Source organism: Aeromonas sp. s1(2024) (assembly GCF_040908005.1).
Lineage (GTDB): Bacteria > Pseudomonadota > Gammaproteobacteria > Enterobacterales > Aeromonadaceae > Aeromonas > Aeromonas caviae.
In genome coordinates this window covers 4,778-60,724 of sequence record NZ_JBFOCW010000083.1, presented here as the reverse complement: position 1 = coordinate 60,724, position 55,947 = coordinate 4,778, and the positions used below count along the sequence as shown (strand labels likewise).

Sequence of the window (55,947 nt, the reverse complement as noted above, 5' to 3'; positions counted from 1 at the left end):
AGGCTCTCGTCGGCCAGGCGCAGCTGATGGCGACCGAGTTGCTCGTGAATGTGGTTGCCCACTACCTCCAGCGTCTTGCTGGGACAGAGGGTGGGCAACAGGCTCTGGAGCGGATGCTGGTGCAGCAGCTCCTGGCAGAGCAGTTGGGTGAGGCAGGCGCGGATCGCCATCTCGCTTCCCGCAATGCGCATCCCCACTCTGGGTTTGCTGTCGATGGTGAGCCCGAAGTGGGCGAGCCGCTCCCGCACCTCCGTCATGTCCCCTTGCAAAGCCGCCCGGCTCAGATACCAGGTGTCCGCCAGCTCGTCGAGTTTGATCCCCTGTTCCGCCGTCAGCAGCAAGACCTGGAGGTGCAGCACCCGCTCGCGGCTGGTGCGAGGCAGGGGGCTCTCCTGCCCCTGGGCGGCCAGCAGCGCATCGAACAGTCCCTGATTGTAGATCTTGAGCTGGTAGCCGCTGCCCCGCTGATGGATCAGGTGGGCGCCCCGGGTGGCGATGAGCTCGTTCAGGGTCGCCACGTCGGTACGCACCGTGCGGGTGGAAACATTGAGACGGCGGGCCAGCTCCTCCTGTGGCAGAGGCTCGGCGTGAAGCAGGGCGAGCAGTTGCTGGAGTCTGGGGTGGGGCAGCTTGGTCATGAGGGGTGGGGACTCCTGTCGCGGATGGTGGGGCGATGTTAACAAGGGGGTCATTAACAAGCCAGGCACCGCCCAGTGATCGGACCGGTGCCTGTGGGGTTGCTATGCCAGCAGTGCCTTCACCATGGCGAGGAGGGTACGCACATCCTCCGGCCGGGTCTGGCCACTGACACTGTCGATGATGGAGCTGTAGACGTGGGGGATCACCTTCTCGACTCCTGCCTCCAGCGCGATCCGCACTATCTCCTCGAAGTTCTCAAGATCGATGCCGCCGGTGGGCTCCAGCCAGAAGCCGTGGCGGGCACAGGCCTCGGCCACAGCCTGATACTCGGCGCGGTAGGCGAGTCCCCCCATGGGGAAGAACTTGACCGAGCTGCCCCCCATGTCCTTGAGCAGGGCAATGGCGGTATCGATGGGGACGATGCCATCGGGCTGCTGACTACTGAGGGGGCCAGTGGAGATCTTCACCATGCCGGGGGTGCCGGTGGGGGAGACAAGGCCATTGACCAGGGTATCAGCTTGACCGAGCAGCGCCCGGCTGGCCCCGACCCCGGTGAACACCTGATTGACGTGCTGGGGCTGCAACTGGCGGGCCAGCTCGGCCACCATGGCGGACTGGCGCGGATCACCGGCTCCCAGCCCGATGGAGAGGGCGTTGTCGATGAGCTTGGCGTAGGCCTGCATGTCGGCGACGGCAGAGGGAATGTCCGGGTAGTTCTTGGAGAGCACACCGACCAGCACATGACCCTCGGCGGCCTCATAAATGTCGACGGCATTCTCTTTGGAACCTGCCAGCACGTTGAGGCAGACCCGATCGCGGTAGTAATTGGGGGTAAGAGACATCAGTTGTTCTCCTGAACGAGGTGGGCAATGGCGGAGTGGATCTGGTCGAGCTGGGGCACGGTGACGCTGCGCACGTCTATCTCGATGTGCCCCTCGTTGGCCTTGTAGCTGCGGCAGTAGATGGCGGGGGTACCCTGTTGCAGACGGGAGACCACTTCCGCCGTGGTCATGCCGATCTGCTGGTGGTCGAAGGTGATGTCGGTGCGGGCGATGTCGCGCCCCGCGCTGTCCCACACCACCTTGGCGGTGACGCCGGGCAGCTGGTTGAGGCGCTCGATGAGGGGGGTCATCTTGGCGACCATGGCGGCGCCGCTCTCCTTCTCTTTGGCCAGATAGCGTTCGATGGCGTGAGTGAGGCCGAGGATCCCCTCCTTGCCCACCTTCATGGCACGGCCGATGCCGTTGGCCTGCTGCTTGACCCACTCCACATACTGACGCCTGCCGAGCACCAGGCCGCTGGTGGGCCCTTCGATGGCCTTGGCGCCGCTGTAGATGACCAGATCCGCACCCTGGTTGTAGTAGAGACGCAGATCCTCTTCGGCCGCTGCATCGACGATGAGCGGGATCCCGTGGGCCTTGGCCACCTCGGCTGCCTCGGCCACCGACAGAATGCTCTTCTGCACGCAGTGGTGGGACTTGATGTAGAGGATGGCGGCGGTATTGGCATGGATGGCGGCGGCCAGCTGGGCGGGTGAGCACTCGTTGGCGTAGCCTGCCTCCACCACCCTGCCGCCCCCCAGGTTGACCATGGTGCCGACGGGGGCACCAAAGTTCACGTTGTGGCCCTTGGGCAGCACGATGTCGCTCGGCACGTCGTGGGCATGAGCATGCAACTGCTCGAGGCGATAGGGGTCGCCGCGCACGATCACGGCGGCCACCGACTGGGCGATGCCGGCGCTGGCGCAGGAGACCACCACCGCATCTTCAACGCCCAGCAGTTCGGCCAGGTAGGCGCCGGTCTTGTTGACCAGATCCTTCACCTCAAAGTAGTGGCCGAGGCCGAAGTTGACCGCATCGACCACCTCCTGCTCGGGGGTGGATACGCCGAGGATGGTCATGCGCCCGGAGGCGTTGATCACCGGTTTGAGCCGGTATTTCTCATACACAGAAGGCATGGTGTGATTTCCCGTAGTGAGTCAGAACCAGTTCGCCGCCCACCAAGGCAGCGAGAGGGAGCAGTTGCCGGTCACCGCTGCGGGCGCCGGCCTCGGTATCGGTAAAGAGAGTGGGGCCGCAGCTCACCTCGAACAGGGTGATGTCTGCATCGGCGCCCACCTCGAGTCGCCCCTTGCCGAGCAGGCGCAGGGCATCGGCGGCCTGGTGAGTGACGCAGGCGAGCACCTGCTCCAGGGTCATGCCGATGGCGAAGAACTTCGACATCACGTGGGCCAGACTGTAGACGGGCCCCTTGATGCGGTTCTTGCAGTAGATGTCTGAACTGATGGTGTGGGGCAGGATCCCCTGAGCAATGGCCAGCTCCGCCACTTCGAAGCTGAAGCTGGCGCCGCCGTGGCCGATGTCGAGCAAGAGCCCCCGCCGCATCGCCTCACGCACCGCCTGGCGCAGTTCGCCGGCCGGGGTCAGGATGCGGTTGGGCTTGCCGTTGAAGCAGTGGGTCAGCAGATCGCCCTCCCCCAGCAGGGCGACGATCTCGTCCAGATCCGGCGGCGTGTTGCCCACGTGCACCATCAGCGGCAAGTTGCCATTGGCCTGCTGGATCTGCTTGGCCATGCGCAGGGGTTGCAGACCGCTTTCACCCACCACGCTGCCGCTCATGCGCGCCTTGATGCCGACGATGAAGCCGGGATGGCGCCGGATGGCCGCTTGGGCGAGGACGGGATCGATGTCTGCCGGATCCGCCAGCTCGTTCTGACGCAGCAGACCGATGCGGGAGATGTTGAGCAGGGCATGCACCCGGGTCTTGCAGGTGGCGGCGAGACGCTGGAAGTCGTCCACATCGTCGGCTCCGGTGCTGCCGGCGTCGATGACGGTGGTGACGCCGGATTCCACGCCCACCTTGTCCGGCTCATCGTGATAGATGGGAGAGGCGGGGTAGCAGTGGGTGTGGCCGTCGATCCAGCCGGCGCTCACATGGACCTGCCCGCCCAGAGTGAGGGTTTGCTTCGCCTCCGTGCTCCCTGGCAGCGAACCCAGCGCCGCTATCTTGCCATGCTTGATGGCGACGTCGACAAGCTGCCCGTTTCCCAGGCGTCCCGCCCTGATGATCATGTCGTACATGCTGATATCCCTCTTGGAACCTGCTTGTGCTCTTACTGCGAGGCTGCTTCCAAGGCTCATGTGTTGCTCTTCACCTTGCTGACGACCTCTCGCGACAGAGCGCAAACAGGTTCTTGAATGCCGCCGAAGAGACGGCCTTGGATTAAGCCAGGGCGATGGGGAAGAAGGTCCCGAACAGCATGGCCCCCAGAATGGCGCCGCCCGTGATGGGCTTCTCCCAGATGTAGAACAGCAGGGCACCCAGCAGGGAGCCTATCCCGATGGGAATGGAGGCGCCCATGGCGGAGAGGATGATGAGGGGACCGAGGAAGCGGCCGGAGCTGTTGCCAGCCCCCATCATGACGTCCGCCCCGTAGGTGGAGTTGCTCTGGTTGATGGTGAACTTGCGCGCCAGGATGATCACGTAGCCGATGGCCATCCCAATCCCCATGCCGGTGATCAGGGAAGCGGTGAAATTTTCCACCGGATAGACAATGCCGGCCCCCAGCAGCAGGGCGGGCACCCCTAGGCCGACTCCGGTCTGGATGGCGCCGCCGATGTCGAGGATCCCCACCAGGGAGCCCTCGATGATGCGGGCGAACAGGAAGCTGGCACCGAAGGCGGCGACTGCACCATAGGCCCCCGTGTCCATGCCGGCCTTGAGCATGGCAACGAAGGCCACCTCGTTGAAGGCGCCGACCCCGTAGAGGTAGAACATGTGGGTACCGGCGAAGACGCCGGAAGAGAGCAGACCGACAAAGATGGGGAAGGACCAGTCGGCATACCAGAAGTTGTTTCTCAGTTTCTCATCCATGGTGTGCTTCCTTATTTGCCGCTCATGAGGTTGTGGACGTTTTCCAGCCACAGGGGAACGCCCAGGTGGAAGGATTCAATGAGTTTCATGTCAAAGCCGCGGAAGAAGCCGCTCAGCACGAACAGCAGGACGATGGCACTCATCATCACCTTGGTGACGTGGTTCCAGCCGCTCTCCTCCACCCCCTTGCCGATCAGGATGCCAAGCACCAGGCCCGGTACCGCGTTGCCCATGATGAGCTGGGCCAGACCGCCGAAGATGGTGGCCCAGAAGCCGGACTTCTTGCCTGCCTCGATGGCGGCCAGCCAGAAGATCACCGGCATGACGGTGTTGACCAGCAGGTTGGCGGCGGGCACCAGCACCTTGACCGCGGTCACCTGCAGGGCGGCAGGTACGGCGGCGGCCGTGCTGTTGAGGAAGGCGACCACGATGGCACCAATGATGCCGCAGGCGATGGCCATCTTTTTGGGATCATGGAGGGTGGTGGCGAGATCCCGGTTCTTGATCATCAGGGTCGCTGCACCCCAGTTCGGCAGGATGCGGTGATCCACGTCCTGGGTGAAGGCGCCGGCCGCGACCGTGGAGGCCCAGGCGTTGAAGAAGAAGCCCAGACCGAACGAGAAGTGGGAGGCGGGGTCCCCTTCGCAGGAGTTGAGCTCGCCCAGGGTACGGAACGCGCCCATCCCCTGTACGGTCGGGGCGTGGAACATCCGCGCCGCGCCAGCCCCCACCCCGACGCCTACCAGGCCGCCGATGATGAGTGACTTCATCAAAATGATTAGAAACATCCAACTTGTCCTTTTGGTTGTGGGGTCAGGCCCGGGTGAAATCCACCTTGTCGACATCCAGGCTGATGACCTTGACGGTGATCGCCAGCCGGACCCGGAACTCGTGGCGCTGGCGTGGCAGGAAGAAGAACAGGAACTTCTCCACCCGTACCGACTCCTCGGCCTCGAGCACCTCGACCTCGAGGGGTTCGATGCGCAGCATCACCTTGGGGCTCTCCTTGAGCAGGCTGGGTTGCACCTGGCTGAGGGCTGCAGCGAACGCCTGCTGGCGAGTCGCCCCCTTGCCGTTGACCGTGATCCGGGTGGTGAAGTGTTCTTTCATCAGGTGCGCCCGTGTTTCTTGGCGAAGGCTTCGATCAGCTTCTGGCCCAGCTCTTCCTTGTCCATGAAGCCGAAGCCCAGTACCACGCACCCCTCGTTGATGGCGGTGACACCCTCCTCGATGGATCGCATGCCGTAGCGGCACTTGTAGCCGTACTTGGTCTGGGCCGTGATGGCGCCCGCGCCACCGCTGCCGCAGAAGGAGATGCCAAGGTCGGCCTGCTCCTTGTTCATCACATCACCGAGCTTCATGTCGGCGGCCATGCCGGGGATGACGGTCACGGTGGCGCCGGCGGCTTCTGCGCCTGCCCCCACTTTCTGACCCTTGCCGAGACGATCTCCAATCACGAGTTTGATGGCAGTCATTTAGCTTTCTCCTTTTACTGAGCTGAGTTCGTTTTCTTTGGCCACTTCAAAATGGACGGACAAGAGGTGCGCCTCCTCGTAGGCGAGGCGGTCGAGCCAGGCGACGACCTGCTCTGCCAGGCGCAGGGAAAGGGGGGAGATCTCCTCGAACAGGTTGAGGTCGACCTCCGGCAGGGATTCCCCGCTGTAGGAGCGCCACACCATGGCCTTGACGTGGGAGGCCAGCATCTGCTGCTGCACGTCGTTGGGGCGTATGCCCTGATCCGCCAGCAGGTTGTGAATGCGGGCCAGGGTCAGGTCGGTCTTGCGCAGCAGTGCCGGGCTGTCCGGGGTCAGGGGGGCGTCATGGGTGTCGGTATTCAAGGTCTGCTCTCCAGGCTGGCAGAAAGGATGGGATCACCATAAAGCGGAGGAGAGTGCGGGAGGAGGCAGGTTTTTTCCGATTCGAAGTGGAAATTTGGAGGGAAAGGCATCAAAAGAAGCCCTTTTGGCGATCAAGGAGAGGAAAGGAGCGGACTGGCTGCAAGGGAGTGTGATCGGTGGCGGGTTTTGACGGCGTCTTCGCCCGATTGCCCATTGGCGCAATGTGTGAGCTGTCTCACGCACAGGTGGGAGCCGGAGGAAAGCGGGCACAAAAAAGGGCCTTGTCGGGCCCCGCGAGGATCCGCCCTTCAGGTGGCGGGTGCCGCACTGCTGGTCGGCAGGGTCTGATTCTGGTAGCGCAGGTCCTCTTCGATGATGACATCGACGTCCAGCGGCTTGCCGTTGCGGATCACCGAGATGGTGAGCTTGGTGCCGGGGCGGCTCTCGACGATCTTGTCCATGACGGGACGCACGCCGGTGATGGCCTCTCCGTTGATCTTGAGCAGCACATCCCCACGTTTGAGACCGGCCTTGGTGGCTGGGCCATTGGGATCCAGGCTCTCCACCACCAACCCCTGCAAGTCCCCCAGGTTCAGCATGCGCGCGACGATGGGATTGATCTCGACGCTGGAGATGCCGAGGTAGCCGCGGATGACCCGACCGTTGGCGATCAGCTCGTCCATGATGCGCTTGGCCAGCTTGTAGGGGATGGCAAAACTGATGCCATAGCTCTCCTGATTGCCGTTGAGGTGGTAGGCGGCGGTATTGATACCCACCAGATCGCCACGGCCATTGACCAGGGCGCCTCCGGAGTTGCCCTCGTTGATGGCGGCATCGGTTTGCAGCAGATCCTGCCGGCCGTTGCTGTCCGGCCCCATGCTGGAGAGGCCGATACGCCCGGTGGCGCTGATGATGCCCTGGGTGATGGTCTGGCCGACGTTGTAGGGGTTGCCGATGGCGAGCACCACGTCTCCCACGTCCGGCAGACGATCCGGGTCCTGAGGGATCACCGGCAGGTTGTCCGATTCGATGTAGAGCACCGCCAGATCGGTCAGTTTGTCGGTGCCGACCAGCTCTGCACTGAATACCCGACCATCTTGCAGGGCGACGATGATCTGGTCCGCATCGGCGATGACGTGATAGTTGGTGAGCACGTGACCGCGCTGGTTCATGATGACGCCGGACCCCAGCCCCTGGGGTCTGAGTTCGGCTTTTTCACCGCGATTGCCGGCGAAGCTGCGGGTGTAGATGTTGACGACGGCAGGGCCGGCACGATGGGCCGCGTAGGAGAAGCTCAGCTCGCGGGCATTGGTGATGAGGCCCGGCAGGGGGGCGCCGCCGCGAAAATTGGGGAACACCAGCAACAAAAGCGCAGCCATGGCGAGGCCAAAGCCGACGGACTTGCCCAAGTAGCTGATCAGAGGTGGGATTTTCATGTCTTTCTCGTCCGTACAGGCTGCGGGCAGAGAATAACATTATCGATGGATAAAAATCACCCGCGGCGGTTGCCGCGGGTGTGAGGGGCTTAACGGATCACCAAATAGAGTGAGGAGTCGCCGCGCTGGATGTTCAGCGCCAGGACTTCCGGCTTGTTTTTCAACACCTTGGTCAGTTCACCCATGGAGTTGATGCGCTGGCGGTTGACCCCGATGATGATGTCGCCCTTTTGCAGGCCGGAGGCGGCTGCCGGTGAGCGGGGATCGATGTCGGAGACGGCCACGCCGGTCACGGGGTCCGTGGTGGTGCTCAGCTTGGCCCCTTCCAGTGCCGGATGCAGGGCGCTGGCCAGGATCTCGCTGTCATCTGCTTTCTTCAGGGTGACCTTGACGGTCTGCTCCTTGCCGTCACGAATGAGGCCGAGCGAGACCTGCTTGTCGGCCCCCATGGTGGCGATTTTGGCACGCAGCTCGCCGAAGGAGCGGATGGGCTTGCCATCGATGCTGATGATGATGTCGCCTGCCTTGATGCCTGCCTTGGCGGCAGCGGAGTCAGGCATGACCTGGTTGACGAAGGCACCGTCCTTCTTGTTGTAGCCGAAGGTCTTGGCGATTTCGCTGGTGAGCTCGGTGCCGGTAATCCCCAGCTGGCCACGGCGCACTTCGCCGTATTTCACGATCTGCTCGGAGAGATCGCGCACCATGTTGGACGGGATGGCAAAGCCGATGCCGATGTTGCCGCCGTTGGGGCCCAGGATGGCGGTGTTGATGCCGATCAGCTCCCCGCGCAGGTTGAGCAGGGCGCCGCCCGAGTTGCCGGAGTTGATGGCCGCATCGGTCTGGATGAAGTTCTCCAGATTTTCGATGTTGAGGCCGCTGCGACCCAGGGCGCTGACAATGCCGGAGGTGACGGTCTGGCCCAGGCCGAACGGGTTGCCGATGGCCAGCGCGTAGTCACCGACTCTCAGCTCGTCGGAGTCGGCGAACTTGATCTGCACCAGATCCTCGGCCTTGATTTGCAGCAGGGCGATATCCGACTGTTTGTCTTCCCCTATTTTCTTGGCTGCATACTCACGGCCATCCTTCAGGTTGACCTTGATTTCGTCCGCCTCGTGGACCACGTGGGCGTTGGTGATCACGTAGCCTTTCTTGGCATCGATGATGACGCCGGAACCAAGCGCCTGGAAGGGCTGCTCGCTCACCTGCTCGTCAGGCATGTTGGGGCCGAAGAAGAAGCGGAATTGTTCCGGCAGGCGCTGGCGGGTGATCTTCTTGCCAGAGACGGAGATGTTGACCACGGCAGGGGTCACCTGCTCGAGGACGGGGGCCAGGCTCGGCATCTCCTGGTTGTTCGCCATCAGGGGCAGTGCGGCCTGCGCCGGTGCTGAGGACATGGCGATACCGACACTGAGGGCTAAGACACTGAATACAGAAAGAGATTTACGCATATGAGAAACAGCTCCCAGAAAAAGTTGCAGTGCAATCGTCAAGGTCTGACCACGATAAAGCGTAATTAGTTCAACCGACGATCAGCCCGGCTGCTTGAGCAGGCCGGACGCACCGGCGTAATCGCGGGGAGGAAGGCCCGGCTCCTCGCTGTTGGCGGCATCGCCTGTTTCTTCCACTTCGGGTTCGCGGAACAGTGGTTCCTGTACCTTGGCCAGGAACTTGCTCTGTTCCGCCATATGGCGATAAAGGGTCTGGTACTGTTCGGCCAGTTGCTCCATCAGGGCTGCGCTGTCGGCGAAGTGGGTGGTGATCTGCCCCTGGTAGCTTTCCAGCTCCTTGTGGGCTTTTTTCAGCTCCTGTTCCAGGCGTCCGGCATCCCGGCTACGGACAGAGAAGCGGCCGATCAGCACGCCGATGATCAGGGCGGCGATCGCCAGCAGGATCCCGTTAAACAGAGTCATAGAAGCTCCTTGTTACAGCTAACACGATGAATTTGAAGCGGTCGGATGGACCGCAACGCCTCGTTGGCACTATACCGTGCCCCCCGAGAGCGTGATACCATTTTGTCCCTCATTCAGGGACTTGGAGGCGGTTTACAGGATGACCCCGCAGCAAAAATATCAGCAGGATTTGCAGCGCCCCGGCTTTGTGGCCGATCCGGCCCAGGCCATGGCAGTCGCCCGCCTGGAGCGACTCTATCAGGATCTGTGCGCAAGCCCGACTCCGACCAGATCCCGTGGCCTGCTGGGTTGGCTGCAAAAGCCGAAAACCCGTGACCCCGTCCAGGGGTTATATATGTGGGGCGGTGTGGGCAGAGGCAAGACCTGGCTGATGGATACTTTTTTTGAGAGCCTGCCGGGGGAGCGCAAACTGCGCATCCACTTCCACCGTTTCATGCAACGTGTGCACGACGAGCTCAGAGGGCTGACCGGTCAGTCCGATCCGCTCAAGCTGATCGCCCGCAAGCTGACCGACGAGACCGACGTCATCTGTTTCGACGAGTTTTTCGTCTCGGATATCACGGATGCCATGCTGCTCGGCACTCTGTTCCAGGAACTCTTTGGCCATGGCGTGGTGCTGGTGGCCACATCCAACATCCCCCCTCAGGATCTCTACCGCAACGGGTTGCAGCGTGCTCGCTTCCTGCCTGCCATCGCGCTTATCGAGCGCCACTGCGAGGTGATCAATGTCGATGGCGGTGTCGATTACCGGCTGCGAACCCTGGAACAGGCAGAGATCTATCACTTCCCGCTGGATGATCAGGCCAGGAGCAACCTGGATCGTTATTTCAGCCAGTTGACCGGGATTGGGCAGGTGACTGCCGCCGCACTGGAAATCAACCATCGCCAACTGAGTGCACTGGGCGTGGGGGAAGGGGTGCTTTATATGGAGTTTGAACAGCTGTGCTGTACTCCACGCTCCCAGGGCGACTACATCGAACTGGCCCGTGAGTTCCACACCGTCCTGCTGGCCAATGTGCAACCCATGGGCAGCGGCACGGATGACGCGGCCCGCCGCTTCATCGCCATGGTGGACGAGTTTTATGAGCGGCACGTCAAGCTCATCATATCGGCGGCGGTCCCCATGACCGGGCTCTATGGCGAAGGCCTGCTGAATTTCGAATTCAAGCGTTGCCTTTCAAGGCTTCAGGAGATGCAATCGCACGAATACCTTGCCAGAGTGCACCTTCCTTAGTCACAATACCGCGCCTGCCAGTCGGATGGGCATCTGCGGCAGGTAGGGCCGGGCGACATTTGCTAGCTTCATGGCAGTGAAATTAGCAGGTGATATTTAAGGCAACTTCACTTATAATCGCCCGGCCCACGTTACAGCTGTCGATAAGACAGCAACACTTTAAGCTTTACTTGTATTCGAAGGGGTACAGGTAGGCCATCGTTTGTTGTTTGTGGGAGAGCCCCCATAAGCAATTGGGTCTGTAACAGGTAATTGGGTTTAACTTAATGAAAACTTTCGTTGCCAAGCCAGAAACCGTAAAACGTGACTGGTACATTGTGGACGCAGAAGGTAAAACTCTGGGTCGTATCGCAACCGAGATCGCTGCTCGTCTGCGTGGTAAGCACAAAGCAGAGTACACTCCGCACGTTGACACCGGTGACTACATCATCGTTGTAAACGCTGAGAAGGTACACGTAACCGGTAAGAAATTTACCGACAAAATGTACCACGCTCACTCCGGTTTCCCGGGTGGTATCAAGTCCATCAGCTTCGACAAGCTGATTCAGCGTAAGCCGGAAATGGTAATCGAAGCTGCCGTCAAGGGCATGCTGCCGAAGGGTCCGCTGGGCCGTGCCATGTTCCGTAAGCTGAAAGTTTACGCAGGCGCAGAGCACGCTCATGCTGCTCAGCAACCTCAAGTACTGGATATCTAACGGGAACTGGCAACATGGCAGAAAATCAATACTACGGTACCGGCCGTCGCAAAAGCTCCACTGCTCGCGTATTCATCAAAGCGGGTAGCGGTAAAATCGTAATCAACCAGCGCTCCCTGGAGCAATACTTCGGCCGTCCGACTGCCCGCATGGTAGTTCGTCAGCCGCTGGAACTGGTCGAGATGACCGAGAAACTGGATCTGTACATCACCGTTAACGGTGGTGGCATCTCCGGTCAAGCTGGTGCGATCCGCCACGGTATCACTCGTGCTCTGATGCAGTACGACGAGACCCTGCGTTCCGAACTGCGTAAAGCTGGCTTTGTTACTCGTGATGCCCGTAAGGTTGAGCGTAAGAAAGTCGGTCTGCACAAAGCGCGTAAGCGTCCGCAGTACTCCAAGCGTTAATTCGCTTTTGGTACGCACTCTCAGGAGTGTCAAAAAAGCCTGGCAATTTGCCAGGCTTTTTTTATTGGTAATGTTACATGTGACAATGCTAAGCATACGTCACAAAAGACAAAAAATTGTGTATTTATTGTTTTTGCCCATCGACTCCCTTTCTTGTCAAATTGTTATCTTTTCTTTAAAATTTCCATGGTCTTTCTGTGTCAATTGCCACTCCGCTTCCATTGCAGTTGTCAGAGGGAGAGGAGAAGTAAACAGGGACACTATAAGAATGAGCGGAGTCCACATGGGAGAGTTTTTGGATGAGCAATGCGCCAGTTGATACCGGTCGCCGCAGATTTCTTACCTGGTCAACGGTTGCCGTTGGCGGTGTAGGAGCTGCTTTTACCGCAGTGCCGTTTATTAAGTCATGGAATCCGAGTGCCAAAGCCAAGGCGGCAGGCGCCCCGGTTGAAGTGGATATCAGCAAGCTGGAGCCGGGTCAGCTGATCCGCGTCGAGTGGCGTGGTAAACCGGTCTGGGTGGTGAAGCGTACCAAGCAGACGCTGGATGCTCTGGCTGCACACGATGACAAGCTGCGGGATCCTGCGTCAGACGAGCCACAGCAACCGGACTATGCCCACAATGGCTACAGATCCATCAAACCGGAAATCTTCGTGGCCGTTGGCATCTGCACTCATCTGGGATGCTCCCCGTCCTATCTGCCCGACAGCTTCGGCGAGCAGGTTCAAGGGGTAACTTCCGGCTTCTTCTGCCCCTGCCATGGCTCCAAATTCGACATGGCTGGTCGAGTGTTCCAGGGCGTCCCCGCACCGCTGAACCTGGTCATTCCGCCATACCAATTTCTTAGCGACACCACCATTCTGGTCGGTGCCGATGGCAAGGAGGCCTGACCATGTTTGCCAAACTCATGGGCTGGATCGATGATCGTTTCCCGCTCACGGCCATGTACAACGACCATATGGCCAAGTATCCGGCGCCCAAGAACCTGAACTTCTGGTACTTCTTCGGCTCTCTTGCCATGTTGGTGCTGGTCAACCAGATCATCACCGGCATCTGGCTGACCATGAACTACAACCCTTCGGCGGAAGGTGCCTTCGCTTCCGTGGAATACATCATGCGGGATGTGGATTACGGCTGGCTGCTTCGCTACATGCACTCCACCGGGGCATCCGCCTTCTTCATCGTGGTCTACCTGCACATGTTCCGCGGCATGATCTACGGCTCTTACCAGAAGCCACGGGAACTGCTGTGGATCTTCGGCATGCTGATCTTCCTGGTGCTGATGGCCGAGGCCTTCATGGGTTACCTGCTGCCCTGGGGGCAGATGTCGTTCTGGGGGGCCCAGGTCATCATCTCGCTGTTCGGTGCCATCCCCGTTATCGGTGACGATCTGACCCTGTGGATCCGGGGGGACTATGTCATCTCGGGTGCGACCCTGAACCGCTTCTTTGCGCTGCACGTCATCGCTCTGCCGCTGGTGCTGGTGATGCTGGTGGCCATGCATATCCTGGCGCTGCACGAGGTGGGCTCCAACAACCCCGATGGCATCGACATCAAGAAGCACAAGGACGAGAACGGCTGGCCACTGGATGCGGTCGCATTCCACCCCTACTTCACCGTGAAGGACATGATCGGGGTAGCCGGTTTCCTGTTCTTCTTCTGTGCCATCATCTTCTTCAAGCCGGACATGTGGGGCTATTTCCTCGAGAAACCGAACTTTGAGGTGGCCAACGGCCTGAAGACACCGGCGCATATCGCTCCGGTCTGGTACTTCACCCCCTTCTACGCCATCCTGCGTGCGGTGCCGGACAAGCTGCTGGGGGTCATCATGATGGGCCTCTCCATCGTGGTGCTGTTCCTGTTGCCCTGGCTGGATCGCTGCAAGGTGCGCTCGGTGCGTTACCGCAGCACCCTGCACAAGCTGAACATCGCCCAGTTCGTGGTCTGCTTCATTATCCTGGGGGTGCTGGGCGTGCTGCCATCAACCCCGACCCTGACGCTGATTGCACAACTCTGTACTCTGGGTTATTTCGGATTCTTCGTCCTGTTGTTCTTCTACAGCAAGAATGAGAACACCAAGCCGCTGCCGGAGAGGGTGACATTCAAATGAAAAGAATAATTTTTGCAGTGCTGGCCCTGCTGCCTGGTCTGGTGTTGGCCTCTGTCGGTGGCTTCCCTCTCGACAAGGCGGAGTACGATCTGAGTGACAAGGCATCCCTGCAACGGGGGGCCGCCACCTTCATGAACTACTGTGCCGGCTGTCACTCCACCCAGTACCAGCGTTATAACCGGGTGGCGGCCGACATCGGCATTCCGGACGATCTGATGAAGGAGAACCTGGTCTTCACCGGTGCCAAGATCGGCGATCTGATGAAGAGTGCCATGTCCGAGAAGGATGCTGCGCGCTGGTTCGGCGCGCCGCCCCCCGACCTGACCCTGGTTGCCCGGGTGCGTGGTGCAGACTGGATCTACACCTATCTGCGATCCTTCTACGTGGACGAGACCCGTCCATTCGGGGTGAACAACGCCGTCTTCCCATCCGTGGGTATGCCCCATGTGCTGGAGCCGTTGCAGGGGACGCCCCGCGCCGAGTTCGAGACGCACACCCTGGATGGCGTGGAGATGCAGCAAGTCGTCAGCATCAAATCTGACGGCAACGGTGAAATGAACAACGAAGAATATGATCAGACGGTACTGGATCTGGTAAACTTCTTGGTCTACTCGGCTGAGCCGGTGCAGCAGGAGCGCGAACGCATGGGCTTCTGGGTACTCGGATTCATCGCTATCTTCTTCATCTTCACTGTGCTGTTGAAGAAGGAATTCTGGCGCGACGTTCACTAAGCGACCAGATCGGAGTAATATGACGCACGGCAATGAAGACAGACATGCTTCATTGCCGTTTCTGCTTTTTAATGACGGGAGGGTTCAATGGCTGTAGCTGCCAATAAGCGTTCGGTAATGACGCTGTTTTCCGGTGCCAACGATATGTTCAGCCATCAGGTGCGTATTGTCCTGGCGGAGAAGGGTGTTAGCGTGGATATCTGCCAGGTTGATCCTGCCAACCTGCCGGATGAGCTGGCCGAGCTGAACCCGTACAACACTGTACCGACTCTGGTGGATCGCGAGCTGGCGTTGTACACCTCGCGCATCATCATGGAGTATCTGGACGAGCGTTTCCCGCATCCGCCCCTGATGCCGGTTTATCCGGTCGCGCGCGGCAACAGCCGTCTGATGATGCACCGCATCGAGCTGGACTGGTACTCTCTGGCCGACAAGATCATGGCGGGCACCGATACCGAAGCCGCCCGTGCCGAGCTGCGTGACAACCTGCTGGCCATCGCCCCCATCTTCGGCGAGATGCCCTATTTCATGAGCGAAGAGTTCGGTCTGGTCGACTGCTACATGGCGCCGTTGCTGTGGCGTCTGCCGAGCCTGGGCATCGATTTCACCGGCCGTGGCGCCAAAGAGCTGAAGGCTTACATGGTTCGCCTGTTCGAGCGTGAATCCTTCCAGGCTTCCCTGACCGAGGCCGAGCGCGAGATCCGTGCCGGCGTATGAGCATGGAACCGACAATGACACCCAGTCGCCCGTATCTGCTGCGGGCGTTTTTTGACTGGTTGCTGGATAACGATCTGACTCCCCATCTGGTGGTCAATGCCAACATTCCCCATGTGATGGTACCGATGCAGTTCGTGCAGGATGGCCAGATTGTTCTGAACATAGCCCCCCGGGCCGTGGGCCAGTTCCACATGGACAATGACGCTGTCAGCTTCAGCGCCCGTTTCGGTGGCGTATCGCAGCAGGTCTATATCCCCATGGCGGCCGTACTGGCCATCCATGCCAGGGAGAACGGAGTGGGGACCCTGTTCCCGCCGGAGCCCGGGTATGACCTCTGGCTGGAACAGGCACAGACACCCACATCGGTTGACCCCGAGCCGGAACCACCGCGCCCGAGCGGTCGCCCGACCCTGAAAGTCATCAAATAAAAAACGCAGCCTGAAGGCTGCGTTTTTTCATCCTGCCAGATGGTCAATTCTGGGCAAACTCGAAGGCTTTGATCACCTGTTTAACGCCGCTGACGTGGCGGGCGATTTCCACGGCCTGATCCCCTTCCTGGCGGGTGACCAGCCCAATGAGGAATACCTCGCCATTCTCGGTGACAACCTTCACCTTGGCGCTGTCGAAGTTCTTGGTGCCCAGCATGTCGGCCCGCACCTTGGAGGTGATCCAGGTGTCATTGCTGCGCACGCCGATACTGACTGGTTTGCCAAGGCGCAGTTCGTTGTAGACATGGCGAACCCCTTCAATCCGGCTCACGATTCTACCCGCTTCCTGTTTGTAAGCGTCAGAGGGTGTCTGACCCACCAGCAGCACACGGCCGTTGTTGCTGTAGACACTGATCTTGCTGGCGGCACTCAGGGGCTTGTTGTCGGCCAACAGGTTGGCGGCTTTCAGCTCTATGGTCTGATCGTCCCACTGGGCACCCAGGGTGCGGCGATCGCCGCTCGCTTTGGCGGTGCCAGCCGCGCCACCGACCACCACGGCAGCACAGCCTTGCAGCAGCAGGACGCCGGTCAGCAGGGCAAGAGCGAGAATAGGCTTCTTCATGGTTTCAGTCTTCCTGTTGCGGGAAAAGTGTCTGGTCGATGAGATCACAGAGACAGTGCAGGGTCAACAGGTTCACTTCCAGAATACGAGGACGGCGAGCGGAAGGAACGCGGATCTCCACGTCATTGGGACCCAGCAGACCGGCGATCTCTCCCCCGTCTCCGCCACCGAGAACAATGATGGTCATGTCGCGGGAGAGGGCGGCCTCCGCAGCCTTGATGAGGCTGCGGCTGTTGCCTGTCGTGGTGATGACCACCAGGATGTCGCCTGGTTGTCCCAGAGCACGTATCTGTTTGGCATAGACCTCTTCGAAACCGTGATCCGTGGCGATGGCGCTGATGGTCGCCATGTCGGGCGTCAGGGCGAGACCGGGCAGGGAGGGGCGAGGCGTTTCATAGCAGTTCACCAGTTCGGAAATGAACAGCTGTGCCAATGCCGAGGAGGGACCATTGCCACATGCCATCACCTTGTGGCCATTGAGCAGGCAGATGGTCAGCATCTGGGCTGCCGTATGGATGGCATCCGGCAGTGCTTCGGCGGCGGCTATCTTGGTCTGGATGCTTTCGGTGTAATTCTCTTTGATGGGATCAGTCATGGGGTCCTCTTAAAACGCGTTCTGGATCCAGTCCGGCTGGTCGCCCTCGAACGCGATCACATCGAATCGACAGGCCTGGTTGGCCTCATTGATGGCATGTTGCTTGAAATAGTGGCGCGCGGCCAGCACGATCTTGTGCTGTTTGCGCCGGGTGACCGAGCTGGCTGCACCGCCATGGGTGGCGTTGGCGCGATATCTCACTTCAACGAACACCAGGGTCTCCCCCTGGCGCATGATGAGATCGATCTCGCCGCCACGGCAACGGTAGTTGCGGGTCACGGGTTGCAGGCCGCGGGCCTGCAACCAGCGTTCCGCTATTTGCTCAAAGTGTTGTCCCTTGCTCGTCGCTGCCGACGGCAACAGGTTCAACCACTGCTGGTGAAGTTGTGTCAGTAGCCTCTTCATGAGTCGCATCCTCCAGCTGGGGGGCGGCGCTGTCACTGACCAGCTTGCCATTCTGGTAGGTGGCCCAGTCCAGCATGCGCACTATGTTGCCCTGGGGATCCACACTCAGCTGGCCGCTCATGCCGGGTTGCTGCATGGCATTGACCTTGCGCATTTGCGGCAGGTTGCCTGCCAGGCTGACGGCATCGTAACCGAGGGCGAACAGGCGCAGCAGGTCGCCCTGGGTCTGGGGCCAGAGCAGGGCAATCTGTTCACGCTGCGTCTCGAAGCCACCCAGCAGCAGTGGCATGTCGGAGATATGCATGCCGTTGAGCTCGGATGCCACCTCGGTCGTCCCGCCGTCGTATCCCCGCGAGCTGCTGTAGATGGGCAGGCTGCCCATGGGATTGACCGAGATGTCCACATAGGGCTTGATCATCCGGGTCTCCAGGCTGTTGGCCACCACATAGACGGCGTCGATGCTGCGCGGCGCGGCATCGGACAGCTGGACAATCTCCCCGGCTCGTGCGGTGGAACGGCCGCTCAGAGCGTTCTTGACCATGCCCTGCACTTCGTTGCGCGCCCCGAAGGTGGCAACCACGGGCTTCTCCTGGCTGACGCCGGCCCAGGCCTGTTCAAACGCCTTGATACTGCTGTAGCCAATCCGGCCTTGTGCCGCGATCAGCAGCGGCTTGCGGTAGCCCTGACCATAGAGGTACTGGGCCGCCTGGCTCGCATCGGCAGCGGCGGAGAGCGAGAAATAGAAGGTGTTGTCGTTGACGATCGGCTTGTCCAGCTCGTTGAGCGCCAGCACCGGCACGGTCGGATTCGACTTGAGCAGCTCCTCCACCTGATCCTTGAGCAGGGGGCCGATGATCATGTTGGCCCCTTCCTGAATCGCCTGCTTGTAGAGATCCCCCATCGCCTTGCCCTGGGTATCGTAGAAGTTCAGGGTGAACTGGCTCTGATTTTCCTTGTAGGACATCAGCATGCCGTTGCGGATGGCGGCGCCCTGGGCTTCCAGGTTGCCGGAGAGCGGCAGGAAGACGGCGATCTGCTGCAGCGAACCGTTGTCCGTGATAGCGAGATCCCCAAGGCCGGCCGGCATGTCGCTCTGGGCAGGGTGGTTAGGGAAGCTCTGCTTCCAGCCGGCAAGCTGGCGGGCCAGCTGGCTCGGCTGTGCCCCGAACTCGTTCACCAGCGCCGCCAGTCGCAGCCAGCCGGTGGTGACATCGGGAGCTGGCTCCTCTTCGAGCGCCTGCAGGGTGGAGGGGGTCATGCTTTTCAGCAGTGACCAGATCTGCTGGTGATTGGTGGCCAGCTCATTCTTGGCCAGATAAGGTTCCAGCAGGATCAGCGACTTGGCCGCACCAAACTTGTTGTTGATGTCGAGCTGCAGCACCACGCGCTGGCGGTACCAGTCCTTCTGGGTATCGGCATCCAGCACCACATCCGGCTTGCCTTCCAGCAGGATCAGCGCCTGGTTGGCGTTGCCCTGGGCGAGCAGCAGGTGTGCCTGCAGCAGTTGCAACTGCGCCTGCTGCACCGGGCTCTTCGCCTGCTTCTGCAACTGCTGATACAGAGCGGCAGCCGGTTTGGCCTGGCCGAGCGCCAGATAGCTGCGCGCCGCCATCATCTGCCACACGAAGGCCTCTGCCGGTTTGGCGGGATCCACCTGCTCCAGATACCACTGGGCATTCTTGGTCAGATCCGAGAAGGCTGACGGCATGCCGGGTTGTCCGGAAGATTGATTGGGCTCCGACGCACAGGCGGCGAGCAGGACTGCCGCGAGTAGGATGCCGAAGAGTCGTGATACACTTAGCTGCTTTATAACCCGGTTCAAGTTCATTCCCCGACCAGTGTTGAAATTCTCCATAGTGTAAACGGGCCAATATGGCGACACAATTGTCGGGACACTCGGAGCTCCCATGAGTGACATCCCAACCCTGTATATAGTCCCCACTCCGATCGGCAATCTGGCCGACATCACCCAGCGAGCACTGGATGTGCTGCGCAGCGTCGATCTGGTGGCCGCCGAGGATACCCGGCATACCGGGATCCTGCTCAGCCACTACCAGATCTCGGTACCGACCTTTGCCCTGCACGATCACAACGAGCAGCAAAAGGCGGATGTGCTGATCGCCCGCATCAAGGAGGGCAAGAGCGTGGCCCTGGTCTCCGATGCGGGGACGCCGCTCATCAGCGACCCCGGTTATCACCTGGTCACCCGTTGTCGCGAAGCCGGGGTCAAGGTGGTGCCGCTGCCCGGTCCCTGCGCTGCCATCACGGCGCTGTCCGCCGCCGGGCTGCCCACCGACCGCTTCGCCTTCGAGGGTTTCCTGCCGGCCAAGGCCAAGGGGCGGGATGATCGCCTGCAAGCTGTCATCGAAGACACCCGCTCTCTGGTGTTCTACGAATCGCCGCGCCGGGTGCAGGATACCGTGGAAGCGATTGCTCGCATCCTTGGCGAGCGCCAGGTGGTGGTGTGCCGCGAGCTGACCAAGACCTTCGAGTCCATCCACGGTCTGCCCGCCTCCGAGATGCTGGCCTGGCTCGGAGAGGACGATAACCGTTGCCGCGGGGAGATCGTGCTGGTGGTCGCCGGTGCCAGCAAGGTGGATGACGAGTTGCCTGCGGAGGCGATCCGCACCCTGGGCCTGCTGGTCAGCGAGCTGCCCCTCAAGAAGGCTGCAGCCCTCACCGCCGAGATCCACGGGGTGAAGAAGAACGCCCTCTACAAATACGGCCTCGAGCACTATTAATTGCCGTAAACCGGAATTGACGGTTTACCCCGTCCGTCTCGCGAGGCTATAATCCGCGCCTCGGAGTTGGCTGGGCAATCGCTGCTTCGTCGTTGTGTCCCTCGGGACAGACGGGCGGAGGGGAGGAAAGTCCGGGCTTCACAGGGCAGGGTGCCAGGTAACGCCTGGGGGGCGCGAGCCTACGACCAGTGCAACAGAGAGCAGACCGCCGATGGCCCGCAAGGGATCAGGTAAGGGTGAAAGGGTGCGGTAAGAGCGCACCGCGCGACTGGCAACAGTTCGTGGCACGGTAAACTCCACCCGAAGCAAGACCAAATAGGCCCCTATTGGCGCGGCCCGCGTTGGGGGCGGGTAGGTTGCTTGAGCCAGCGAGCGATTGCTGGCCTAGAGGAATGATTGCTACCCGGGGCAACCCGGTACAGAACCCGGCTTACAGGCCGACTCCGACCTCTTTCCTGAAGAGCCTTGCGATTTATCGCAAGGCTCTTTTTATTAACCATAAAGTACTGCCTCGGTTGACTCGTGATATTTACTGTTGGGCTAGCTATGTTTAACAAATGTATTTTATATCAATCTGTTATGTGGAATTTTTCCATGTTCTGAATATCGTGATGGCGCTGGAGAAGCGCGGCCTGCATGGCTGATGTTTATTCGTGCAATTTGTCAGTTTTTTAATTGCTGAAAATTAATCGAGTTGCGGGTAACACAAATAACTTGTGGAAAATCAATTCATTTAATCGGTAGTCCCATCACGCTGCGTCAATATGTTCCCCATGCCCGAGATCCTTGCTTGAAAAGCCCCTTGCTCGTCCTTAAACTTCATGGTGGAGAAAAGTGGATCAAAGTGGTTTTATTGGGCATCTAGCCCCCATAACTCACCTTCGGGGACTGCAATTTGTTGCGTGGCGCTCACGCCATCAGCCTGGACAGCAAGGGGCGGTTGGCGATTCCGACCAAATTTCGTGATTGGCTGCGCGACGAGTGCGACGGCCAGCTGGTCTGCACCATCGACATCGCCCATCCCTGTCTGCTGCTTTATCCCCTGAATGAATGGGAAGAGGTGGAGCGCAAGCTGAAGACCCTTTCCAGCACCAACCCGGCAGAACGCCGCCTGCAGCGTCTGCTGCTCGGCCACGCGGCCGAATGCGAACTGGATGGCAATGGCCGTCTGCTGCTCAGCCAGCCGCTGCGCAGCCATGCTGGGCTGGACAAGAAAGTCATGCTGGTGGGCCAGCTCAACAAATTCGAGCTGTGGGATGAAGCCCGCTGGCAACAACAGATCAACGACGACATCCTGGGCCTGCCCGAGGACGACTGGGCAAGTTCACCACGACTACAGGATTTTTCTTTATAAATGACCCAAGCCGCTGAACACATCACAGTGCTGTTGCACGAAGCCGTCGAAGGGCTGGCCATCAAGCCGGACGGTATCTACGTCGACGGTACCTTTGGCCGGGGTGGTCACTCTCGTCTCATTCTCCAGCATCTGGGCCCGAACGGCCGTCTGATCGCCATCGACCGGGATCCCCAGGCCATTGCCGAGGCGGCCAAGATCCAGGATCCCCGTTTCGAGATCGTGCACGGTCCCTTCTCCGGCATCACCCGTTATCTGACCGAGCGCGGCCTGCTGGGCAAGGTCGATGGCTTCCTGCTGGATCTCGGTGTCTCCTCCCCCCAGCTTGACGATGCCGAACGTGGCTTCAGCTTCATGAAGGACGGCCCGCTCGACATGAGGATGGATCCCACCTCCGGTCAGAGCGCCGCCGAGTGGCTGGCCCGTGCCGATGTGGACGACATCGCCTGGGTGCTGAAAACCTTCGGTGAGGAGCGCTTCGCCAAGAAGATTGCTCGCGCCATCGTGCATGATCGGGTGACAGAGCCCTATGTGCGCACCCGCCAGCTGGCGGAGATGATTGCCCGGGTCAACCCGAGCAAGGAGAAGGGCAAGCACGCGGCGACCCGCAGCTTCCAGGCCATCCGCATCTATATCAACAGCGAGCTGGACGAAATTGAAACCGCCCTCAACGGCGCGCTGGACGTGCTGGCTCCTCACGGTCGTCTCTCCGTCATCAGCTTCCACTCTCTGGAAGATCGGCTGGTGAAGCATTTTATTCGCAAGCATGAGAAAGGTCCGGAAGTACCCCACGGCATCCCCCTGACCGAAGCCCAGCTTGCCGGTGGTCGCAAGCTGAAGTCGATCGGCAAGGCGCTCAAGCCTTCCGACCACGAGGTCAATGAAAACACCCGGTCCCGCAGCTCGGTGCTGCGGGTCGCAGAGCGTCTTGCGGAGTAAACGATGAGCGATGTGCGCGTTCACCTCGCCAGGGAGATCGTTGCGGATCTCTGGCGCCACAAGTTGCAGGTCCTGTTGACCGTCGCCGTGCTGGTCACCGCCTTTGCGGTGATCCTGGTGACCAACATGACCCGGGGTCTGACGGCCAAGCAGAACGATCTGATGGCGGAGGAGGACAGGCTCAACATCGAGTGGCGCCACCTCTTGCTGGAACAGGGCACACTGGCTGAGCACTCCCGGGTGGCGAGTCTGGCCATGGACAAGTTGCAGATGGCTCGTCCCCTGGTGACCACTGAAAAGGTAATTACACAACCATGACACGCAAGGCCGCCACCAAGGCTCCGGCAAAGGACAAAGCCAAGGCGAAAGCACCCTCACTCTACCCGTGGCGCTTTCGTACCCTGGTTTTCTTCATCGGCATCGCGTTTGCGGGGCTGATCCTGCGGCTGGCCTGGATCCAGGTGATCGATCCTGACAGACTGCGCCAGGAGGGGGACATGCGCTCCCTGCGCACCACCTCCACCCAGGCGGTGCGCGGCATGATCACGGACCGCAATGGCGAACAGTTGGCGGTATCCGTACCGGTCGAAGCGGTCTGGGCTGATCCCAAGACGGTGCATGAGTCCGGTGCCATCCACAACGAGCGTGCCTGGCTGGCACTCTCCGCCGTGCTCAAGCTCGACATCAACACCCTCAAGCATCGCATCGCCAACCCGAGCAAGCGCTTCGTCTATCTGCAGCGGCAGGTGACGCCTGCGGTGGCCGAGTACATCAAGGGGTTGAAGCTGGGGGGCATCTATCTGCGCCCCGAGGCGCGCCGTTTCTACCCGACCGGCGAGATAAGCTCCCACCTGGTGGGGGTGACCAACATCGATGGCAGCGGCATCGAGGGGATTGAGCGCAGCTACAACGAGTGGCTGACCGCAACCCCTGGCGAGATGCGAGTGCGCAAGGACAGGCAGGGCCGCGTCATCGAGCGCCTAGGCCTGGTGAAAGAGGGCAAGCACGCCAACGATCTGCAACTGAGCATCGATCAGCGGGTGCAGGCGCTGGCCTATCGCGCCCTCAAACGGGCTACCGACGAGAACAAGGCCACCTCCGGCTCCATGGTGATGTTGGATGTGAAGACCGGCGAGGTGCTCGCCATGGTCAACACCCCCTCCTACAACCCGAACAACCGCGGTCAGTACCAGAGTTTCCGGGTGCGAAACCGGGTGGTGACCGATACCTATGAGCCGGGCTCCACGGTCAAGCCATTGATTTTGCTTAGTGCCTTGCAAGCCGGTGTCACCAGCTGGAAGGACTTCATCCCGGGCGGCCCCCTCTTCATCGGGGCCAAGCAGATCCGTGACGTGAGTATCCACAAGGCGACCAACCTGTACGACATCCTGCGCTACTCCTCCAACATCGGCATGTCGCGCATCGCGCTGCGGATGCCGGCCCAGGAGATGATCAACACCCTGAGCATGGTGGGCTTCGGCATGGACACCGGCAGCGGCCTGATGGGGGAGAGCAGCGGCATGCTGCCCCAGCGTCGCCGCTGGTCCGACATCGAGCGAGCCACCCTGTCGTTCGGTTATGGTCTGCGAGTGACCCCGCTGCAGCTGGCCTCCGCCTACGCCACCCTGGCCAACAAGGGCAAGCGGGTTCCGCTCTCCATCATCAAGGTGACCAAGCCGCCCAAGGGTGAGCAGGTCATCGATCACAACAACGCCGCAGCCATGTTGCAGGCGCTGGAGTACGTGGTCAGCAATGCCATTCCCAAGGCCCAGATCCCCGGTTATCGGGTCGGTGGCAAGAGTGGTACCGCCAAGGTGGCCGTGGCTGGGGGCTATGGCAAGGACTACATGGCCTGGTTTGCCGGTTTCGCGCCAGCCAGCAATCCCCGTTTCGTCATGGTGGTGGTGATCAACGAGCCCAAGGGGGATGCCTACTACGGCGGTGCCGTGGCGACCCCGCCCTTTGCGGAGGCCATGGGAGGCGTGTTGCAGCTCTTCAACATCCGTCCCGATGCGATCCCGCCCGAGGTACCCGCCAAGCTTGCCCGCACGGAGGCCAACAATGGCGCACCGCGTACTTGACGGGCATCCGGTTTTTTCCATCGGCCCCGCTGCTGTCGGGGCGTTTTCCATGGCGTGTACGAGCGCCCGCATTCCCGCATTTTCGGAGGCTTCCCATGCCGCCCCGCACACTTGATCAACTGATGAGCCGCTTCGGCATCGATGCCCCGGCGCTTTCCCTCAACGATCTCCAGCTCGACAGCCGGCGGGTCGGTCCCGGCTCGCTCTTCGTGGCGATTCGTGGCCATCAGGTGGATGGCAGGCGCTTCATCGAACAGGCGGTGGCTCAGGGAGCGACCGCCGTGCTGTTTGAGGAGGACGGAGAATTCGTCCCTCCGGCGACCCAGATCCCCTGCATCGGCATGAGGGATCTTCCCGCTCGTCTCTCCGAGCTGGCCGGTCATTTCTACGGTCACCCTGCGCAAAAGCTGCAACTGGTGGGCATCACGGGCACCAACGGCAAGAGCACCACGGCCCTGCTGGTGGCCAACTGGCGCACCCTGCTGGGGGGCAAGGCCGGGGTCATGGGCACCATAGGCAACGGTCTGTTTGGCGAGCTCATCGAAGCAGAGAACACCACCGGCAGCGCGGTCCAGGTGCAGGCCAATCTGGCCGCCTTGCAGCAGCAGGGGGCCGATCTGGTGGCGATGGAGGTCTCCAGCCACGGTCTGGTGCAGCATCGCGTGGCGGCCCTGCCGTTTGCCGCGGCAGTCTTCACCAACCTGAGCCGGGATCATCTGGACTATCACGGCACCATGGAGGCCTATGCCGCCGCCAAGGAGGAGTTGCTGAAGCTGGTGGATGAGCCTTGCGCCGTCATCAACGCCGATGACCATCTGGGACGGCAATGGCTGGCGACCTATCCCGGTGCGGTGGCCTTCGGGGTTCATGGTCCGATTGAAAACCATGCCGGACGACAACTGACGGCGCAGGATCCCCATTTCCACCAACAAGGTTTTGATACGCGCATTAACTCCAGCTGGGGGAATGGTGTATTATCCGCCCCCTTGCTCGGCCGCTTCAACGTCAGCAACGTGCTGGGCGCCATGGGCGCCATGCTGGTGCTCGGCTACGACTTCGATGACCTGCTGGCGACGGCTCCCAGACTGCAACCGGTGACCGGTCGCATGGAGTGCTTCGGCGGTGGCGATGCGCCGCTCGCCGTGGTCGATTACGCCCACACCCCGGATGCGCTGGAGAAGGCATTGCAGGCCCTGCGGGTGCACTGTCACGGCCGGCTCTGGTGCCTGGTGGGATGCGGCGGCGACAGGGATCGCGGCAAGCGTCCCATGATGGCTGCCATGGCGGAGCAGCATGCGGACTGCGTGATCCTGACCGACGACAATCCCCGTACCGAGGAGCCGGCCCGGATCATGGCCGACATGGTGGCGGGGCTTCGCGATCCCGGCGCCGTGCAGATTGAGCACGACAGGACCAAGGCAATCCAGCTGGCACTGAGTCAAGCGAGCAAAGAGGACATCATCCTGGTGGCTGGCAAAGGCCACGAGGATTATCAGATCATTGGAACCGACAAGCGGCACTACAGCGATCGGGAAACCGTCGCAGCCGCCTTGCACACATTAATGGAGTCATTCAAATGATGACCCTCAGGCTTGCCGACCTGGCGCAGGTGCTCGATGCCCGTCTGATCGGGGGCGACCATGAGATCACGGCGGTCAGCACCGACACCCGTACCCTGGGCGCGGGGGCGCTGTTCGTGGCCCTGCGCGGCGAGCGTTTCGACGCCCACGATTTCTGCGACCAAGCGGTTGCCGCCGGCGCCAGTGCCCTGCTGGTGGAGCGCGAATTGCCGCTGGCCATTCCACAACTGGTGGTGGGCGACACCCTCAAGGGGCTTGGGCGTCTGGGCAGGCTGGTGCGCGAGCGCATCAATCCGAAAGTGCTCGCCATCACAGGCAGCTGTGGCAAAACCACGGTGAAGGAGATGGCGACGGCCATCCTGCGCTGTGAAGGGGAGGTGCTGGCCACCGCCGGCAACTTCAACAACGAGGTGGGGGTGCCGCTGACCCTGCTGCGCCTCGAGCCGCAACACCAGTTCGCGGTGATGGAGCTGGGAGCCAACCACCCGGGCGAGATCGCCTGGACCACGTCGCTCGCCAGACCCGACGCCGCCATCATCAACAACGTCGCTGCCGCGCACCTGGAAGGCTTTGGCTCCCTGGAAGGGGTGTTCCATGCCAAGAGCGAAATCTTCGAAGGGCTAGGCGAGGGCGGCACCGCCATCGTCAATGCCGACAACGAGTTCTGGCCGAAGTGGCGTGAAAAGGGCATCCAGTGCGCCTTCTCCCTTGAGGATCAGCGTCAGCCGTTCCACGCCCGCGACATCGTGCTCAACGAGCAGGGTTGTGCCGGGTTCGTGATGGTGACGCCCCAGGGAGAGGTGAACCTGACCCTGGCCATTCCGGGTCGCCACAACGTGGCCAACGCCCTGGCTGCTGCCGCCGGTACCCTGGCCCTGGGCGCATCGCTTGCGTCCGTCAAGGCGGGACTGGAGCAGATGGCGCCGGTCAAGGGCCGTTTCTGCGTGCAACGCTGGGGTGGCCTCACTCTGGTGGATGACACCTACAACGCCAGCGTGGAGTCCGTGCTGGCGGGTATCGATGCCCTGACCGCCATGAACGGCTACAAGGTGCTGGTATTCGGTGACATGAAAGAGTTGGGTGAGGAGTCCGCCGCGCAGCATGCCCGGGTCGGACACCACGCCCGTGAGCAGGGCCTCGATGCCGTGCTGACCGTAGGGGAACAGAGTCGCCACACCGCAGATGCCGCGGCTGGCCGACATTTCGATAACAAGGCGTCGTTGTTTGAAGTGCTTGCGCAAATGATAAAGACACATCAGGAAATTTCGGTTCTGGTCAAGGGCGCCCGTGGCTCCCGCATGGAAGATATCGTCGAGATGGTCAAGGGCCATCAGGAGTCAGCCACATGCTAGTCTGGCTGGCGGAACTGCTCACCCCGCACTTCACCTTCTTCAACGTCTTCTCCTACCTGACGTTTCGCGCCATCCTGTCGATCATCACCGGTCTGGTGGTGGCGCTCTGGATGGGGCCGCGCCTCATCCGTCGCCTGCAGATCATGAAGTTCGGCCAGGTGATCCGCAACGACGGTCCCGAGTCCCACCTCAGCAAGAAGGGCACCCCGACCATGGGCGGCCTGATGATCATTGCCGCCATCTTCACTTCTGTGCTGCTCTGGTGCCGCCTCGACAACCCCTATGTCTGGCTGGTGCTGTTCGTGCTGGGGGCCTATGGCGCCATCGGTTTTGCCGATGACTATCTCAAGGTGGTGCGCAAGAACACCGACGGCCTCATCGCCCGCTGGAAGTACTTCTGGCAGTCCGCGGTCGCGCTGGGGGTAGCGGTCTTCCTCTACGCCACGGCCACCCACGATGGCCAGACCCAGCTGGTGGTGCCCTTCCTCAAGGATGTGATGCCCCAGCTCGGCCTGATGTTCATCCTGCTGACCTACTTCGTCATCGTTGGTACCTCCAACGCGGTCAACCTGACCGATGGCCTGGATGGCCTCGCCATCATGCCCACCGTGATGGTGGCGGGGGGCTTCGCCCTGATCGCCTGGGCGACCGGCAACGTCAACTTCGCGAACTACCTGCACATTCCCTACGTGCCCTACACCTCCGAACTGGTGATCGTCTGTACCGCCATCGTGGGCGCGGGCCTGGGCTTCCTCTGGTTCAACACCTACCCGGCCCAGGTCTTCATGGGGGACGTGGGTTCCCTGGCCCTGGGCGGCGCGCTCGGTACCATCGCGGTGCTGGTGCGCCAGGAGTTCCTGCTGGTGATCATGGGGGGCGTCTTCGTGATGGAGACCGTCTCGGTGATCCTGCAGGTCGGATCCTACAAACTGCGCGGCGTGCGGATCTTCCGCATGGCCCCCATCCATCACCACTATGAGAAGAAGGGCTGGCCGGAGCCGCGCGTCATCGTGCGCTTCTGGATCATCACCCTCATGCTGGTGCTGCTTGGCCTCGCCACCCTGAAGGTGAGGTAAGCCATGGTCATCATCATCGGACTCGGCAAAACCGGACTCTCCTGCGTCGATTACTTCCTCGACCGCGGCGTCACGCCGCTGGTGATGGACACCCGTGCCAACCCGCCGGGCAAGGACGAGCTTCCCCCCGAGGTGGAGCTCATCCACGGGCTGGACGCGGAGCGGCTCAAGCAGGCGCACATGATAGTGGCGAGCCCGGGCATCGCCCTGGCGACTCCGGAGTTGAAGGCCGCCGCCGAGTTCGGGGTGCGCATCGTCGGTGACATCGAACTGTTCGTGCGTGAAACCCAGACGCCCGTCATCGCCATTACCGGTTCCAACGGCAAGAGCACGGTCACCACGCTAGTGGGTGAGATGATCGCCGAGGCGGGGCTCAAGGTCGGTGTGGGGGGCAATATCGGCACCCCGGCGCTGTCGCTCCTCAAGCAGCCCATGGATCTCTGCGTGCTGGAGCTCTCCAGCTTCCAGCTGGAGACCACCTACAGCCTGCGGGCCGCCGCCTCCGTGGTCTTGAACCTCAGTGAAGATCATATGGATCGCTATACCGGCATGGCGGATTACCGCGCCGCCAAGATGGAGATCCATCAGCACTCCCAGCACATCCTGATCAATCGCGACGATCCCCAGACCCTGCCCGATGTGGGTCAGGTGTGGCAGAGTTTCGGCCTCGACTGCAACGGCTACGGTCGCTGCGAGCTGGAGGGCCGTCACTGGCTGACTTTGCACGGTGAGCCGCTCCTGGCGGTGGACGAGATGAAGATAGTGGGTGCCCACAACCAGGCCAATGCCCTAGCGGCCATGGCCCTGTGCGATGCGGTGGGCATTCCCCGCGAGGCACAACTTGCCGTGCTGCGCCGCTTTGAAGGCCTGCCTCACCGTGCCCGCTTCGTGCGGGAGGTAAATGGGGTGCGCTGGATCAACGACTCCAAGGCCACCAACGTGGGGGCGACCCTGGCCGCCGTGGCCGGGGTGCGTGAAGCGGTCAAGGGCCGCCTGCTGCTGCTGGCCGGTGGCCAGGGCAAGGGGCAGGACTTCGGCCCGGTGCAGGCGCTGCTCGGCAGCCAGATCGATCACATGTATTGTTTTGGTCAGGATGCCGAGGTGCTGCTGGCCCTGGGCGAACAGACCGAGCGGGTTGCCGATCTTGACGCTGCTGTCGCCAAGGCGGCGACCGACGCCAGGCCTGGTGACTGGGTGCTGCTGGCGCCGGCCTGCGCGAGCCTGGATCAGTTCAAATCCTTTGAAGCGCGCGGCGATCGCTTCACCGAACTGGTGATGGGCTTATGAACGCCCTGCGCATGGTTGCGGGATTCTTGCAGCGCTGGTTGCTACCGGCACGCCCCGCCGGTCTTTACGATCGGCAACTGGTGGTACTGGCCCTCGCCCTGATGGGCGTCGGGCTGGTAATAGTGGCGTCCGCTTCCATTCCTGAGGGGATCGCCATCAACAACGATCCCTTCATGTTCGTGAAGCGCCACGGCATGTTCCTCGTGATGGCGCTGGGTATCTCCTGGTTCGTGTTGCAGGTGCCCATGGCACGCTGGCAGCACTACAACGGCCCCATGTTGCTGCTGGCCATCGTGCTGCTGGTGATGGTGTTGCTGGTGGGGCGCAGCGTCAACGGCTCGGTACGCTGGCTGCCGCTGGGCCCCTTCAACCTGCAGCCGGCCGAGTTCGGCAAGCTGGCGCTGTTCGTCTATCTGGCAGGCTATCTGGTGCGCCGCCAGAGCGAGGTGCGCGAACGCTTCATCGGTTTCATGAAACCCATGGCGGTGCTGTTCGTGGTGGCCATCCTGCTGCTGGCCCAGCCGGATCTCGGGTCAGTGGTAGTGATGTTCGTCACCTCCCTCGGGATGCTGTTCCTGGCCGGTGCCCGGCTGGTGCAGTTCATCGGTCTCATCCTGGTGGGTGTGAGCGCCGTTGTGACCCTGATCATCGCGGAGCCCTACCGGATGCGGCGGGTGACCTCCTTCCTCGACCCCTGGGCCGATCCCTTTGGCAGCGGCTATCAGCTGACCCAGTCCCTGATGGCCTTTGGTCGGGGGAGCTGGTTTGGCGAGGGGCTCGGCAACTCCATCCAGAAGATGGAGTACCTGCCGGAAGCCCACACCGACTTCGTGTTCGCCATTCTGGGCGAAGAGCTGGGCTACGTGGGGGTGCTTGGCGCACTCTTCCTGATTTTTGCGCTGGCGGTGAAGGCGCTCAAGCTGGGTCACCAGGCGCTGGTGGCCGAGCGGCTCTATGAAGGTTATCTGGCCATCGGCATCGGCATCTGGTTCAGCTTCCAGACTTTCGTCAACGTCGGTGCCGCCAGCGGCATGATGCCTACCAAGGGGCTGACCCTGCCGCTGGTCAGTTATGGCGGCTCCAGTCTCATCATCATGATGGTGGCGGTGAGCATGTTGATTCGTATCGATTTCGAGTTGCGCCAGGCGAGTGCCCAGGCGCGCGTGCGGGAGGTTGTGTGAGCAAGACGTTACTGGTGATGGCGGGTGGTACCGGGGGCCATGTGTTCCCCGGCCTGGCCGTCGCCGATCGCCTCAAGGCCCAGGGCTGGACCATCCACTGGCTCGGCACTGCCGACCGGATGGAGGCGGAGCTGGTGCCTGCCCATGGTTATCCCATCTCCTTCATCGACATCCAGGGGGTGCGTGGCAACGGCATCAAGCGTCTGCTCGCGGCGCCCTACCGTGTCATCAAATCCGTGCTGCAAGCCCGCCAGGTGCTCAAGACCATCCAGCCCGATGTGGTGCTGGGCATGGGGGGCTTCGCCTCCGGCCCGGGTGGCGTGGCCGCCTGGCTGTCCGGCATTCCACTGCTGCTGCACGAGCAGAATGCCGCCGCCGGCCTGACCAACAAGCTGCTGGCCCGTATCGCCAGGCGGGTACTGATGGCCTTCCCCGGTGCCTTCGCCCCCAATGCCCGCACCGCCGTGGTGGGCAACCCGGTGCGCCCCGAGGTGGTGGCGCTGCCGGATCCCCAACTGCGCAGCAGCAGCGATCCTCTGCGCCTGCTTGTGGTCGGTGGCAGCCTGGGGGCCCGGGTCCTCAACGAGCAGGTGCCTCCTGCGGTTGCAGCTGCCGGTGTGCCCATCGAGGTGCGTCACCAGTGCGGCAAGGGCAACGGGGAGGCCGTGGCTGCCTCCTATGCCGGGCTGGGGGTCGAGGCCGAGGTGAGTGAATTTATCAAGGACATGGCGGATGCCTATGCCTGGGCTGACCTGGTGGTGTGCCGCGCCGGCGCATTGACCGTCTCCGAAGTGGCCGCCGCAGGTGTGGCCGCCATCTTCGTGCCCCTGCCCCATGCGGTGGACGATCACCAGACCCGCAACGCCCTGACCCTGGTCGACGGCGGTGCGGCCGAGTTCCTGCCCCAGTCCGAGCTGACGCCGGCCGCTCTGGCGTCACGCCTCTCCTGGCTCGCCGGGCGCAGGGAAACTCTGTTGAACATGGCCCAGGCCGCGCGCCGGGTCGCCATCATCGATGCTGCCGAACGGGTTGCCGATGAGTGCAAACGGCTCGCCACCGGCTGAGCCAAACGAGATGGAAGGCCAAGATGTGCCGCCAAGGCCCCGCTTCTGTCTTCGAACTGATGAATGTCGCCGAATGAAAATGGCCTGTGGCCGCGAATTGAGAAAGAACTATGACCAAGGTTGAACTGGCAAAACTGCGTACCGTTATCCCCGAAATGCGCCGCGTGCGTCGCATCCACTTCATCGGCATCGGTGGCGCCGGTATGGGCGGTATTGCGGAAGTGCTTGCCAATGAAGGGTATCAGGTGACCGGCTCGGATCTGGCCCGCAACGGGGTGACCGAACGCTTGGCCTCTTTGGGCGCACACATTTTTGTCGGTCACAGTGCCGAGCATGTGGACGGTGCCAGCGTAGTGGTGGTTTCCACCGCCATCAAGCAGGACAACCCCGAGCTGCTGGCTGCCCGCGAACTGCGTATTCCCGTGGTGCGCCGCGCCGAAATGCTGGCGGAACTGATGCGCTTCCGTCACGGCATCGCCATTGCTGGGACCCACGGCAAGACCACCACCACCAGTCTGGTGGCGAGCATCTATGCCGAGGCGGATCGCGACCCCACCTTCGTCATCGGCGGTCTGCTCAACAGCGCCGGCACCAATGCCCGCCTGGGCAGCAGCCGTTATCTGATTGCCGAGGCGGACGAGAGCGACGCCTCCTTCCTGCATCTGCAACCCATGGTCTCCATCGTGACCAATATCGAAGCGGATCACATGGACACCTATGGTGGCGATTTCTCCAGGTTGAAGGCCACCTTCATCGATTTCCTGCACAACCTGCCGTTCTACGGCCTGGCCGTGGTGTGCGTGGATGACCCCGTGATCCGCGCCATGCTGCCGGAGATCGCCCGTCCCACCCTCACCTACGGTCTGAGCGATGATGCCGATGTGCAGGTGCTGGACTTCGTGCAGACCAGCAATCGCAGCAGTTTCCGGGTGCGCCGTGCAGGGGCGGGTGAGCTGGAGGTGACCCTGAATCTGCCGGGCATCCACAACGCCCTCAACGCCGCCGCCGCCATTGCGGTGGCAACCGAAGACGGCATCGGCGACGAGGCCATCATCCAGGCACTTTCCAAGTTTGAAGGGGTGGGGCGCCGCTTCCAGCAATATGGCGAGTTTGAAACCGGCCGTGGCAAGGCCATGCTGGTGGACGATTACGGTCATCACCCGAGCGAAGTGAAGGTGACCATCAACGCCGCTCGCGCCGGCTGGCCCGAGAAGCGACTGGTGATGGTGTTCCAGCCGCACCGCTACAGCCGGACCCGGGATCTCTACGAAGATTTCGCGGATGTGCTTTCCAAGGTGGACGTGCTGGTGATGCTGGAGGTCTATGCCGCCGGTGAGGAGCCCATTCCCGGTGCCGATGGTCGTGCCCTGTGCCGTTCCATCCGCTCCCGCGGCACCCTGGAGCCCATCTTTGTCGCAACGCCGGACGATGTGCCCGCGGTGCTGGCCGACCTGATTGGCGAGGGGGATCTGGTATTGACCCAGGGGGCGGGTAACGTCGGTGCGCTGGCCCGTCGTCTCGGCGAGATGAAATTGAGCGTGGATAGCATGAAATCCGGTGCCTGAGGGCCCAATGAGTATTTTGACCGCCAAGCCGAGGCCTATATAATGGCGAACCGGTCTGCAAGTGGCCGGCATGGCGCGTTTTACGGGGATCGATCGGGTGGAGGCAAGGGCACAAGGGCGCACCAAGGGGGGCTTCATCGCCGGGGTGGCATTTTTCATCCTGGTCATGTGGGGGCTCTACCAGACTGCGCTGGATGTTAAAGACTGGCTGACGGATGCCAGTCGGTTGCCCATGAGCGAGCTGTTGCTGCAGGGGCAACACGAATATTTGAAGGCCGATGAGTTGCGTGCTGCCGTGCTGGATGGTGCCGAACTTCGCAACTTCTTCGAGCTGGATGTGAACGAATTGCAGGCGCGTCTGAACGCGCTGCCCTGGGTGGCCCAGGTCTCGGTACGAAAGAAGTGGCCGAACAAGATCAAGGTCTATCTCACGGAACAGGATGTGGCGGCTCGCTGGAACGGCAACCGCTTCGTCAACACCAAGGGTGAGGTGTTCAGTGCCCCGGACAGGATGAAGAAGCCCCTGATGCAGTTGTCCGGGCCCGATGATCAGGCCGCCAAGGTGCTGGAAGCCAGCCATCAGTACGAAACGCTGCTGGCGGCCAAGGGATACAAGTTGCTGGGGGTGAATCTGACCCCCCGCCATGCCTGGGAACTGACCCTGGATGGCAACATTCAGCTGTTTGTGGGGCGCTCGGATATCGCGCTTCGTCTGCAGCGGTTTATCGATGCCTTTCCGGTCATCGAGCCCCGTGAGCGGGTTGCTTACGTGGATCTTCGATACGACACCGGGATGGCAGTTGGCTGGAAGAAAAGCGAAGAGAAAGTGAATGACCAACACCGCAGATAGAAATTTGATTGTCGGACTGGATATCGGCACGACCAAGGTGGCGGTACTGGTTGGCGAAGTATTGCCTGATGGCGAACTCAATGTCATCGGCATGGGCAGCCACGCTTCTCGCGGTATGGAGAAGGGCGGGGTCAATGACCTCGACTCCGTGGTCAAGTCCCTGCGCCGCGCGGTGGAAGAGGCCGAGATGATGGCAGATTGCCAGATCAGTTCCGTCTATCTGGGGCTGTCCGGCAAGCACATCGATTGCCGCAACGAGACCGGCATGGTGCCCATCTCCGACGAAGAGGTGACCCAGGAGGATGTGGACAACGTCATCCACACCGCCAAGTCGGTGCGGTTGTCTGACGAGCTCCGGGTGCTGCACGTGCTGCCCCAGGAGTTCGCCATCGACTATCAGGAAGGGATCAAGAACCCGGTCGGCCTCTCCGGCGTGCGGATGGCAGCCAAGGTGCATCTCATCACCTGCCACAACGACATGGCGCGCAACATCGAGAAGTGTGTGGAGAAGGTGGGTCTGCGGGTGGATCAGCTGATCTTCTCCGCCCTGGCCTCCAGCTACGCCGTGCTGACCGAAGACGAGAAGGAGCTGGGTGTCTGCGTGGTGGACATCGGTGGCGGCACCATGGACATGTCGCTCTTTACCGGCGGCGCCTTGCGCCACACCAAGGTGATTCCCTATGCGGGCAGCACGGTGACCAGCGACATCGCCTATGCCTTCGGCACGCCGCCGCTGGATGCGGAGGCGATCAAGGTGCGCTACGGCTGCGCCCTCGGCCGCCTGGTCAGCAAGGAAGACAATATCGAAGTGCCCAGTGTCGGCGGTCGCCCGGCGCGCAGCCTGCAACGGCAGACACTGGCGGAAGTGATTGAACCCCGTTACACCGAGTTGCTCTCCATGGTGAATGACGAGCTGGTGCGGGTGCAGAGCGAATTGAAGGCACAGGGGGTCAAGCATCAGCTGGCCGCCGGTGTGGTCTTGACCGGTGGCGCGGCCCAGATCGAAGGCATTGTGGAGTGCGCAGAGCAGATCTTCCAGAGCCAGGTCCGGGTGGGCGAGCCCATGAATATCCGGGGATTGAGTGACTACGTACAGGCACCGGTGTACTCGACTGCGGTCGGGTTGTTGCAGTACGGCCGCACCAACCAATCCACCGGCAGTAACAAGGAATATGCCGCCAAGGCAAGCGTAGGTGGGCTGGTCAAACGGGTCAGCAACTGGTTGCGTGGCGAGTTCTAAAGATTTTGCTGAGTCAGGCAAATAAAGCGGAGAGACAACATGTTTGAATTTATGGATAGCCACACTGACGAAGCCGTCATCAAGGTGATAGGTGTGGGTGGCGGCGGCGGCAACGCAGTCGAGCACATGGTTCGTCAAAACATCGAAGGTGTCGAGTTCATCACCGTGAACACCGACGCCCAGGCACTGCGTAACTCCAGCGCCAATACCACCCTGCAGATCGGCGGTGGCATCACCAAGGGTCTGGGTGCCGGGGCCAACCCGGAAGTGGGTCGTGACGCCGCCATGGAAGACAGGGAAGCGCTGCGCGAGCTGCTGACCGGTTCCGACATGGTGTTCATCGCTGCCGGCATGGGTGGTGGTACCGGCACCGGCGCTGCCCCGATCGTGGCCGAAGTGGCCCGCGAGATGGGTATCCTGACCGTTGCCGTCGTGACCAAGCCGTTCTCCTTCGAAGGGAAGAAGCGAATGGGCTTCGCCGCTCACGGCATCGAAGAGCTCTCCAAGAACGTCGACTCCCTGATAACCATCCCCAACGACAAGTTGCTGAAGGTGCTGGGTCGCGGCATCTCCCTGCTGGACGCCTTCAAGGCGGCCAACGACGTGCTGCTGGGTGCAGTACAGGGCATCGCCGAGCTGATCACCCGCCCGGGTTTGATCAACGTCGACTTCGCGGACGTGCGTACCGTGATGCGCGAGATGGGTACCGCCATGATGGGTACCGGTTCCGCCTCAGGTGACGATCGTGCCGAAGAAGCGGCCGAGAAGGCCATCTCCAGCCCGCTGCTGGAAGACGTGGATCTGGCCGGTGCCCGCGGCATCCTGGTCAACATCACTGCTGGCATGGACATGACCATCGAAGAGTTCGAGACCGTGGGTAACGCGGTCAAGGCCTTCGCGTCCGAGAACGCTACCGTGGTGGTGGGTACCGTAATCGACCCGGAAATGCACGACGAACTGCGCGTTACCGTAGTGGCGACCGGTATCGGTGCCGAGCGCAAGCCCGACATCACTCTGGTCAAGAACAACATGGTTCAAGAGCGTCCGGCCCGTCAGCCCCTGATCAGCGAAGCCCTGCAGTCTCGCGTGATGGAAGAGGCCCCGGCCAAGGTGGTGAACGCCGAGCCGCAAGCTCGTCGCGAACCGGATTATCTCGATATTCCTGCGTTCCTGCGCAAGCAGGCAGACTAAGCCTCTGATGGCTCTGGTTTGTTTGTTGCTTAAGGATTGTGCTAAGATGGCCCGGCAACGACCATCTGGTCAGGAATTTGAGCTGTTAAAGCGGATACGCCCATGATTAGACAAAGAACCTTGAAAACGAGTGTCCAGGCCACCGGTGTGGGCCTGCATTCGGGCCGGAAAGTCACTATGACGTTCCGTCCGGCGCCTGTTAACACAGGGATCGTTTACTTGCGTACCGATCTGAATCCTGTGGTCGCGCTGCCAGCCAACGCCGATCAGGTGCGTGATACCGTGCTTTGTACCGCTCTGGTGAACGAAGCCGGTGTTCGCGTGTCGACCATCGAACATCTGTCTGCCGCTCTGGCCGGGATGGGCATCGACAACCTCTATGTCGAGGTTGATGCCCCCGAGATCCCGGTAATGGACGGCAGTGCGCATCCGTTCATCTATCTGCTGCAGGAAGTGGGTATTCGTGAACAGAACGCACCCAAGCAGTTCGTGCGGATCAAGCAGAGCATCCGGGTTGAAGACGGCGACAAGTGGGCGGAATTCCACCCCTATCGCAACGGCTTCAAGATGGATCTCGAGATCGATTTCCAGCATCCGGTGTTTGAAGGCCGCAACCAGCGTTGCGTGCTGGACTTCTCCGGCAGCTCCTTCGTGAAAGAGATCAGCCGTGCCCGTACCTTCGGCTTCATGCGTGATATCGAGTACCTGCGTTCCCAGAACCTGGCACTGGGCGGCAGCCTGGAAAACGCCGTGGTGCTGGATGACTACCGGGTGCTGAACGAAGATGGTCTGCGCTACGAAGACGAGTTCGTGAAGCACAAGATGCTGGATGCCATCGGCGATCTGTACATGTGCAATCGCAGTATCATCGGTGAATTCCGTGCCTACAAGACGGGCCATGCCCTGAACAACAAGCTGCTGCGTGCCCTGCTGGCCCAGCAGGAGGCCTGGGAACTGGTGACCTTCGAGGGTGAGGGCGACAAAGCGCCTATCGCTTACTACGACAACGGTCTGGTTCTGGCCTGATAGCTGTGCAACAGGACGTCGGTCATCTCTCCGCACCGACGTCTTGTCATTTGTTTATTCCATCCTTTAATACCGATTATCTCCCGGTTTTATTGCCCGTGCAGGCCCTTGGCCTCACCTGACCGAGAAGACAGATTTCTATGAGCATTACCCTGATCCTCCACGGTAAGCAGCGCCGCAGGTTGCACTTACCCAAACAACGTCTGGCCTGGGTCGGCGGTATTCTCTTCACTGTATTGGCCTTGGGGGGCGGCTGGCTCTGGCAGAGCTGGCAGCAGAAAATGGAGGCGCTGGAAGTGGCGCTGACCCTGGCGCAGCAGCAAAAATCCACGCAAGGGGCCGATGAAGCCCGCGAACAGCTTGCCATGCTGGCCGCCCAGGTGGGCACCATGCAGGGACAACTTGGTCGCCTCAACGCCCTCGGCGAGCGCCTGACCGAGAAGGCGGACCTCGATCCCGAGGAGTTCAACTTCAAGGAGCTGCCCCCCATGGGCGGTCCTTCCTACGATGCAGACCTGGAAGTCAGCCTGGGTGAACTGCAAGATTCCATGGAACACCTCAGCCGTCAGCTCAGCAGCCGCGAAGAACAGCTGTCGGTACTTGAATCCTTCATCATGAACCACCATATCACCGATGCGGGTTTCATCCCCGGCTCACCGGTCAAGCAGGAGCGTGTCTGGATCTCCTCCGGTTTCGGTGGGCGGGTCGATCCGTTCAACGGTCGCGCCAAGATGCACAAAGGGGTGGATTTCCGCGGCAGGCCCGGCACCCCCATCCTGGCGACAGGCAAGGGGATTGTCAGCTGGGCAGGGCGCCATCCGGAGTTTGGCAACATGGTGGAGATTGACCATGGCAATGGTCTGGTCACCCGCTATGCCCACAATTCCAAGTTGCTGGTGGATGTGGGCACCCTGGTCGATGAGGGCCAGAAGATTGCCCTGATGGGGCGAACCGGTCGTGCAACCGGAGTTCATTTGCATTACGAAGTGTTGAAAGATGGTCGTCAGGTCAACCCCGCGCGCTTTCTGAATGCCAGACGGGGTTAGGTTTTTTCTTCAGGTTCCAGTGACGGAACGCTTATATAACCAAAACAGTTGGTACCCATGATTAGCACACTGCTCACCAAGATTATCGGCAGCCGGAACGACAGAACGCTCAAGGCTTTGCGCAAAATTGTAAAACAAATCAATGCGATGGAACCTCAATTCGAGGCACTGTCCGATCAGGAACTGCAGGCGAAGACCGCCGAGTACCGTCAGCGTCTGGAGCAGGGCGAAACACTGGAGCAGTTGCTGCCGGAAGCGTTCGCCACCGTCCGTGAAGCCTCCCGCCGTGTGTTCGGCATGCGTCACTTCGACGTCCAGCTGATCGGCGGCATGGTGCTGAACTCCAACCGCATCGCCGAAATGAAGACAGGTGAAGGTAAAACCCTGACGGCCACGCTGCCGGCCTACCTGAACGCCCTGACCGGCCGCGGTGTGCATGTCGTGACGGTGAACGACTATCTGGCCAAGCGTGATGCGGAAGCCAACCGCCCGCTGTTCGCCTTCCTCGGCATGACGGTGGACTGCAACGTGCCCGGCATGGATGCATCCCAGAAGCGCGATGCCTACGCTGCCGACATCACCTACGGTACCAACAACGAATTCGGTTTCGACTACCTGCGCGACAACATGGCATTCTCGCCGGAGCAGCGCGTACAGCGTCCGCTCAACTACGCGCTGGTGGATGAGGTGGACTCGGTGCTCATCGATGAAGCCCGCACCCCGCTCATCATCTCCGGTCCGGCGGAAGACAGCTCCGCCATGTACACCCAGATCAACAAGTTGATCCCGCTGCTGGTCAAGCAGGACAAGGAAGACTCCGAGGAGTACACCGGCGACGGCCACTACACGGTGGACGAGAAGAACCGCCAGGCGCTGCTGACCGAAAACGGCCAGATCTTCGTGGAAGAGCTGCTCAAGAAAGAGGGACTGCTGGCCGAGGATGACTCCCTGTTCTCCGCCACCAACATCAGCCTGCTGCATCACGTCAATGCCGGCCTGCGCGCGCACACCCTGTTCGAGCGCAACGTCGACTACATCGTCCAGAAGGACGAGATCGTCATCGTCGACGAGCACACCGGCCGCACCATGCCGGGTCGTCGCTGGTCTGACGGCCTGCATCAGGCGGTCGAGGCGAAGGAAGGGGTCAAGATCCAGAACGAGAACCAGACCCTGGCCTCCATCACCTTCCAGAACTACTTCCGTCTGTACGACAAGCTGGCGGGCATGACCGGTACTGCGGATACCGAAGCCTTTGAATTCCAGCAGATCTATGGCCTGGATACCGTGGTCATCCCGACCAACAAGCCGATGGTGCGCAAGGACATGGGCGATCTCGTCTACCTGACCGCCCAGGAGAAATACGCGGCCATCGTGCAGGACATTCGCGAGTGCGTGAAGCGCGGCCAGCCCGTGCTGGTCGGTACCGTCTCCATCGAGAACTCCGAGCTGCTCTCCGGCATCCTGACCAAGGAAAATATCCCGCACAAGGTACTGAACGCCAAGTTCCATGCCATGGAAGCGGAGATCGTCGCCCAGGCCGGCCAGACCGGCGCCGTCACCATCGCCACCAACATGGCCGGTCGTGGTACCGACATCGTGCTGGGCGGCAACTGGCAGGCGGAGATCGCCCAGCAGGAAAACCCGTCAAGCGAGCAGATTGCCGAGCTGAAAGCGGCCTGGCAGGTGCGTCATGACGAAGTGCTGGCGGCCGGTGGCCTGCACATCATCGGTACCGAGCGTCACGAATCCCGTCGTATCGACAACCAGCTGCGCGGCCGTTCCGGTCGTCAGGGTGACCCGGGTTCCTCCCGCTTCTACCTCTCCATGGAAGATACCCTGATGCGGATCTTCGCCTCCGACCGCGTGACCGGCATGATGAAGAAGCTGGGCATGGAAGAGGGCGAGGCCATCGAGCATCCCTGGGTGACCAAGGCCATCGAGAATGCCCAGCGCAAGGTGGAAGGTCGCAACTTCGACATCCGTAAAAACCTGCTCGAGTTTGACGACGTGGCCAACGATCAGCGCAAGGTGGTCTACGAGCAGCGCAACGAGCTGCTGGACACCAGCGACATCTCCGAGACCATTCACGTCATCCGTGACGACGTCTACGGCGCCATCATCGACGAGTACATCCCGCCCCAGTCCCTGGAAGAGATGTGGGACGTACCGGGTCTGGAAGCGCGTCTGAAGTCCGATTTCGCCCTGGATCTGCCGTTGCAGCAGTGGCTGGCGGAAGACGACAAGCTGTATGAAGAGAAGCTGCGCGAACGCATCCTGGATGAAGCCACCAAGCTCTATGCCCACAAGGAAGAGCTGGTCGGCAAGGAGGTGCTGCGCAACTTCGAGAAGGCGGTGATGCTGCAAACGCTGGATGGTCTGTGGAAGGAGCACCTGGCGGCCATGGATCACCTGCGCCAGGGCATCCATCTGCGCGGCTACGCACAGAAGAACCCCAAACAGGAGTACAAGCGCGAATCCTTCGATCTGTTCACCCAGATGCTGGAGACCCTCAAGCGCGACGTGGTCAGTATCCTGAGCCGGGTACAGGTGCAGGAGCGGGATGTGGAGGCGATGGAAGAGCAGCAGCGCCAGCAGGCCGAAGCCGCTCCCCGTACCTACACCCATGCCACGGCCGAAAACCAGCTGGCTGACGAGGATACGGGTGGGGCCGAGGGCCATACCACCTTCGTGCGCGACGAGCAGAAGATCGGGCGCAATGATCCCTGCCCCTGTGGTTCGGGTAAAAAATACAAGCACTGTCACGGTCAGCTGACCTGACACCCTGCCATGATGAATACACCGCCTCCGGGCGGTGTATTCATTTTCGGACCAAGGAGGGGACGATGAGCAGATTGCCGGCGGGATGGGATGGGGAGGCACATGGGCACTGGCTGCAGGAGAGACGCCAGGAGGCGATCCGTTGTGTGCTGAGCAGGCTGAACGCAGAGACGAACAAATCTGTTCCCCTGCAACTGCAGTTTGCCTATTACCTCTTTTTGTCCGGCGATCCTGCCTCGGCGGCCCAGGTGCTGACGCTGGCGTACCGGTCCGCGCCCGATAACACTGAGGTGCTGCGCAATCTCTGTGTCTGCCTCTCGCGCTCCGAACAACATGAGCGGGCCGTGATGCACCTGGTCGAACTGGTGCGGCGCGAGCCGGATGATTATCTGGTCCATGACGGGCTTTGCACTTCCCTTGCCAAGCTAGGACGCCATGAAGAAGCGGCACAAGCGGGAACCCGTGCCCTGACTCTCAAGGATGAGGCCGTCTCGCAGCCTGTCGCGGGGTGGGTGCTGCCGGCAGAGGGGCCGGATGACTGGCTCGCGGAGCAGGGGGAGAAGCAGGCAGTCATCGCCTTCTCCTTGTGGGGAGTACAGCCCCGCTATTTGCGGGGAGCGCTCGACAATGTGCTGGCCGCAGCTTACCTCTATCCGGGCTGGCGGGTGCGCTTTTATGTGGATGGCACTGTCCCTCAGGGGTTTCTGGCCTGCCTGCAAGAACATGGCGCCGAGATAAAGGTGCAGCCCGATGGCCAATCCCAGCGTCAGCGCCTCTGCTGGCGCTTCCAGGTCGCCAATGATCCCGGCGTGGGGCGCTTTCTTGTGCGCGATGCGGACTCCGTGCTGAATCTGAGGGAGCGGCTGGCGGTCGATGACTGGCTTGCATCGGGGCGCTGGTTCCATATCATGCGTGACTGGTGGAGCCACACCGATCTGGTGCTGGCCGGCATGTGGGGCGGTGTGGCCGGTGTGCTGCCTCCCCTTGCGCCGCTGATGGCGAGCTATCAGCCCAGTACCATGGAAACACCGAACATCGACCAGTGGTTCTTGCGAGACTGTTTATGGCGCTATTTGCGCCAGAGCGCGCGGGTACACGATCGTTGTTTCACTCCGCCCGGTGCGGTGCCCTGGCCGCAGGTTGCGCCGCCGGGCAATGAGCATGTCGGGCAGGATCTCTTCAGGGCCCGGGGGGATCAGCAGGCCATTCGGCTTGCCCCCTGGATCGCCCGTTTGCCGTGTTTACGCTGAGGACAATGATGGAACAGAAGAAACGGATCTGGGTGGCGGTGGGCGTCATCGAGAACGAACGGGGTGATATCTTCATCGCCAAACGCTCAGCCGATCGCCATCAGGGGGATCGCTGGGAGTTTCCCGGTGGCAAGGTGGAGTCGGGGGAGGATCTACTCACCGCGCTGGACAGGGAATTATGGGAAGAGATCGGGATCCGGGTGCAGGATTGTGCCCCCTTCATGGAGCTGCATCACGATTACCCCGACAAGCAGGTCTTGCTGGATATCTGGAAGGTGACCCGCTTCCACGGCGAGCCCTTTGGCAAGGAGGGGCAGGAGTGTCGCTGGGTGCCACTGGCCTCGCTGCACGAATACCGCTTCCCGGATGCCAACGGCCCCATCGTCGCGCGGTTGCAGGCCTCGCTTGCCTGAAAGGGAATCGATACCAACTAAAAAGGGCCTGAGGGCCCTTTTTTGATCGTGAAGTGTTTATTGCCAGGGATCGCCCTGTTCCGGATCGGGCAGCAGATCCGGGTTGATCTCGCCCGGGATGCGCTTCTGTTCATCCGCCCACTCGCCGAGGTCGATCAGCTGGCAGCGCTTGCTGCAGAAGGGGCGAAACGGGCTCTGCGGACCCCATTCGATCTCGCTCTGACAGGTCGGGCACTTTACCTTGGTCACCATGGGGCGCTCCTCAACAACAGGCGAGCTGGAAGGATACGTCGCCTATCTGCTGTTCCGTCGTCGGCAGGAAGCGCAGGGCGAAGCGGTTCTTGTGGCCGCTCAGGGTCGGATAGCAGGGCTGGGTGCCCGCCAGACGGATGCGGATCAGTTCAGCCCCTTCGGCGGTATCCTGGAAGAAGCCGTTGGTGGCCACCTGGTCGCTGAAGTTGCCCGACTCGCGCCACAGGCGCAGCAACAGGGAGATGGCGTTCATCAGCAGGGTGATGTCACTCAGCCATTGCTGCATCTGCTGGTGGCGGGTGACGGCCGGGGTCGCCAGCCAGTGGTGCAGTTGCGGCACATCGAAGGCGCACAGACCACCCGGAATGGAGAAGCGCTGACGAATGGAGCCGAGCAGGCGATCCTCTTTCAGACGGGCGCCGGGGCGCGGGGAGTTCAGCAGGTTGCGGGAGAGCTGGGTACTCTCCTGCTGCATCCGCTGGATCTGCTCGAGATCGACGTCAGGCAGACTGGCCCAGTGGCTCAGGCGTTGGCCGAGGCGCTCCAGATCCTTGATGAGATCGGCACGCAGATCACCACGCTCCAGCAACTCCTGCAAATCGAACAACCCCTTGAAGAAGGCGATATGTGCCCAGGACTGGTCACTCTCCAGATTGTCGCGGATCTGGGAAAACAGGGACTCCAGACGAAGATAGGTCCGGCTTTTTTCATTGAGGGGAAAATCGTAAATCATGCCTAATCCTGGCCAGCCATAAACCGGCCTAGTGTACTCACAGTTGGTGGGCTTGTTGAGAGGCAAATGCCAGATATGTCTGGTGCAGGGCGAAAATTCGCTGCCCGATGGTCTCACTCGTGCCACTCTGGTTGTCCAGGACGTCGTCGGCCATCGCCAGGCGCTCGCTGCGGCTCGCCTGGGACGCCAGTATCGCCTGGGCCTGTTCCCGACTGACGCCATCGCGGCGGCAGGTACGCTCGATTTGCGTCGCTTCGTCCACATCGATCACCAGTACCCGATCGGCGAGGGAAGTGAGCCTGTTTTCCACCAGCAAGGGGACGACCAGCAGGCAATAGGGGGAGCGGGTTGCCGCACACTGGCGCAGCATCTCGCTGCGGATGAGGGGATGGAGCAGGGCATTGAGCCACTCCTTGGCCTGCGAGTCGGTGAAGATCCGCTCTCGCAGCCGGCGGCGATCGAGCTGGCCATCGGGGGCAACGACATCCGGGCCAAAATGGGCGGCGATGGCAGCCAGAGCAGGGGTGCCGGGCTCCACTACCTCGCGGGCGATGATGTCCGCATCAACCACCTCGATGCCCAGCTCGGCAAAGCGGTTGGCAACCGTGGTCTTGCCGCTGCCGATTCCCCCTGTGATTGCGACTACATACATGGGTCAGAGATCCTTTTGCTAGAGCACGACATCAAGATACCAGCGGGTGATGCTATCGCCCCACAGCAGCGTTATCCAGCCCGCGATGGCGAGATAAGGGCCAAAGGGAATGGGTTTGCCCTGGTGGTGGTTGCGCAGCAGGATGAGACCGATGCCGATGATGGCGCCCGCCAGCGAAGAGAGCAGCAGCACGATGGGCAATGCTTGCCATCCCAGCCAGGCGCCCAGCGCCGCCAGCAGTTTGAAGTCGCCATAGCCCATCCCTTCCTTGCCGGTCAGCAGCTTGAAGGCCCAGTAGAGGCTCCAGAGCACCAGATAGCCCGCCATGGCACCGATCACCGCGTCGGCCAGGGGCACGAAACCGCCCGCCAGATTGAACAGCAGGCCACCCCAGAGCAGGGGCTGGGTGAGCTGATCCGGCAAGAGCATCTTGTCCAGGTCGATGAAGGTCAGTGCGACCAATGTCCAGGTGAGCAGCAGAGCGGCAAGGGTGCCCCAGCCGGGGGCAAGCGCGGCTGCCACCGAGACCGACAGCAGGGCGGTGAGCAGCTCGACCAGGGGATAGCGAGCCGAAATGGGGGCGTGGCAGTTGCGGCAGCGCCCCCTGAGCCATAGCCAGCTCAGCAGGGGAATGTTCTCCAGCGCCCCTATGGGGTGGTCGCAGTGGGGGCAGCGGGAGCGAGGCACCATGAGGTTGTATCGTCCGGTTGCAGGAGGAGTCGCTTCACCGTCACCGAAATAGTCGCTGTATTCGGCATGCCAGGCCCGCTCCATCATGATGGGCAGACGATGGATCACCACGTTCAGGAAGCTGCCCACCATCAGGGAGAAAAGGAAAATCAAGGAGAGATAGAGCCAGGGCAAGCCCTGGGCCAGTTCGATCAAAGGCACCATAGATCAATCGCTTGTGTCGAGAACGGGGATGACAGATGGCCGGGGGAAATGCACCGCCCGGCCCTCTGTCGAGGGGGTCAGTGTATCACAGAGCCCAGCTTGAAGATGGGGAGGTACATGGCCACGACCATGCCGCCGACCAGCACCCCGAGCACCACCATGATGATGGGTTCGAGCAGGCTGGTGAGGCCGTCGACCATGTCGTCCACCTCCTGTTCGAAAATGGCGGCGACCTTGGAGAGCATGTCGTCAATGGCGCCGGATTCCTCACCGATCATCACCATCTGGGTCACCATGTCGGGGAAAAGATCCACGGTGCGCATGGCGACGTTGATCTGCATGCCGGCCACCACCTCGTTGCGAATGGCCATGGTCGCAGTGCGATAGACATAGTTGCCCGATGCTCCGGCCGCCGAGACCAGGGCATCCACCAGCGGGATACCGGCGGAGAAGGTGGTGGAGAGGGTGCGGGCAAAACGGGCCATGGCCGCCTTGTGCAGTATGTTGCCCACCACGGGAATGGTGAGGATGAACTTGTCCGTGTTGTCCCTGACCTTCTGGGATTTTCGCCAGGCCCGCACATAGAGGAAGACGGCGAGAGCCGCGCCGCCAAAGATGGCGTACCACCACTCCTGCATGAAGCGGGAGATGGCGATGACGAACCGGGTGAAGGCGGGCAGCTCGGCACCGAAGCTCTTGAAGATATCCTCGAACTGGGGAATGACGAAGAGCAGCAGGATGGAGGTGACGACGATGGCCACCAGAATGACCATGGACGGATAGAACATGGCCTTCTTTATCTTGGATTTGAGGGCTTCGTTCTTCTCGCGGTAGATGGCGATACGGTCGTAGATGGTCTCCAGGGCACCGGATTGCTCCCCGGCCTCGACCAGGTCGCAATAGAGGTCGTCGAAGTGGCGGGGATGGCGGCGCAACGCCTCCGAGAGCGGGGTGCCTGTTTCCACATCGGCAGCGATCTGGCCGATGAGTTCGCGCACCGCCGCTTTCTCGTGGCCGCGAGCAATGATCTGAAGACTTTGCACCAGAGGCACGCCGGCGGAGAGCATGGTGGTGATCTGGCGGGAGATGACGGCGATGTCCATCGGCTTGATCTTGGCGCCGCCCTTGGAGAAGAGCCCCTGGCTCTGCTTGCTGACCCTGGTGACGTTGACGCCCTGCTTGCGCAGCTCGGCCTTGACGGTGGTGATGCTGTCGGCTTGCAGCTCGCCTGAGACCTTCTGTCCCTTGCGGTTGACGCCGTGCCAGCGGTAGGAGAAGACTTTTTTCGGTGCGTTGCGTTTTTGAGCTAATGTGGCCATCACTGCATCCTGCAATTGGGCGACGGTGGCCGGATGCTGCTGCCTGTCCGGCTCATCTTGGCTTGAAGAAGGTCATCGGGGTGATGGCAGCGGCTTCACCCGGCGAGATGACTCGGGCACTGCGAACTCAGTTGGTGGTGATCCTGTTGATTTCGGCTAGGCTGGTGACGCCAAGACGCGCTTTCTCGAGGCCGGATGTACGCAGGGTGCGCATCCCTTCTTTTTGGGCTATCGCGGCAATCTGCAGCGAGTTGGCTCCCTGCATGATGAGTTTGGCGATGTTGTCGGACATCAGCATGATCTCATAGATGCCGACCCGGCCTCTGTAGCCTCCCGAGCACTCCTTGCATCCCACGGGCTTGAACAGCCGCAACCCGGCGGCCAGTTGCTGCTGGGTGAAGCCCAGCTCCAGCAACTCGGCTTCCGGCACCACTTCTGGCGCCTTGCAGTGATCGCAGAGTTTGCGGGCAAGGCGCTGGGCCATGATGAGGGTGACCGAAGAGGCGATGTTGAAGGCCGGCACCCCCATGTTCATCATCCGGGTGAGCGTTTCTGCCGCCGAGTTGGTGTGCAGGGTGGAGAGCACCAGGTGACCGGTCTGGGCAGCCTTGATAGCAATCTCGGCGGTTTCCAAATCCCGTATCTCCCCCACCATGACGATGTCGGGATCCTGGCGCAGGAAGGAGCGCAGGGCGCTGGCGAAGGTGAGCCCCGCCTTGGGATTGATCTGCACCTGGTTGACGCCGGGCAGGTTTATCTCGACCGGATCTTCGGCGGTGGAGATATTGACCTCGCTGGTGTTGAGGATGTTGAGGCCGGTATAGAGTGAGACCGTCTTGCCTGACCCCGTCGGGCCGGTCACCAGGATCATGCCCTGAGGTTTGGAGAGGGCGTGCAGGTATTGCGTCTTCTGCCGGTCGTCAAAGCCGAGTTGATCGATATTGAGCCGGGCGGCCGAGGAGTCCAGCAACCGGATCACGATCTTTTCGCCCCACATGGTGGGCAGGGTGTTGACCCGCATGTCCATGGATCTGTTGCGTGAGATCTTGAGTTTGATCCGGCCATCCTGGGGCAGGCGCCGTTCGGCAATATCGAGCCGCGCCATCACCTTGAGGCGAGCCGCGAAGCGGTTGGCCAGGTTGACCGGCGGCGTGGCGACTTCGTGCAGTATGCCGTCTACCCGAAAGCGGATCCGGTACTTGGTCTCGTAGGGTTCGAAATGCAGGTCGGAGGCCCCACGCTTGATGGCATCCATCATGATCTTGTGGATGTATTTGACGATGGGTGCGTCATCGTCCGCGGTGTTGACGCTCTCGTCGAGGCGGGAACTCTCGTCGGAGACCTCGAGTTCGGAGATCTCGGCCTCGTCGATATGATCCATGCCCAGGGTATCCTGCTCGCTCTCCATCAGCTTGCCGATGGCGGCGGTCAGCTTGCTCTCTTCGACCAGCAGGGCTTCCGTGTGCAGGCCAAAACTGAAGCCAAAATCCTCCAGAGCCGACACATTGGTCGGATCGGACATGGCGATATAGAGAGTATGCCCCTGGGTGTAGATGGGCAGGACATGGTGCTTTTCAATCAGCTTTTGATTGAGGTATTTCTGCGGGATCTCGGCGAGATCAAAGGCCGCCAGATCCAGCAGAGGTACCCCATATTCCAGCTCGCAGAAATCGGCGAGGGCTTTGCTGTCGAGAATGTCATTTTCAATCAGGAAGGTGACAAAGGGCTTGCGCTGCGCCTTGGCCTGGCTCAGATAGCGCTGTGAGTCCGGCTCACTGAGGAGGGAAGAAGCGGCCAGGCTGGTGGCCAGGCCGCTATTGAGGCTAGAGGTCATGCGTTAGCAGATGCCAGAAGTTAGGCATAAACTGCCACTTGCTGCGTTTGTCCAAATGACTTGCCCATTCGTAAGTACGCCCCCCAAAATGTAAGTATTTTCAGTATTTTCAAATGGGGGAGTTGTACCTGTGGCAGTTATTTCAACGGCACCACTAGCAGCTCCTGCAGCAATTGTTACTGAGTCAACAAAACTGCCAGAAGCACCACTAACGTCTAGAGGGATACCATTGCTTCCTGGCGTGGTGCAATTAGCCATATCACCATCTTTCTGAGCACAGACTTCAACAGCTGTTTTAAATGCACCAGTGGCTGAGACAACTTCAGTAAATTTCGCCTTTTTGGTGTAAGTCTGATACGCCGGCAAGGCGATGGCGGCGAGGATGGCGACGATCGCAACGACGATCATCAATTCGATTAGCGTAAACCCTGACTGTCTTTTCATGTGAAATATCCTTTTTTCCATGTTTCCTGATAAGCACCGGTGGAATGCTATCCACGCTGGTATCTTATCCGAGCGCTTCGGGTTGGCAACAGAGGCGGGGACCTTGTTAGCCACTTTTATGTCATTTAGTGAAATGTGTAGAAAAATCAAAGATTAAATGGCTTCCATTGGCACTTGTCATGAGGCGGGAGGGCCCATCTTCACACTCCTTATGTCGTGGGATCCTGCATAAAGAAAAGGCGCCGATGGCGCCTTTTGCAAGTTTCGAGCCCTGTAATATTTTTGGGCACGAGCAACGGATGGGGCTTGCTCAAGCCGCGACAAAGCGCATGGAGAGATCCAGTGCCCGCACATGCTTGGTCAGCGCTCCCACCGAGATGAAGTCGATCCCGGTCGCGGCGTATCCGGCAAGGGTGTCGAGGGTGACGTTGCCGGAGACTTCCAGCTTGGCTCTGCCCTGATTGAGGCGAACGGCCTCCTGCATCATGGGGATGTCGAAGTTGTCCAGCATCACGATGTCGGCCCGTGCGGCCAGGGCCTGCTCCAGCTCGGCCAGGGATTCGACCTCGACTTCCACCGGTTTGTCCGGATTGAGACGGCGCGCTTCGCTGATTGCTTCAGCGATGCCGCCGCAGGCGAGAATGTGGTTCTCCTTGATGAGGTAAGCGTCGAACAGGCCGATCCTGTGATTCTTGCCGCCGCCGCAGGTGACCGCATACTTCTGGGCGCTGCGCAGGCCGGGCAGGGTCTTGCGGGTATCGAGCAGGCGGCAGTCAGTGCCTTCCAGCTCGGCCACATAACGGGCGGTCAGGGTGGCGACCCCGGAAAGGGTCTGCACGAAGTTCAGCGCATTGCGCTCGCCGGTCAGCAGCACGCGGGCGGGGCCATGGAGGCGGAACAGCTCCTGATTGGGGGCAAGGCGTTCACCATCTTGCACTTTCCACTCGACCTTCACTTCGCCACCGAGCTGGGCAAACACCTCGTCGACCCAGGGCTGGCCGCAGAAGACGCCCGCCTCGCGGGTGATGACTCGCGCGGTCGAGATGCGATCAGCCGGGATCAGCTGGGCCGTGATGTCGGCGCTGGCATCCGGTTGATCCAGCGCGGTGAGGGCATCGCCCAAGTCTTCGAGAAGTGCGGCGCGCACGGCGCGGCGGATGTCCTGTTGTAACATGCCTTATTCCTGCAAGGGTCTGAGAAGCAATTGCCTGTCTTTCTGGCGCAATTCCAGCCTGCCCAGGGCATTCATGCCCACCAGGATCTCCTCCCCGTCGGCAGCCGGATTGATAAAGACGGACAAATCGTACAGGGTCAGCGGACCCATCGCCAGACTTTCGATCCGGCCGGTTTCGACCTGGATCTCTCCGGCTGCCGTGTTGACACGGCTGCGGCCCGTGGCGACGAGGCCGAGCCGGGCGGCCACCTGGCTCGGTATGGTCACCCGGGTTGCTCCTGTGTCCAGCAGCAGTTGCACCGGCTGGTCGTTGATGGCACCCTCCAGACGATAATGGCCGCTGGCATCGGCCTTGAGTAGCAGATCGCCGCTGGCGGTCACCGACGGTTGTTCACGACCATGAAAGTAGAGGGTCAGCAGACCCAGCAGCGAGAGCCAGGCGAGCAGCCAGAGACGGCGTGCCATCGGGTGCATAGTGTGTCCCATATCGCGCGAGTGAATGGCTCAGCCTAACATAGCGTTATCCATGAATTCAGAGACTTGTTCCCAGTTTTCCCATCCCGCCAGAGGCACATCGCTTCCATTTGTGAGTCGAGCAGACGATGACACAACCCACAACCCTGTTTTCCATCGATCGAGAAGGATGGTGCGAGCAGGCCCGCAAGGTGCCTTCCCCCCATCACAATGAGAGGCTCAGCCCGGAGGATGTCTCCTTGCTGGTGATACACGGCATCAGCCTGCCCCCCGGGCAGTTTGGTGGCCCCTTTATCGACGATCTGTTTCTGGGGCGGCTCGATCCCGGTGCTCACCCCTATTTCGCCGGTATTCATCAACTGAGGGTCTCGGCCCACTGCCTGATCCGCCGCGATGGGGAACTGGTACAGTACGTGCCTTTTGGCGCCAGGGCATGGCATGCGGGAGTCTCGATCTGGGAGGGGAGGGAGGCATGCAACGATTTTTCCATCGGGATCGAACTGGAAGGGACCGACGAGCTTCCCTACAGCGACAAGCAATACGAGGTGCTGTCGGACCTCAGCCGGGCGATTGTTCACCGTTATCCCGCCATCACGGCGGACCGTATTGTCGGCCACTGCGACATCGCGCCGGGCCGCAAGACGGATCCGGGTGACAGTTTCGAATGGCCTCGCTATCGGGAAAAGCTTCACTTTGAGTGAAAAATCTAAAAATTATTTTGTGTTTTTAGAATCAATGGCTTGCCTTGTCTAGCAAGCCATTTTTCATGCTGTTGAACAAATGTTATCGGTGAGCAAGCTCACAAATATTGGTCAGACCATTTTCTATGAGCTATATCATGATTCCGCGTTTTTACCCCCAAAGTGGCAACCGAGCTTCTTGATTCAGATCATCTTTTGGGTGGACTTTTTTCAAGCCCTCTGCTAATTTTCGCCCCAACCATAAAATTGGTAATACCAATTTAACAAAGTAGCCTCATGCCCTATATCAAGATAACTCAGCCGAAGCTGGCCGACGCCATCGTCGCCGAGCTGGAAAGCATGATTCTGGAAGGCAGCCTGCAGCCGGGTCAGAAGTTGCCGCCCGAGCGGGAACTCGCCATCCAGTTTCAGGTGTCGCGCCCTTCCTTGCGCGAAGCCATCCAGCGCCTGGAAGCGAGAGGACTCTTGTATCGTCGTCAGGGCGGTGGCACTTACGTACAAAATGCCCTGAGCAAGGGGATCGCCGACCCCCTGTTCGAACTGCTCAGCACTCACCCGGAAGCCCAGTACGACCTGCTGGAGTTTCGTCACGCGCTGGAAGGCATCTGTGCCTACTATGCGGCGCTGCGGGGCACCGAGGCTGATTTCGAACGGATTCGCCTGGCGCAAGCCGCCATCGAAGAAGCCGGTCAGCAAGGGTCGCTGGTGGTCGAATCGGCCGCCGTGACCCAGTTCTATCTGGCCGTGGCCGAGGCCTCCCACAACGTGGTGCTGCTGCACCTGTTGCGGGCCATGGGCCCCATGCTCGAGCAGAACATTTTACGCAATAACGAAATTTTGAATCGCCGTCCGGGAGTGGTCGCCAAGATCCGTCGCCATCGTGCGAGCCTGATCGAGGCTATCCTGTCGGGGGCTCCGGAGCGGGCCAGGGCTGCTTGTCATGAGCACCTGGCCTTTATCGAGGACACCTTGTTGGATATGCAGAGGGAAGACAGCCGGATCCAGCGATCCATGCGTCGGATCCGTCAGCAGGAAAACTAATCCCACAAGGCTTTCTTAATTGTCGAATGCTTGCGCCCTTCGCCGTGCAATGCCGTGCAATCACAACAACATAGGAACCAGCCATGTCTGATATCCTGAAGAACGATGTGGACCCGATAGAAACGCTGGAGTGGCTTGCCTCTCTGGAATCCCTGCTGCGTGAAGAGGGTCCGCAACGCGCTCAGTTCATCCTTGAACAGTTGGCCGAGAAAGCCCGCGCAAGCGGTGTGGACGTGGCTGCCAAGGCAAACCGCGACTACATCAACACCATCCCGTCCAGCGACGAGCCGGCTTACCCGGGCGACCTGGAAATGGAACGCCGCATTCGCGCCATCATCCGCTGGAATGCCATGATGATCGTGCTGCGCGCCTCCAAGAAAGACCTGGACCTGGGTGGTCACATGTCTTCCTTCGCTTCTTCCGCGACTATCTACGAAGTCTGCTACAACCACTTCTTCCGTGCCCGCAACGAGAAGGACGGTGGCGATCTGGTCTACTTCCAGGGTCACATCTCCCCGGGCATCTACGCCCGTGCATTCGCCGAAGGTCGCCTGACCGAAGAGCAGCTGGACAACTTCCGTCAGGAAGTGGATGGCAAGGGTATCCCTTCCTACCCGCACCCGAAACTGATGCCGGAATTCTGGCAGTTCCCGACCGTTTCCATGGGTCTGGGCCCCATCGCCGCCATCTATCAGGCGCGTTTCCTGAAGTACCTGACCGACCGTGGCATCAAGGATTGCTCCGAGCAGACCGTTTACGCCTTCCTGGGTGATGGCGAGATGGACGAGCCGGAAGCCAAGGGTGCCCTGACCGTTGCCGTGCGTGAAAAGCTCGACAACCTGGTGTTCGTGGTCAACTGCAACCTGCAGCGTCTGGATGGTCCGGTTGTCGGCAACGGCAAGGTCATCAACGAGCTGGAAGGCCTGTTCGCCGGCGCTGGCTGGGACGTGACCAAGGTCATCTGGGGTCGCAAGTGGGATGAGCTGCTGAAGAAAGACACTTCCGGCAAGCTGATCCAGCTGATGAACGAGACCGTGGACGGTGACTACCAGACCATGAAGTCCCGTGACGGTGCCTACGTGCGCGAGCACTTCTTCAACCGTTACCCGGAAACCGCCGCGCTGGTCAAAGACATGACCGACGAGGAGATCTTCGCCCTGAACCGCGGTGGTCACGACCCCCGCAAACTGTTCGCCGCCTTCTCCAAAGCAGCACAGACCAAGGGCAAGCCGACCGTGATCCTGGCCAAGACCATCAAGGGCTATGGCATGGGCGAAGCGGCCGAAGGCAAGAACATCGCTCACCAGGTCAAGAAGATGGATCTGGGCTCCGTGCGTCACCTGCGCGATCGTTTCAACCTGCCGGTCACCGACGAGCAGCTGGAAAACCTGCCGTACCTGAAGATCGAAGAGGGTACCGAAGAGCACAAGTACCTGCACGCCCGCCGTGCCGCACTGAAGGGCTATGTACCGACCCGTCTGCGCGAGAGCACCACCAAGCTGGAAATCCCGGCGCTGGATGCCTTCGGTCCGCTGCTGGGTGAACAGGCGCGCGAAATCTCCACCACCATGGCGTTCGTGCGTTCCCTGAACGTGATGCTGAAAGACAAGTCCATCGGCAAGCGCATCGTCCCGATCCTGGCTGACGAAGCCCGTACCTTCGGTATGGAAGGCCTGTTCCGCCAGATCGGTATCTACAGCCCGCACGGTCAGCAGTACACCCCGCAAGACCGCGACATCGTCTCCTACTACAAGGAAGACAAGCAGGGTCAGGTTCTGCAAGACGGTATCAACGAGCTGGGCGCCATGTCCTCCTGGCTGGCTGCTGCGACCTCTTACAGCACCAACGATTGCCCGATGATCCCGTTCTACATCTATTACTCCATGTTCGGCTTCCAGCGGATCGGCGACATGGCGTGGGCAGCCGGTGACCAGCAAGCCCGTGGCTTCCTGCTGGGTGCGACCTCCGGTCGTACTACCCTGAACGGCGAAGGTCTGCAGCACGAAGATGGTCACAGCCACATCCTGGCGAACACCATCCCGAACTGCATCTCCTACGATCCGTCCTACGCCTATGAAGTGGCGGTGATCGTACAGGACGGCCTGCGCCGCATGTACGGTGAGAACCCGGAGAACGTGTTCTACTACATCACCACCCTGAACGAGAACTATGCCATGCCGGCCATGCCGGAAGGCGCCGAGGAAGGCATCCGCAAGGGTATCTACAAGCTGGAATCCATCGCCGGTGCCAAGGCGAAAGTTCAGCTGCTGGGTTGTGGTTCCATCCTGGGTCACGTGCGCAAGGCTGCCCAGATCCTGGCCAGCGAGTACGGCATCGGTTCCGATGTGTTCAGCGTCACCTCCTTCAACGAGCTGGCTCGTGACGGTCAGGACGCGGATCGCTGGAACATGCTGCACCCGACTGCCGAAGCTCGCGTACCGTACATCGCTCAGGTACTGGGTTCCGAAGCCACCATCGCTGCGACCGACTACATGAAGTCCTTCGCCGATCAGGTTCGTGCCTTCGTTCCGACCGAGAACTACCGCGTGCTGGGTACCGACGGTTACGGCCGTTCCGACAGCCGTGCCAACCTGCGTCGTCACTTCGAAGTGAACGAGTTCTACGTGGTGGTTGCTGCCCTGACCGAACTGGCCAAGCGCGGCGAGGTAGACAAGCAGGTTGTGGCCGATGCCATCGCCAAGTACGGCATCGATGCCGACAAGGTCAACCCGCTGTACGCGTAAGTGGATCAAGGGTCGCGCCGTATGACGGCGC

Annotated in this window: 56 protein-coding genes and 1 other RNA gene (1 of these 57 running past the window's edge); 32 read left to right on the top strand and 25 right to left on the bottom strand. The window is 60.9% G+C overall.

The window, feature by feature from the left end:
• The 12 genes from AB5Y70_RS19665 to AB5Y70_RS19610 all read right to left on the bottom strand — a co-directional run.
• Positions 1-638, bottom strand: partial view of a transcription antiterminator gene (locus tag AB5Y70_RS19665; protein ID WP_103244145.1) — the 5' portion only. Its footprint begins 1,267 nt before the window's first position; the window shows 638 of its 1,905 coding nt (coding positions 1-638); it begins with the start codon at positions 636-638; its stop codon lies off the left edge, out of view.
• 102 nt (positions 639-740) lie between these two features.
• The gene (locus tag AB5Y70_RS19660; protein ID WP_049637180.1) at positions 741-1,481 is read right to left on the bottom strand and encodes a KDGP aldolase family protein; all 741 of its coding nucleotides are present in this window, start codon (positions 1,479-1,481) and stop codon (positions 741-743) included.
• Positions 1,481-2,596 carry a DgaE family pyridoxal phosphate-dependent ammonia lyase gene (locus AB5Y70_RS19655; protein WP_049637181.1) on the bottom strand — a complete coding sequence of 372 codons (1,116 nt, stop codon included), beginning with the start codon at positions 2,594-2,596 and terminating at the stop codon, positions 1,481-1,483. Before AB5Y70_RS19655 ends, AB5Y70_RS19660 begins: the two co-directional genes overlap by 1 nt.
• Positions 2,580-3,719, bottom strand: coding sequence for an amidohydrolase/deacetylase family metallohydrolase (locus tag AB5Y70_RS19650; protein ID WP_049637182.1), 1,140 nt, complete (start codon positions 3,717-3,719; stop codon positions 2,580-2,582). Before AB5Y70_RS19650 ends, AB5Y70_RS19655 begins: the two co-directional genes overlap by 17 nt.
• A gap of 142 nt (positions 3,720-3,861) precedes the next feature.
• A complete protein-coding gene (locus tag AB5Y70_RS19645; protein ID WP_041211843.1) occupies positions 3,862-4,512 on the bottom strand; it encodes a DUF4310 family protein in 651 nt (216 codons plus the stop codon).
• A gap of 11 nt (positions 4,513-4,523) precedes the next feature.
• On the bottom strand, positions 4,524-5,300 hold the full coding sequence (locus AB5Y70_RS19640; RefSeq protein WP_049637183.1) for a DUF4311 domain-containing protein: 777 nt from the start codon (positions 5,298-5,300) through the stop codon (positions 4,524-4,526).
• Between the two features lie 25 nt (positions 5,301-5,325).
• Complete coding sequence (locus AB5Y70_RS19635) at positions 5,326-5,622, bottom strand: DUF4312 family protein (RefSeq protein ID WP_049637184.1); 297 nt, start codon at positions 5,620-5,622, stop codon at positions 5,326-5,328.
• Entirely contained in the window at positions 5,622-5,987 is a 366-nt protein-coding gene (locus tag AB5Y70_RS19630; RefSeq protein ID WP_049637185.1) for an SFCGS family glycine-rich protein, read from the bottom strand. The genes AB5Y70_RS19635 and AB5Y70_RS19630 overlap by 1 nt, the downstream gene beginning before the upstream one ends.
• Entirely contained in the window at positions 5,988-6,350 is a 363-nt protein-coding gene (locus tag AB5Y70_RS19625; RefSeq protein WP_043154577.1) for a transcriptional regulator, read from the bottom strand.
• 308 nt (positions 6,351-6,658) lie between these two features.
• Positions 6,659-7,786: an outer membrane-stress sensor serine endopeptidase DegS gene (gene degS / locus AB5Y70_RS19620; RefSeq protein ID WP_010675858.1), complete on the bottom strand. Its 1,128-nt coding sequence runs from the start codon at positions 7,784-7,786 to the stop codon at positions 6,659-6,661.
• Positions 7,787-7,875: 89 nt separating this feature from the next.
• Positions 7,876-9,234: a Do family serine endopeptidase gene (locus tag AB5Y70_RS19615; RefSeq protein ID WP_042015057.1), complete on the bottom strand. Its 1,359-nt coding sequence runs from the start codon at positions 9,232-9,234 to the stop codon at positions 7,876-7,878.
• An 81-nt stretch (positions 9,235-9,315) separates the two neighbouring features.
• A complete protein-coding gene (locus AB5Y70_RS19610; RefSeq protein WP_010675856.1) occupies positions 9,316-9,696 on the bottom strand; it encodes a YhcB family protein in 381 nt (126 codons plus the stop codon).
• A gap of 139 nt (positions 9,697-9,835) precedes the next feature.
• On the opposite strand from AB5Y70_RS19610, the gene zapE reads away from it, so the two are divergent.
• From zapE to AB5Y70_RS19570, 8 genes are all read left to right on the top strand, one after another.
• Entirely contained in the window at positions 9,836-10,930 is a 1,095-nt protein-coding gene (gene zapE / locus AB5Y70_RS19605; protein WP_302097933.1) for a cell division protein ZapE, read from the top strand.
• A gap of 266 nt (positions 10,931-11,196) precedes the next feature.
• The gene (gene rplM, locus AB5Y70_RS19600) at positions 11,197-11,625 is read left to right on the top strand and encodes a 50S ribosomal protein L13 (protein WP_005336289.1); all 429 of its coding nucleotides are present in this window, start codon (positions 11,197-11,199) and stop codon (positions 11,623-11,625) included.
• Positions 11,626-11,639: 14 nt separating this feature from the next.
• A complete protein-coding gene (gene rpsI, locus AB5Y70_RS19595; RefSeq protein WP_005336286.1) occupies positions 11,640-12,032 on the top strand; it encodes a 30S ribosomal protein S9 in 393 nt (130 codons plus the stop codon).
• A 299-nt stretch (positions 12,033-12,331) separates the two neighbouring features.
• Positions 12,332-12,922, top strand: a complete 591-nt coding sequence (petA, locus tag AB5Y70_RS19590) for a ubiquinol-cytochrome c reductase iron-sulfur subunit (RefSeq protein WP_010675854.1) — start codon at positions 12,332-12,334, stop codon at positions 12,920-12,922.
• Between the two features lie 2 nt (positions 12,923-12,924).
• Entirely contained in the window at positions 12,925-14,142 is a 1,218-nt protein-coding gene (locus AB5Y70_RS19585) for a cytochrome bc complex cytochrome b subunit (RefSeq protein ID WP_010675853.1), read from the top strand.
• Positions 14,139-14,873 (top strand): cytochrome c1, encoded by a 735-nt coding sequence (locus tag AB5Y70_RS19580; RefSeq protein WP_052814456.1) that lies wholly within the window; start codon positions 14,139-14,141, stop codon positions 14,871-14,873. Before AB5Y70_RS19585 ends, AB5Y70_RS19580 begins: the two co-directional genes overlap by 4 nt.
• An 87-nt stretch (positions 14,874-14,960) precedes the next feature.
• Entirely contained in the window at positions 14,961-15,590 is a 630-nt protein-coding gene (gene sspA, locus AB5Y70_RS19575; protein ID WP_039040485.1) for a stringent starvation protein SspA, read from the top strand.
• Positions 15,587-16,018, top strand: coding sequence for a ClpXP protease specificity-enhancing factor (locus tag AB5Y70_RS19570; protein WP_029314842.1), 432 nt, complete (start codon positions 15,587-15,589; stop codon positions 16,016-16,018). The genes sspA and AB5Y70_RS19570 overlap by 4 nt, the downstream gene beginning before the upstream one ends.
• A gap of 43 nt (positions 16,019-16,061) precedes the next feature.
• On the opposite strand, the gene dolP is transcribed toward AB5Y70_RS19570, so the two are convergent.
• From dolP to AB5Y70_RS19550, 4 genes are read right to left on the bottom strand one after another with little or no spacing between them, the layout of a single operon-like run.
• Positions 16,062-16,640 carry a division/outer membrane stress-associated lipid-binding lipoprotein gene (gene dolP / locus AB5Y70_RS19565; protein ID WP_010675849.1) on the bottom strand — a complete coding sequence of 193 codons (579 nt, stop codon included), beginning with the start codon at positions 16,638-16,640 and terminating at the stop codon, positions 16,062-16,064.
• A gap of 4 nt (positions 16,641-16,644) precedes the next feature.
• On the bottom strand, positions 16,645-17,235 hold the full coding sequence (locus tag AB5Y70_RS19560; RefSeq protein WP_010675848.1) for an SIS domain-containing protein: 591 nt from the start codon (positions 17,233-17,235) through the stop codon (positions 16,645-16,647).
• 9 nt (positions 17,236-17,244) lie between these two features.
• A complete protein-coding gene (locus AB5Y70_RS19555; protein WP_080770042.1) occupies positions 17,245-17,640 on the bottom strand; it encodes a YraN family protein in 396 nt (131 codons plus the stop codon).
• Positions 17,558-19,348, bottom strand: coding sequence for a penicillin-binding protein activator (locus AB5Y70_RS19550; protein WP_049637188.1), 1,791 nt, complete (start codon positions 19,346-19,348; stop codon positions 17,558-17,560). Before AB5Y70_RS19550 ends, AB5Y70_RS19555 begins: the two co-directional genes overlap by 83 nt.
• A 199-nt stretch (positions 19,349-19,547) precedes the next feature.
• Here AB5Y70_RS19550 and rsmI point away from each other — a divergent pair, with 199 nt between their 5' ends.
• The 21 genes from rsmI to mutT all read left to right on the top strand — a co-directional run bounded on the left by rsmI (position 19,548) and on the right by mutT (position 43,654).
• Positions 19,548-20,381 (top strand): 16S rRNA (cytidine(1402)-2'-O)-methyltransferase, encoded by an 834-nt coding sequence (gene rsmI / locus AB5Y70_RS19545; RefSeq protein ID WP_052814457.1) that lies wholly within the window; start codon positions 19,548-19,550, stop codon positions 20,379-20,381.
• A 62-nt stretch (positions 20,382-20,443) separates the two neighbouring features.
• Positions 20,444-20,830, top strand: an RNA gene (gene rnpB / locus AB5Y70_RS19540) — RNase P RNA component class A.
• Between the two features lie 446 nt (positions 20,831-21,276).
• The gene (gene mraZ, locus AB5Y70_RS19535) at positions 21,277-21,735 is read left to right on the top strand and encodes a division/cell wall cluster transcriptional repressor MraZ (RefSeq protein ID WP_039040489.1); all 459 of its coding nucleotides are present in this window, start codon (positions 21,277-21,279) and stop codon (positions 21,733-21,735) included.
• Positions 21,736-22,674 carry a 16S rRNA (cytosine(1402)-N(4))-methyltransferase RsmH gene (rsmH, locus tag AB5Y70_RS19530; protein WP_042015088.1) on the top strand — a complete coding sequence of 313 codons (939 nt, stop codon included), beginning with the start codon at positions 21,736-21,738 and terminating at the stop codon, positions 22,672-22,674.
• A gap of 3 nt (positions 22,675-22,677) precedes the next feature.
• Complete coding sequence (gene ftsL / locus AB5Y70_RS19525) at positions 22,678-22,992, top strand: cell division protein FtsL (protein WP_010675842.1); 315 nt, start codon at positions 22,678-22,680, stop codon at positions 22,990-22,992.
• The gene (locus AB5Y70_RS19520) at positions 22,989-24,755 is read left to right on the top strand and encodes a peptidoglycan glycosyltransferase FtsI (RefSeq protein WP_010675841.1); all 1,767 of its coding nucleotides are present in this window, start codon (positions 22,989-22,991) and stop codon (positions 24,753-24,755) included. The genes ftsL and AB5Y70_RS19520 overlap by 4 nt, the downstream gene beginning before the upstream one ends.
• A 95-nt stretch (positions 24,756-24,850) precedes the next feature.
• Positions 24,851-26,335, top strand: coding sequence for a UDP-N-acetylmuramoyl-L-alanyl-D-glutamate--2,6-diaminopimelate ligase (gene murE, locus AB5Y70_RS19515; RefSeq protein WP_257707077.1), 1,485 nt, complete (start codon positions 24,851-24,853; stop codon positions 26,333-26,335).
• Positions 26,332-27,687 carry a UDP-N-acetylmuramoyl-tripeptide--D-alanyl-D-alanine ligase gene (gene murF / locus AB5Y70_RS19510; RefSeq protein ID WP_279981991.1) on the top strand — a complete coding sequence of 452 codons (1,356 nt, stop codon included), beginning with the start codon at positions 26,332-26,334 and terminating at the stop codon, positions 27,685-27,687. The genes murE and murF overlap by 4 nt, the downstream gene beginning before the upstream one ends.
• Positions 27,681-28,763, top strand: coding sequence for a phospho-N-acetylmuramoyl-pentapeptide-transferase (gene mraY, locus AB5Y70_RS19505; RefSeq protein WP_010675838.1), 1,083 nt, complete (start codon positions 27,681-27,683; stop codon positions 28,761-28,763). The genes murF and mraY overlap by 7 nt, the downstream gene beginning before the upstream one ends.
• 3 nt (positions 28,764-28,766) lie before the next feature.
• Positions 28,767-30,050 (top strand): UDP-N-acetylmuramoyl-L-alanine--D-glutamate ligase, encoded by a 1,284-nt coding sequence (gene murD, locus AB5Y70_RS19500; protein WP_223919408.1) that lies wholly within the window; start codon positions 28,767-28,769, stop codon positions 30,048-30,050.
• Positions 30,047-31,231: a cell division protein FtsW gene (ftsW, locus tag AB5Y70_RS19495; RefSeq protein WP_223919406.1), complete on the top strand. Its 1,185-nt coding sequence runs from the start codon at positions 30,047-30,049 to the stop codon at positions 31,229-31,231. The genes murD and ftsW overlap by 4 nt, the downstream gene beginning before the upstream one ends.
• Positions 31,228-32,295: an undecaprenyldiphospho-muramoylpentapeptide beta-N-acetylglucosaminyltransferase gene (murG, locus tag AB5Y70_RS19490; protein WP_010675835.1), complete on the top strand. Its 1,068-nt coding sequence runs from the start codon at positions 31,228-31,230 to the stop codon at positions 32,293-32,295. Before ftsW ends, murG begins: the two co-directional genes overlap by 4 nt.
• A gap of 110 nt (positions 32,296-32,405) precedes the next feature.
• Positions 32,406-33,860: a UDP-N-acetylmuramate--L-alanine ligase gene (gene murC, locus AB5Y70_RS19485; protein ID WP_113978312.1), complete on the top strand. Its 1,455-nt coding sequence runs from the start codon at positions 32,406-32,408 to the stop codon at positions 33,858-33,860.
• A gap of 97 nt (positions 33,861-33,957) precedes the next feature.
• Complete coding sequence (locus AB5Y70_RS19480) at positions 33,958-34,710, top strand: cell division protein FtsQ/DivIB (RefSeq protein WP_368176121.1); 753 nt, start codon at positions 33,958-33,960, stop codon at positions 34,708-34,710.
• The gene (ftsA, locus tag AB5Y70_RS19475; protein WP_010675832.1) at positions 34,691-35,950 is read left to right on the top strand and encodes a cell division protein FtsA; all 1,260 of its coding nucleotides are present in this window, start codon (positions 34,691-34,693) and stop codon (positions 35,948-35,950) included. The genes AB5Y70_RS19480 and ftsA overlap by 20 nt, the downstream gene beginning before the upstream one ends.
• A gap of 39 nt (positions 35,951-35,989) precedes the next feature.
• The gene (gene ftsZ, locus AB5Y70_RS19470; RefSeq protein WP_005305686.1) at positions 35,990-37,141 is read left to right on the top strand and encodes a cell division protein FtsZ; all 1,152 of its coding nucleotides are present in this window, start codon (positions 35,990-35,992) and stop codon (positions 37,139-37,141) included.
• 102 nt (positions 37,142-37,243) lie between these two features.
• Positions 37,244-38,167, top strand: coding sequence for a UDP-3-O-acyl-N-acetylglucosamine deacetylase (gene lpxC, locus AB5Y70_RS19465; RefSeq protein WP_010675831.1), 924 nt, complete (start codon positions 37,244-37,246; stop codon positions 38,165-38,167).
• Positions 38,168-38,307: 140 nt separating this feature from the next.
• A complete protein-coding gene (locus tag AB5Y70_RS19460; protein WP_039040495.1) occupies positions 38,308-39,213 on the top strand; it encodes a M23 family metallopeptidase in 906 nt (301 codons plus the stop codon).
• Between the two features lie 57 nt (positions 39,214-39,270).
• Positions 39,271-41,991, top strand: a complete 2,721-nt coding sequence (gene secA, locus AB5Y70_RS19455; RefSeq protein WP_202039915.1) for a preprotein translocase subunit SecA — start codon at positions 39,271-39,273, stop codon at positions 41,989-41,991.
• A gap of 65 nt (positions 41,992-42,056) precedes the next feature.
• Complete coding sequence (locus AB5Y70_RS19450; RefSeq protein WP_202039916.1) at positions 42,057-43,241, top strand: tetratricopeptide repeat protein; 1,185 nt, start codon at positions 42,057-42,059, stop codon at positions 43,239-43,241.
• Between the two features lie 8 nt (positions 43,242-43,249).
• A complete protein-coding gene (gene mutT, locus AB5Y70_RS19445; RefSeq protein WP_171864957.1) occupies positions 43,250-43,654 on the top strand; it encodes an 8-oxo-dGTP diphosphatase MutT in 405 nt (134 codons plus the stop codon).
• A gap of 57 nt (positions 43,655-43,711) precedes the next feature.
• On the opposite strand, the gene yacG is transcribed toward mutT, so the two are convergent.
• From yacG to AB5Y70_RS19400, 9 genes are all read right to left on the bottom strand, one after another.
• Positions 43,712-43,906, bottom strand: a complete 195-nt coding sequence (gene yacG, locus AB5Y70_RS19440) for a DNA gyrase inhibitor YacG (RefSeq protein WP_039040499.1) — start codon at positions 43,904-43,906, stop codon at positions 43,712-43,714.
• A gap of 10 nt (positions 43,907-43,916) precedes the next feature.
• Positions 43,917-44,639, bottom strand: a complete 723-nt coding sequence (gene zapD / locus AB5Y70_RS19435) for a cell division protein ZapD (RefSeq protein ID WP_010675825.1) — start codon at positions 44,637-44,639, stop codon at positions 43,917-43,919.
• A 37-nt stretch (positions 44,640-44,676) separates the two neighbouring features.
• Positions 44,677-45,291, bottom strand: a complete 615-nt coding sequence (coaE, locus tag AB5Y70_RS19430) for a dephospho-CoA kinase (protein WP_109111851.1) — start codon at positions 45,289-45,291, stop codon at positions 44,677-44,679.
• Between the two features lie 18 nt (positions 45,292-45,309).
• Entirely contained in the window at positions 45,310-46,185 is an 876-nt protein-coding gene (locus AB5Y70_RS19425; RefSeq protein ID WP_202039917.1) for an A24 family peptidase, read from the bottom strand.
• 77 nt (positions 46,186-46,262) lie between these two features.
• On the bottom strand, positions 46,263-47,504 hold the full coding sequence (locus tag AB5Y70_RS19420) for a type II secretion system F family protein (protein ID WP_010675822.1): 1,242 nt from the start codon (positions 47,502-47,504) through the stop codon (positions 46,263-46,265).
• A 127-nt stretch (positions 47,505-47,631) separates the two neighbouring features.
• The gene (gene tapB, locus AB5Y70_RS19415; RefSeq protein ID WP_041213997.1) at positions 47,632-49,338 is read right to left on the bottom strand and encodes a PilB family type IVa pilus assembly ATPase TapB; all 1,707 of its coding nucleotides are present in this window, start codon (positions 49,336-49,338) and stop codon (positions 47,632-47,634) included.
• 3 nt (positions 49,339-49,341) lie between these two features.
• Positions 49,342-49,782: a prepilin-type N-terminal cleavage/methylation domain-containing protein gene (locus AB5Y70_RS19410; RefSeq protein WP_274799056.1), complete on the bottom strand. Its 441-nt coding sequence runs from the start codon at positions 49,780-49,782 to the stop codon at positions 49,342-49,344.
• 310 nt (positions 49,783-50,092) lie between these two features.
• Entirely contained in the window at positions 50,093-50,956 is an 864-nt protein-coding gene (gene nadC, locus AB5Y70_RS19405; protein ID WP_041213995.1) for a carboxylating nicotinate-nucleotide diphosphorylase, read from the bottom strand.
• 3 nt (positions 50,957-50,959) lie between these two features.
• A complete protein-coding gene (locus AB5Y70_RS19400; protein WP_104452204.1) occupies positions 50,960-51,430 on the bottom strand; it encodes a TIGR02281 family clan AA aspartic protease in 471 nt (156 codons plus the stop codon).
• A gap of 128 nt (positions 51,431-51,558) precedes the next feature.
• Here AB5Y70_RS19400 and ampD point away from each other — a divergent pair, with 128 nt between their 5' ends.
• From ampD to aceE, 3 genes are all read left to right on the top strand, one after another.
• A complete protein-coding gene (gene ampD / locus AB5Y70_RS19395) occupies positions 51,559-52,131 on the top strand; it encodes a 1,6-anhydro-N-acetylmuramyl-L-alanine amidase AmpD (RefSeq protein ID WP_053288099.1) in 573 nt (190 codons plus the stop codon).
• A 276-nt stretch (positions 52,132-52,407) separates the two neighbouring features.
• Positions 52,408-53,172, top strand: coding sequence for a pyruvate dehydrogenase complex transcriptional repressor PdhR (gene pdhR / locus AB5Y70_RS19390; RefSeq protein ID WP_010675815.1), 765 nt, complete (start codon positions 52,408-52,410; stop codon positions 53,170-53,172).
• 83 nt (positions 53,173-53,255) lie between these two features.
• Positions 53,256-55,916 carry a pyruvate dehydrogenase (acetyl-transferring), homodimeric type gene (gene aceE, locus AB5Y70_RS19385; RefSeq protein WP_368176112.1) on the top strand — a complete coding sequence of 887 codons (2,661 nt, stop codon included), beginning with the start codon at positions 53,256-53,258 and terminating at the stop codon, positions 55,914-55,916.
• The last annotated feature ends 31 nt before the right edge of the window (positions 55,917-55,947 follow it).

Bases quoted from the DNA above. Each gene is read 5' to 3' on its own strand.
- AB5Y70_RS19660 (WP_049637180.1), bottom strand. From the start codon at position 1,481: ATGTCTCTTACCCCCAATTACTACCGCGATCGGGTCTGCCTCAACGTG.
- AB5Y70_RS19655 (WP_049637181.1), bottom strand. From the start codon at position 2,596: ATGCCTTCTGTGTATGAGAAATACCGGCTCAAACCGGTGATCAACGCC.
- AB5Y70_RS19650 (WP_049637182.1), bottom strand. From the start codon at position 3,719: ATGTACGACATGATCATCAGGGCGGGACGCCTGGGAAACGGGCAGCTT.
- AB5Y70_RS19645 (WP_041211843.1), bottom strand. From the start codon at position 4,512: ATGGATGAGAAACTGAGAAACAACTTCTGGTATGCCGACTGGTCCTTC.
- AB5Y70_RS19640 (WP_049637183.1), bottom strand. From the start codon at position 5,300: ATGTTTCTAATCATTTTGATGAAGTCACTCATCATCGGCGGCCTGGTA.
- AB5Y70_RS19635 (WP_049637184.1), bottom strand. From the start codon at position 5,622: ATGAAAGAACACTTCACCACCCGGATCACGGTCAACGGCAAGGGGGCG.
- AB5Y70_RS19630 (WP_049637185.1), bottom strand. From the start codon at position 5,987: ATGACTGCCATCAAACTCGTGATTGGAGATCGTCTCGGCAAGGGTCAG.
- degS (WP_010675858.1), bottom strand. From the start codon at position 7,786: ATGAAAATCCCACCTCTGATCAGCTACTTGGGCAAGTCCGTCGGCTTT.
- AB5Y70_RS19615 (WP_042015057.1), bottom strand. From the start codon at position 9,234: ATGCGTAAATCTCTTTCTGTATTCAGTGTCTTAGCCCTCAGTGTCGGT.
- AB5Y70_RS19610 (WP_010675856.1), bottom strand. From the start codon at position 9,696: ATGACTCTGTTTAACGGGATCCTGCTGGCGATCGCCGCCCTGATCATC.
- zapE (WP_302097933.1), top strand. From the start codon at position 9,836: ATGACCCCGCAGCAAAAATATCAGCAGGATTTGCAGCGCCCCGGCTTT.
- rplM (WP_005336289.1), top strand. From the start codon at position 11,197: ATGAAAACTTTCGTTGCCAAGCCAGAAACCGTAAAACGTGACTGGTAC.
- rpsI (WP_005336286.1), top strand. From the start codon at position 11,640: ATGGCAGAAAATCAATACTACGGTACCGGCCGTCGCAAAAGCTCCACT.
- petA (WP_010675854.1), top strand. From the start codon at position 12,332: ATGAGCAATGCGCCAGTTGATACCGGTCGCCGCAGATTTCTTACCTGG.
- AB5Y70_RS19585 (WP_010675853.1), top strand. From the start codon at position 12,925: ATGTTTGCCAAACTCATGGGCTGGATCGATGATCGTTTCCCGCTCACG.
- AB5Y70_RS19580 (WP_052814456.1), top strand. From the start codon at position 14,139: ATGAAAAGAATAATTTTTGCAGTGCTGGCCCTGCTGCCTGGTCTGGTG.
- sspA (WP_039040485.1), top strand. From the start codon at position 14,961: ATGGCTGTAGCTGCCAATAAGCGTTCGGTAATGACGCTGTTTTCCGGT.
- AB5Y70_RS19570 (WP_029314842.1), top strand. From the start codon at position 15,587: ATGAGCATGGAACCGACAATGACACCCAGTCGCCCGTATCTGCTGCGG.
- dolP (WP_010675849.1), bottom strand. From the start codon at position 16,640: ATGAAGAAGCCTATTCTCGCTCTTGCCCTGCTGACCGGCGTCCTGCTG.
- AB5Y70_RS19560 (WP_010675848.1), bottom strand. From the start codon at position 17,235: ATGACTGATCCCATCAAAGAGAATTACACCGAAAGCATCCAGACCAAG.
- AB5Y70_RS19555 (WP_080770042.1), bottom strand. From the start codon at position 17,640: ATGAAGAGGCTACTGACACAACTTCACCAGCAGTGGTTGAACCTGTTG.
- AB5Y70_RS19550 (WP_049637188.1), bottom strand. From the start codon at position 19,348: ATGCCGTCAGCCTTCTCGGATCTGACCAAGAATGCCCAGTGGTATCTG.
- rsmI (WP_052814457.1), top strand. From the start codon at position 19,548: ATGAGTGACATCCCAACCCTGTATATAGTCCCCACTCCGATCGGCAAT.
- rsmH (WP_042015088.1), top strand. From the start codon at position 21,736: ATGACCCAAGCCGCTGAACACATCACAGTGCTGTTGCACGAAGCCGTC.
- ftsL (WP_010675842.1), top strand. From the start codon at position 22,678: ATGAGCGATGTGCGCGTTCACCTCGCCAGGGAGATCGTTGCGGATCTC.
- AB5Y70_RS19520 (WP_010675841.1), top strand. From the start codon at position 22,989: ATGACACGCAAGGCCGCCACCAAGGCTCCGGCAAAGGACAAAGCCAAG.
- murE (WP_257707077.1), top strand. From the start codon at position 24,851: ATGCCGCCCCGCACACTTGATCAACTGATGAGCCGCTTCGGCATCGAT.
- murF (WP_279981991.1), top strand. From the start codon at position 26,332: ATGATGACCCTCAGGCTTGCCGACCTGGCGCAGGTGCTCGATGCCCGT.
- mraY (WP_010675838.1), top strand. From the start codon at position 27,681: ATGCTAGTCTGGCTGGCGGAACTGCTCACCCCGCACTTCACCTTCTTC.
- murD (WP_223919408.1), top strand. From the start codon at position 28,767: ATGGTCATCATCATCGGACTCGGCAAAACCGGACTCTCCTGCGTCGAT.
- ftsW (WP_223919406.1), top strand. From the start codon at position 30,047: ATGAACGCCCTGCGCATGGTTGCGGGATTCTTGCAGCGCTGGTTGCTA.
- murC (WP_113978312.1), top strand. From the start codon at position 32,406: ATGACCAAGGTTGAACTGGCAAAACTGCGTACCGTTATCCCCGAAATG.
- ftsA (WP_010675832.1), top strand. From the start codon at position 34,691: ATGACCAACACCGCAGATAGAAATTTGATTGTCGGACTGGATATCGGC.
- ftsZ (WP_005305686.1), top strand. From the start codon at position 35,990: ATGTTTGAATTTATGGATAGCCACACTGACGAAGCCGTCATCAAGGTG.
- lpxC (WP_010675831.1), top strand. From the start codon at position 37,244: ATGATTAGACAAAGAACCTTGAAAACGAGTGTCCAGGCCACCGGTGTG.
- AB5Y70_RS19460 (WP_039040495.1), top strand. From the start codon at position 38,308: ATGAGCATTACCCTGATCCTCCACGGTAAGCAGCGCCGCAGGTTGCAC.
- secA (WP_202039915.1), top strand. From the start codon at position 39,271: ATGATTAGCACACTGCTCACCAAGATTATCGGCAGCCGGAACGACAGA.
- AB5Y70_RS19450 (WP_202039916.1), top strand. From the start codon at position 42,057: ATGAGCAGATTGCCGGCGGGATGGGATGGGGAGGCACATGGGCACTGG.
- mutT (WP_171864957.1), top strand. From the start codon at position 43,250: ATGGAACAGAAGAAACGGATCTGGGTGGCGGTGGGCGTCATCGAGAAC.
- yacG (WP_039040499.1), bottom strand. From the start codon at position 43,906: ATGGTGACCAAGGTAAAGTGCCCGACCTGTCAGAGCGAGATCGAATGG.
- zapD (WP_010675825.1), bottom strand. From the start codon at position 44,639: ATGATTTACGATTTTCCCCTCAATGAAAAAAGCCGGACCTATCTTCGT.
- coaE (WP_109111851.1), bottom strand. From the start codon at position 45,291: ATGTATGTAGTCGCAATCACAGGGGGAATCGGCAGCGGCAAGACCACG.
- AB5Y70_RS19425 (WP_202039917.1), bottom strand. From the start codon at position 46,185: ATGGTGCCTTTGATCGAACTGGCCCAGGGCTTGCCCTGGCTCTATCTC.
- AB5Y70_RS19420 (WP_010675822.1), bottom strand. From the start codon at position 47,504: ATGGCCACATTAGCTCAAAAACGCAACGCACCGAAAAAAGTCTTCTCC.
- tapB (WP_041213997.1), bottom strand. From the start codon at position 49,338: ATGACCTCTAGCCTCAATAGCGGCCTGGCCACCAGCCTGGCCGCTTCT.
- AB5Y70_RS19410 (WP_274799056.1), bottom strand. From the start codon at position 49,782: ATGAAAAGACAGTCAGGGTTTACGCTAATCGAATTGATGATCGTCGTT.
- nadC (WP_041213995.1), bottom strand. From the start codon at position 50,956: ATGTTACAACAGGACATCCGCCGCGCCGTGCGCGCCGCACTTCTCGAA.
- AB5Y70_RS19400 (WP_104452204.1), bottom strand. From the start codon at position 51,430: ATGCACCCGATGGCACGCCGTCTCTGGCTGCTCGCCTGGCTCTCGCTG.
- ampD (WP_053288099.1), top strand. From the start codon at position 51,559: ATGACACAACCCACAACCCTGTTTTCCATCGATCGAGAAGGATGGTGC.
- pdhR (WP_010675815.1), top strand. From the start codon at position 52,408: ATGCCCTATATCAAGATAACTCAGCCGAAGCTGGCCGACGCCATCGTC.
- aceE (WP_368176112.1), top strand. From the start codon at position 53,256: ATGTCTGATATCCTGAAGAACGATGTGGACCCGATAGAAACGCTGGAG.